Here is a 57671-nt window from a genome sequence, read left to right as displayed (position 1 = left end):
GGGTTCTTTCAACTGCTCAAAGCCCGCCAGCGATTTTTTAAAATACGCCTCAGCCTGAGGACGGTGCAGGTGAGCGAGCACAATGGCGAGGTCGTGGTACGCCTCGGGCTTCCCCCGGAAATCGGGAACTGCATCGAGGCGCGGCAGCAGCAGCTGATAGGTCTGCAGAGCCTGGCTATACTCTTTCTCCTTCAGGTACACGTTACCGATGTTGCCCAACGCATTCACCTCCGTTTGGGCGTCGTGGTGCTGGCGGGCCAGGCGCACGGCCTCAAACAGCACGGCCACCGCCCGCGGATAGTCGCCCCGGTTACTATAGATACTGCCCAAACCATTGAGGGTCTGCGAGGTACGAGGCCAGTCGCCCCGGGCTTCAAAAAACCGCCGCGCCGCCTGCACCGACTCTAGGGCGCAGGCATAGTCATCCTGCGAGTTACACAGGCGGGCCCGGTTGAGCAGCGCCGAGCCCAGCTTGCGCTGCTCGTGCAGCTGCTGCCCCAGCGCCACGGCCGAGTCGAGCAGCACCCGCGCCTGCGGGAAGTTCCCTTCGTTCTGGTAGCTCACGCCCAGCCCGCTTAGCGCCCGCACCTGCCCAGTAGCAAACCCTAGCTGCCGGCTCAGGCGCTGGGCCTGACGCAGCACGGAGCGGGCCTCGGCATACTGCCCAAGCTGCGCCAAGTCGAACCCCAACTCATTAAGGGTTTGGGTATGGCTGGTATCAGCAGCTTCAGTGGCAGCGCGGTGGCGCAGGCTATCCACTATAGCCCGCGGGTTGGGCCGACCGGCAGCCCGTACTTCTTCCCCTCGAAAGAGCCCCCAAAAAGCCAGCGCCAGCGCCAGCCGCTGCCAGGTAACAACTTGAATCATAGCAGGTAGAGTTAGGCGCGCAAGGTAACGGAAATTTTCAATTGTAGCTACCTTTTTTCTGGCTTACCAGACAGCCTTGGCGCCCCTCCGCCAGCCGCCGTAACTTGCGCCCGCATTCGGGCCGCCCCTCCCACCCCGCCGCCCGCACTGCTCATTGCTAACCGTTAACTGCTCACTAATACATGGGACGCGCATTTGAATTCCGGAAAGGCCGCAAAATGAAGCGCTGGGACCGGATGTCGAAAGACTTTACCCGCATCGGCAAGGAAATCGTGATGGCCGTGAAAGAAGGCGGCCCTAGCCCCGACTCGAACGCCCGCCTGCGCACGGCCATGCAAAACGCCAAGGGCGTAAACATGCCCAAGGACCGCGTGGAAGCCGCCATCAAGCGCGCTACCGGCAAGGATGAGAAAGATTATCAAGAGGTTGTGTACGAAGGCTACGGCCCCCACGGCGTGGCCATTGTGGTCGAAACCGCTACTGACAACCCCACCCGCACCGTAAGCAACGTGCGCCTGTACTTCAACCGCAACAGCGGCGCCCTGGGCACGGCCGGCTCCAGCGACTACACCTTCACCCGCAAGGGCGTGTTTAAGCTGGCCGCCGAAGGCCTCGACCGCGACGAGCTGGAGCTGGAGCTCATCGACGCCGGCGCCGAAGACGTGTACGAAACCACCGAGGAAGACGAGCACGGCGCCGAGCACAAGTACATGGTGATTGAAACCGCCTTCACCGACTTTGGCCAGATGCAGAAAGCGCTGGATGCCAAGAGCGTAAACATCGTGAGTGCCACCTTGCAGCGCGTGCCCAACACTACCGTTTCGCTTACCGACGAGCAGGCCGAAGAAGTCGAAAAGCTCATCGACAAGCTCGAAGAGGATGAAGACGTGCAGGCCGTGTATCACACCATGGGCTAGGCCCCTAAGTTTTCGCTTTGCAAACAACGCCGTCTCTCTAGCCGAGGGGCGGCGTTGTTTTAGCTTTCAGCAAGCCATAAGCCCCCTGGAATGAGCCTCTTGCGTTTGCTTGCTCACCAAAGGCTAACTGTCAATTTCGCGCTACATTCGCCGGGTAGCTCTGCACCCGTAATTCCGCTCGCGATGGCAGCCAACTTCTTAGACCCCAGCGATAACAAAGCCCTTATCAGCCGGCTGTTTCGCCTGATGCCCGACGCCCGGCCGCGCTGGGGCACCATGACGGCTGGCCAGGTGCTGGTGCACTGCGCCGACCAGCTGCGCGTGAGCACCGGCGCCAAGCGCCTCACTTCGTTTTGGGTGCCCAGCTTCCTCAAGCCACTGCTGAAGAAGCGGTTTGTTACCCATTTTCAAGGGTTTAAGCCCAGTATGAAAACCCTGCGCGAGCTGGATTCGCGCCGCGGCATGACGCCACCCGTGAGCTTTGCGGCAGACCACGCTACATTAATCGGCCTGCTCTCGCCGGCCCGGTACAATCCCAGGGGCATTGAACACCCGTTGTTCGGCCTCCTGTCGGCCCAGGAGTTTGGGGAGATTACCTGGCAGCACCTCGACCACCACCTGCGGCAGTTTGGGGTGTAGCCAGGCAGCGTATAGCCTCAGTGTTCAGCAGTATTTTATTAGCATATGCCTGGCAAGATTTCTACCGCCACTGCCCCTGGCTACCCTTGGGGCCAGGGCTGCGTCGGCTGGCACCTAGTGCAAAACGCGCAGCTAGGGGTCATCCAGGAAACCATGCCGCCGGGCACCGCCGAGGTGCGCCACTACCACGCGCGGGCGCAGCAGTTTTTCTACGTGCTGCGCGGCGAAGGCACGTTTGAGCTGGCCGGTGAAACGTGGCGGCTAGGCCCCGGCGAGGGCATCGAAGTGCTGGCCGGACTGCCGCATCAGCTGCGCAATGAAAGCGCTGAGCCGCTGGAGTTTCTGGTAATTTCGACGCCGCACGCGCACGGCGACCGGGTGCTGGCGGCCGCGGCCACGCAACTTTCCTAACTCCGCCCGCGCCTATGCAAATGCTGCTGGCCTTGCCCGGCTGGCGGCGTTTGTCGTTTATTGCGATTCCTTATGAAAATTCTACCACTACTCCCCTGCCTGCTGCCGTTCGCCGCACTCGCCCAGACTTCCGCCCCACTACCACCCGTTGACCCCAACATCCAGCGCTGGGTGAATGAAATTTCGGCTAAAAACCTGGAAACCGACGTGCGCAAGCTCGTCAGCTACGGCACCCGCCACACGCTGAGCGACACCAAGAACAAGAAGCGCGGCATTGGCGCGGCCCGCCAGTATGTATTCGACGAGTTTAAGAAATACAGCAAGGCGGGCGGCGGGCGCATGGTGGTTGAGATGGACACCTTCACGTATAACCCCGACGGCAAGCGCGTCGATAAAAAAACCCTGATGGCCAACGTACTGGCCACCATCCCCGGTACCGACCCTACCGATACACGTATCTACCTGATGAGCGGCCACATCGACTCGCGCGTGACTGATGTGATGAACCGCACCGCCGATGCGCCTGGTGCCAACGACGATGCCAGCGGCGTAGCCGCCGTAATGGAAGTGGCCCGCGTGCTGGCCGGCCAGAAGTTTCCGTGCACCATCAAGCTCGTGGCCGTGCAGGGCGAAGAGCAGGGCCTACTAGGAGCCGACCACTTGGCCAAGCGCGCCAAGAAAGAGGGTTGGAACTTGGTAGCGATGCTGAATAATGACATTGTAGGCAATTCGAAGGGCTACGACCCCGAAATCACTGACTCCTTGCACCTGCGTGTGTTTAGCGAGGGCGTGCCGGCCACCGAAACGCCCGAGCAGGCGCGCATCCGCCGCCAGCTCAGCTCGGAAAACGATGCCCCTAGCCGCCAGCTGGCCCGCTATGCCCAAACCGCCGCCCGCCAATATGTGAACGCCGGCGGCTACAGCGTACTGCTGGAGTACCGCCCCGACCGCTTTTTGCGCGGCGGCGACCACACGCCCTTCAACCAGCAGGGCTACGCGGCGGTGCGCTTCACCGAAACCAACGAGAATTTCAACCACCAGCACCAGGACCTGCGCACCGAGGGCGGCATCGAGTACGGCGACAAGCCCGAGTTTATGGATTTTCGCTACCTGCGCCGCACCGCCCAGGTAAACCTGGCTACCCTGGCTAGCTTGGCGCTAGCCCCCGCCGCTCCGCAAAAAGTAGAAGTGCTCACCGCCAAACTCACCAACCGCACCGAGCTGCGCTGGCTAGCCCCGCAGGGCGGCCCCGCCCCCGCCGGCTACATCGTGCTGGCCCGCGAAACCAGCGCCCCGCAGTGGCAGCAGCGCTTCCCGGTGAGCGGCACCACCGCCGACCTAGCCGTGAGCAAGGATAACTACATCTTCGGTGTGGTGAGCGTGGATGCGCAAGGGCACGAGAGCACGGCCGTGCTGCCGGTAGTGGGGCGGTAAGCAAACCCTCATCTATCGCCCCTCTCAGTATTCCTAATACCGAGAGGGCATTTAGCGTATTTTAAGTTAGCTTAACCATGCCACCAGAAAACACCCCGGACCAATGGTTGCTTGCCTATACAATGGGTAACATTTCAGAGCTAGCTTATGCTGCTAGCTGGATGGATAATCTTGAATATGTCCTGTGGCATGCATTAACAGAAGGCCCCAGGCGTTATGGACGCCACGTAATAAATTCAGATGATATAAAGGCGCTTAAAATGCTATCCGAAAGGTGTGGGGCATGGATGTTCTTCGACGATACGGATGCAGAAACTCCCATTCCCTTGGATTTATGGCAAGAGAAATATGCTCAGCACATTAAGGATAACCCTCATGCTTTGCGCTAGCTATAGCGGCCTCCGCTTCTGGCGCGAGTTTAGGTGCAGCCGTAACTCGCGCCAGATTTTCGGGGGAGGTTGTGCCTCCCGTAGAACGACCTACCAGCCGGACCCTAGCGGCGCAGTTTCGCCTTGCCGCTGGCGCGGCAGTGGAGGTGCAACCTCCACCTCATGGTCAGGCACGAGTTACGGCTGCGCCTAAACTCGCGCCAGTGGTTAAGGGTATAGTTAGCTATGGCTACTCAACCCAACCTGCAACGCTTCCTCGACGCCCAGGCCCGCGACTACGCGCCGGCCCTGTCCGAAATAAAAGCCGGCCGCAAGCGCAGCCACTGGATGTGGTACATCTTCCCCCAGATTCAGGGGCTGGGATTCAGCTCTATTTCGCAGCAGTACGCCATTCAAAACGCAGCCGAGGCGGCGGCTTACTTGCAGCATCCGGTGCTGGGGGCGCGGCTGGTGGAAATTTCGCAGGCGCTACTGGGGCTAGCCAGTAGCAATGCTACCGCTATCATGGGCACGCCCGACGACCTGAAGCTGCGTTCCTCTATGACGCTCTTTGCGCAGGTGCTGGGGGCTAGCCCGGTGTTTCAGCAGGTGCTGGATAAGTTTTTTGGCGGCGCGCCCGATGCCAAAACCTTGCAACTGCTGCGCTAGCCATCATACTACAGCTGAGCATGACGTTCTGTACGAGGGCTAGCCCTACTTCTTGGCTACCTCGCCGATGAGCTGCATGTTGAGTCGGGTATATTCCTCTTTAGAAATCTCATTTTTGTCGGCAGCCAGCGCATCGAGCGACTTGCGGGCGGCGGCGCCGGCTTCGGCCTTCTTGCCTTGCTTTTGCAGCAGCTTGGCCTTCCAGTAGTAGCCGTAGAAGGCCGAGGCGGGCGTGGTTTTGATGTACTCGTCGAGCCAGCCGATGGCGGGCGTCAGGTCGGGTTGGTTGGAGTTGTAGTAGTACTGCGCGGCCGTCACGTAAGGCTTTTTCTCGCCCTGCATGGCCTCCTTGATTTGGGCCAGCACTATCGGGTCGGGGTTGGCGGTGAGGGGCAGGCTCACCTGGGTGCGCTCCCAGGCCAGGGTAAGGTCAGCGGCGGCGGGCTGCAGGTTTTCAAGGCTGAGGCGCAGGCTTTCCTGGGGGCTGGCCAGCTTGGTGGCTTTGGCCTGCACGCGCAGCACGTCGAGGCTAGCCTTATACTCGTAGGCGCCCCACTGGGCGGTGTCGCGGTTGAGGATGATGGTCCAGTCGGCTTTGCCGGGGATGGTGAGCAGCGCGTAGGTGCCGGCCTTCACGGTTTGGCCCGCCAGCTTCACCTCTTCGCCAAAGCGGATTTTGGTGACGGTGTTGGCCCCGGTGCGCCACACCTGGTCGTAGGGCACAAGCCCACCGAAGGCGGTGCGGCCTTTGAGCGAGGGTCGCGAATAATTCAGCTCCACAAACGAAGTGGAAAACGCCTCGCGGGTTTTAGTGGCGGGGCTGGGTTGCGGCACCGTGAGTTTTACCTGGGCGTGGGCGGCGGGGGCTAGCAGGGCGGCTAGGGCCGCGGCGGCGAAAAAGGAAGCAGTTTTCATGGCCCCAAAGGTAGCGGCGCGCCGGCCGCACTGCGGGCGAACAACTGTATCATTCTGACGTTCTTAGTCATGGCGCTTGGTTAGTGGTGCCGCCTTGCTCCTATTTTCTTGCCCGCCCATGAAAATCCTGCTCACCGGGGCCACCGGCTACATTGGCCAACGCCTGCTGCCGGTGCTGGCTGCGGCCGGGCACGAGGTTATTTGCCTGGTGCGCGATGCCCGCCGCTTTGCCCTGCCCGATACGCTGCCCCCTAGCCAGCACGCCCAGGTGCAGGTGGTGCAGGGCGACTTGCTGCGGCCCGAGTCGCTGGCTAGCCTGCCCACCGAGTTCGACGCGGCTTATTACCTGGTGCACTCGATGAGCGGCGACGGCAGCGAGAATTTCTTTCAGCTGGAGCAGGCATCGGCCCAGCATTTTACGGAGTACCTCGACCGCACCACGGCGCGGCAGGTTATCTACCTCTCGGGCATTGCCAACGACCACGACCTGAGCGTGCACCTGCGCTCGCGCGAGGCCGTGGAGGCGGTGCTGGGCCAAAGCCGGGTGGCGCAGCTCACGGTGCTGCGGGCCAGCATTATTATCGGCTCGGGCTCGGCGTCGTTCGAGATTATCCGCGACCTGGTAGAGAAGCTGCCCGTGATGGTGACGCCGCGCTGGCTCAACTCGCGCTGCCAGCCGCTAGGGGTGCGCGACGTCATGTTTTACCTCACAGCCGTGCTCGATAACCCCGCCTGCCTGGGCCAGAGCTTCGACGTGGGCGGGCCCGATGTGCTGACGTACCGCGAGATGCTGCTGGGCCTGGCCGCCGCCCGCGGCTATCGCCGCTGGATACTCACGGTGCCGGTGCTCACGCCGCGGCTGTCGTCGTGGTGGCTGTATCTGGTCACGAGTACCTCGTTTTCGCTCGCCCAGAGCCTGGTCGAAAGCCTGAAGAATGACACCGTGGTGGACCCTAGCCGCAGCATTGTGCGGGTGGTGCCGCACACCTGCATGCCCTACCGCGAGGCGCTAGCCCTCGCTTTTCGGCGCATCGAGCAAAACGAGGTGGTGAGCAGCTGGAGCGACGCCATGAGCAGCGGCACCCTGCGCCCCGACTACATGAACGCCATTCAGATTCCGCGCCACGGCATGTTCTTCGACCGGCAGCTGCGGCCCTTCACGCGGCCCGTAGCCGAGGTGCTGGACAATATCTGGCGCATCGGCGGCGACAGGGGCTGGTACAAAACCGACTGGCTCTGGCGCATTCGGGGGCTCATGGATAAGCTGGTGGGCGGCGTGGGCTTGCGCCGGGGCCGGCGCTCGCCCAATCACCTGCGCGCCGGCGACCCGCTCGATTTCTGGCGCGTGCTGGTGGCCGACCGCGCTGCCCGGCGCCTGCTGCTCTATGCCGAGATGAAGCTGCCCGGCGAGGCGTGGCTGCAGTTCCGCATCATCGATAACCCCGACGGCAGCCAGGCCTTGGAGCAGCTAGCTGCCTACCGGCCGCAGGGCCTGCTGGGCCGCTTGTATTGGTATGCAGTGCTGCCCTTTCACGGCATCATCTTCAAGGGCATGGTCAAAAATTTAATCAGCTACGGGCAGTAAGCAGTCGTTCGGCGCCTTTATAGCCCCCTAGCGCCGCAGATGAGCAAGCTGCGGCGCTAGGTTTTTTGTGTTGATACTATGCGTAGTCTCCTTGCTGATTCGTGTCCCGCACCGGGCAGCCAGGCAACCTCCAATAGGCTGGGCGCATCTGGGTGATTAAGCGGCCGGCACAAACTTTTTTTCTAGCGCCGCCTGTAACGATTGCTGTCAAGGGCGGTACTCCAGGTAGAAAATAGCCAGTAAAGACCAAGCGTGCTGGCTAACTCAAAAAAAGTTTCCGATTAAAAACCTTATTTCAGCACTGCCAGGGCAATTTTAGAAAATAATTTGCAACAGTACTATGCGAAACAAAGTACCTGTTGTAAGTTTGTTCTATCAAAAGCCAAGTACCACCTTACTGCCTACTTCCTGGCCGCACCTAGCTGCGGCCGCTGGGAGGTAGCCACTAGCCGCCGACCGGGCGGCTGGTTTGCGCCGGACGCCCTGCCGGCCCACTCTCCCCGACTAGCCCGCTAGTCAGCCCACACTCTTTCGCCTTCGTGCACCTGCACCGGGCAGCAGCTTTTCTCTCCTCCACCGGAACCGCGGCCGGCTGGAAACGGAATCGTCATGCCCACGCCGAACCCCTCTTTTCTTCTTCGCGCCATGAATGCTTCGCTGAAAGTCAACTCGTTACTCTTCCTCGCTACGCTAGGCCTGCCGCTGAGCCTGGCTGCCCAAACGGCGCCGGCTACTACCCGCGCCACGGTGAGCGGTACCGCTATTGATGGCGGCGCCAAGGCCGAGCCCCTACCCTTCGCCACGGTGCTGCTGCGCCACGCCGAGGCAGCCGATACCAGCCTGGTAGCCAGCGGCCAAACGGCGCTCGATGGCAAGTTTGAGCTGCCTCAGGTGCCGGCTGGTGCCTACCGCCTGCGGGTGTTGGCCATGGGCTACCAAAGCCTGGCGCAGGCTGTGCGAGTGGCCCCCGGCCAGCCCAGCGTGGCGCTCGGCCTGCTGAAGCTGCACCCGGCCACCCAGCAGCTCGGCGAGGTGAAAGTGACCGGCCAGAAAGCGGTGGTGCAGCAGGAGCTGGGCAAGACGGTGATTAACGTAGAAAAAGACCTGAGCAGCGTGGGCGGCACCGCCGTGAACGTGCTCGAAAACGTGCCCGCCGTGGCCGTAGATGCCACCGGCACGGTGAGCCTGCGCGGCTCCTCCAACCTGACCATCCTCATCGATGGCAAGCCAGCCGGCACCAGCAACGGCGGCCCCGGCCCCCGCCTCGACCAGATTCCGGCCTCGCAGATTTCGCAGGTGGAGGTAATGACCAACCCTTCGGCCAAATACGACGCCAGCGGGGCGGGCGTCATCAACATCATCACGAAGAAGAACAAGAAGGAAGGCTGGAATGGCCAGGCCGCCCTGGTAGTCGGCAACGGCGACAAGTACTCGCCTAGCCTCAGCCTGAGCCGCCACGCCGGCAAAGCCACCTGGAACCTGGGCTACGACGGCCGCGACCAGATTTACCGCACCCGCTCGAACAGCCAGCAAACGGCCCTGCTCACCGATGGCACTACCACCAGCAGCCTCTACACTACCCAGGAAGGCACCGGCACCCAGCACAACCGCAACCACAGCCTGAACCTGGGTCTGAACTACGACCTGACCAAGGAGCAAACCCTGAGCCTGAGCGTGCAGCCCCATTGGGAGCACCAGAGCGAGCTCGACAACCAGGCCCTGACCCAGCAAACCGTAGGCTCGCCCACCGTGACGACGCAGTACGGCCAGCAGATTGCCGATGTGAAGGTGACCGTGCTCGAATCGTCGGCCGACTACCGCCACGCCTGGGAGGCCCACAAGGGCCGCGAGCTAACCGCCAATGCTGGCATGGTGAAAATCGACGCCAACATCCCAGTGAGCCAGCTCATTATCGGCAGCACCCAGCCCGCCGGCTTCAAGCAGGCGCAGCAGGTGAATGCTCAGATTTACTTCGGCCAGGTAGACTACACCCTGCCCAGCGCCGATGGCAAGGGTAAGCTCGAAGTGGGCCTGAAAAACCAAGTATTGCACAACACTGGCAGCACGGCCATGCTCAAGCCGACTTCGGTTGCCCCTAGCGCCGAGTTCCAGCTCGACCCCGCCAACTCGTTTGCCTACAACTTCACGCAGGTGATGCCGGCGGCCTATGCTACCTACTCGCAGCAGCTAGCCCACGGCTGGAGTGCCCAGGGCGGCCTGCGCACTGAGGGCACCTTCCTGAACGGCGGCGTAGAGAACAGCACGGCCTCCGTCAACCGCCAGTACGTGAGCCTCTTTCCCTCGGCCACGGTGGCCCGCGAGCTGGGCAAGGAGCCCGGCCAGAGCCGCCTGCAATTCAGCTACGCCCGGCGCCTCAACCGGCCCGACTTTATGCAGCAGCTGCCCATCCAGCTCTACCAAGACCCGCGCAACTACCGCCAGGGCAACGCCGGCCTGCTCCCCGAGTTCAGCCACAACTTTGAAGTGGGCCACCAGCTGAACCTGGCCAACGGCGCCAGCATCACGAACACGGTCTTCGCCCGCTTCACCCAAAATGCCATCCAGCGCATCCGTACCATCGATAGCCTCGCCACCCGCACCAACAACGTGGGCGTGGTAACCCGCGAAACCTACGGCAACGTGGGCACCACCAACAGCTTCGGCCTCGAAACCACCTGGTCCCAGCCCCTCACCAAGTGGTGGCGCGTGTCGGCTACCGGCTCGATTTACTACTCGCAGATAGCCGCCAACGCCCTGAACACTGCCAACCGCGCTGCCCTGGCCGGCACGGCCCGCCTGGCCAACAACTTCACGCCCGCCAAGGGCCTCGATGTGCAGCTGACTGGTAGCATTCGCTCCACAACCCTCACGGCCCAGGGCCGGCAGCTAGCCACCGGCGGCCTCGACCTGGCCCTGCGCCAGCGCCTGTTTCAGGAGCGCGCCGCCCTCACGCTGCGGGTTTCGGACCTGCTCAACACCCAGGTGCGCCGCACCGAAATCGCCACCCCCGAGCTGCAAACCTCGCTCTACAACAAGTTTGAGACCCGCGTGGCTTGGCTAGGCTTCACCTGGTACATCGGCGCCACCAAAGCTAAGCCGGGCCGCATTGAGGCGGCCCCCAGCGGGGGCGGCGGGTTCGGCGGCTAGGCCCTCCCACTCCCCTCTCACACAGGAATTGACTGCTAATGAGCCTCTCTGGCGGGGCTCACCGGCTCGCTGTTGCCTTCTCTTTTCTTTCCAACATCACCCTTTTTACTTTCTGACTTATGAAAACCACCGCTCTGTTGCTCGCCTCCGCGCTCCTGCTGCCCGCTGCCAGCGCCTTTGCTCAATCCTTCGCCTTCACGGCTCCGCAGGCCGATTTGCAGGAGCTGGTGGGCTGCTACCCCGCCGCTGGCCCTAGCGCCAAGGCGACTACCCCGGCTGCCGGCAGCGTCACCTTCTTCGGCGTCGAAACCTCGTACAACACCCAGCACGAGCAGTTTGCCCGGCTGCGGCAGGTATTCGAGGCTAGCAAGCCCACGGTGGTGCTGTTTGAAAAGCCCGATGTAGGCATCGATACCTGCGAATCGCTCACCATCACCCGGCTGGGCGAGTCGGGCTACGTGCGCTACCTGGCCCAGCAGCACGGCGTGCGCGCCGAGCGCCTCGACGACCCGGAGGCCGAGTACGCCTACCTGCGCACCCGCGCCGAGGCTACCCAGCTCAAGCTCTACTACCTGCTGCGGGCCTGTCAGCAGTATCGCCAAAATACTGGTGCCACGAAAGCCTTGACGATGAAGGCCATGCAGCAGCTCATCGCCAACAGCGCCACCTTCCTGCCCGGCACCGAGGGCGTAGTGCAAAACCTGGACGCCTTCACGGCCGCCTACCGTCAGCACTGCCCCACCAGCTGCCAGTGGTGGCAGCGCCCGCTAGGGGCCCCGGCCACCGAGGCCTTTATGCAACACCTTGATGATGAGCTGCGCGCCTTCCGCGCCCAGCGCCTGTCGCAGCAAGTAGCCACCCACATCCAGGCCGGCGAGCGGGTGCTGGTGGTGCTCGACCGCAGCCACCTGCCCGCCCCGGCTACCTACGCGGCCACCATGCGCGCGCCCCGCTAACACGTGTGCGAGCAGCGAGCAGCCTCGCGCCAGGGTCGTCCGGTCCTGTCTTCTCACTGCGCTCGTGCCCGAAGTAGAAGCGGCGCGCTGCTTACCTCCTTAAAACGCAGCATCTGGCTGCTGCTCGCTGCCTGGCGCGAAGATTTTATAGGGCAGCGGCAGCGGCTGGGTGTTGCGTTTTTGCGTGCCTGGGCCCTGGGATGGCTGCTTCAGCTTATTTTTTGTAATAATGCGGGGCTAGTGGCGATTACTTTGCTCACACTTTCACCTCTCTTCCTCGCGCTATGATGCACCGCCCTACTCTAGCCCTCGCCACGCTGCTCAGCCTCGGCACCCTGGCCAGCCCCGCCCAAAGCCTGAACACCGCCAAGCTCGACAGCGTGCTCAACGCACTGGCAGCCAATAACAAGCTCATGGGCAGCCTGGCCATGTCGCACGCCGGGCAGGTGGTGTATAGCCACGCTTTCGGGCAGGCGCAGCTAGCCCCTGCCGGGGCGGCCACCCCGGCCACGCGCTACCGGGTGGGCTCCGTCAGCAAGGTATTTACGGGGGTGCTCATCTTGCAGCTTATCGAGGAGAAGAAGCTGACGCTGAACACCCGGCTGGCTACGTTCTTTCCGCAGATTCCCAATGCGGCAGTTATCACCATCGACCAGCTGCTGAACCACCACAGCGGCCTGCACAACTTCACCGCCGACACCGCTTTTGCGAGCTACATGGGCCAGCCCAAAACCCAGGCGCAGATGCTGGCCATGCTGGCCACCAGTCCGCCCGACTTTGCGCCCGGCACCAAGGCCGCCTACAGCAACACCAACTTTGTGCTGCTGGGCTACATCGTGGAGAAGCTCACCAAGCTGCCTTACGCCCAGGTGCTGCAAAAGCGCATCGCAGCCAAAGCTGGCTTGAAAGACACGTACTACGGCGGCAAAATCAGTCCCGCCCGCCAGGAAGCTTATTCGTATAAGCGGACGGCCGCCGGCTGGCAGCCCGAGCCCGAATCGGACATGAGCATTCCGGGCGGCGCGGGCGCCATCGTCTCCACGCCCGCCGACCTTGACCGCTTTCTGGAGGCGCTTTTCAGTGGCAAGCTGCTGACGCCCACTAGCCTGGCGGCCATGCAGGAAGTGCGCGATGGCTACGGCCGCGCCCTGTTTGCGGCGCCCTATGATGGCCAGAAATTTTACTGGCACAACGGTGGTATCGACGGCTTTCGCTCGAACATGGGCTACCTGCCCGCCAGCCAGGTAGCCGTGGCACTGTGCACCAACGGCGGCTCGTACTCGACCGACGATGTGATTATCACTGCGTTCAATACCTATTTCAACAAGCCCTATAAAGTACCCACCTTCGCAGCCACCAACTACGTGCCCGCCGCGGCCGACCTCGACCGCTACGCCGGTACCTACGCTAGCCCCCAGTTTCCGCTCAAAATAGTGGTGAGCAAGGACGGGGCCGTGCTGCACGCGCAGGCCACCGGCCAGGGCCCGCTTGCGCTGGAGCCGGTGAGTCCGGGTGTGTTCACGTTTGAACAGGCCGGTATTCGGATGGAGTTTGACCAAGCCAAGCCCACCTTCGTGCTGCAGCAGGGCGGCCGCAGTTTCGAGTTTACCAAGCAGTAGCCCGCCCGGCAGGCCCCGGCGGGACGCATTCGCCGTTTCTTTACGCCTTCGTACTTCTTCCCTTTTCTTTCACATATGCTGAAAACACTGCGCCTCACGGCGGCCCTGGTCCTAGCGGCCGGGGTAGTAGCCGCCCAAACGCCCGAGCCCACGGGCAAGGTGAAAATAAAAACCAAGCGTGGCCGCCGCGACGAAGCCGGGGCCACCGCGACGGCCCCGGCCGCGGCTAGCCCTACCACTGATTACTCGCTGCCTTATGCCGCTACCATCACGCCCGAGGGCCTGAAGCAAGACCTCTCGGTGCTGGCCTCGGATGAGTATGAGGGTCGCGAAACCGGCCAGAAGGGCCAGCGCATGGCCGCCGACTACATCGCCAAGGCCTTCGCGGCCGATGGGCTGGCGGGGCCGGTGCAGGGTTCGGATAACCCGTATTTGCAGCACTTCACTATGAACCGCGTGAGCATCGACCCGGCCTCAGCCATTCAGGTGGGTGGCAAAACATATACGCAGGGCAAGGACTTTTACGTGGTGCGGCCGGGCAGCTTTGCGGGGGCGACCGCTAGCATCAAGCCCACCTTTGCCGGCTACGGCATCAAGGAAGAAAAGTACACCGACACCCCGCCCGCGCCGGGCAGCGACCTCGTGCTGCTGCTAGGCCAGCCGCTCGATAAGGCGGGGCAGCCGCTGCTGGGCACCGCCAGCCCCTACGGTGCCAGCGGCTTGCGGGCGCTAGGCGCCCGGGGTGCGGCCCTGCGCGCCGCCCGGCCGCACTCGGTCTTTTTGGTAGCACCCACGGCGGCGGCGTTTGCGCAAGTGCCCAAGGACTATGCCCAGGCGCTCGACAGCGAGCAGCTGGAGTTTACTGACCAGCCGGCCCCAGGTGGGCCGGGCATCGTGCTGGTATCGCCGGCGCTAGGGGCCGCCCTGCTGGGCACTACTTCGGCGGGCCTCACCAAGTATGAAAAGGGCGTGGCCGCCGCCGGCAAGCCCATTGCCAGCGGCTTTAAGCCCACGGCTACCAGCGTGCAGCTCAAGCAGAAGAAGGAGCCCTTCACCACCGAAAACGTGCTGGGCTACCTCGAAGGCAGCGACAAAAAAGACGAAGTGGTGGTGCTGTCGGCCCACTACGACCACCTGGGCATCAAGAACGGCGTGGTCTTCAACGGGGCCGACGACGACGGCTCGGGCACGGTGAGCGTGCTGGCCATGGCCCGCGCCTTCACCCAGGCTAAGAAGGAGGGCCACGGCCCGCGCCGCAGCATCCTGTTTCTGGCCAATGTGGGCGAGGAAGAGGGTTTGCTAGGGTCGCAGTACTACACCGACCATCCCATCTTCCCGCTGGCTAATACCGTAACTGACCTCAACATCGACATGGTGGGCCGCGTGGACAGCGTGCACCAGGGCAAGGGCGACTACGTGTACCTGGTGGGCGCCGACCGCCTGTCGAAGGAGCTGAACACGTTGAGTGAGGCTACCAACCAGCAGTACAACCCGGTGGCGCTCGACTACAAGTACAACGACCCCAACGACCCCGAGCACATCTACGAGCGCTCGGACCACTACAACTTTGCCAAGCACAATGTACCGATTATCTTCTACACCAGTGGCTTGCACCCGCAGTATCACAAGGCCACCGACGATGTGGCGCTGATTGACTTTCCGGCCATGGCCCGGCGCGACCAGCTCATTTTCCACACTGCCTGGGCCGTAGCCAACCGCGACCAGCGCATCATGGTAGATGAGCAGTTCCGGGCTACCGGCTACGTACCCACCGCGGCCGACCTCGACCGCTACGCCGGCACCTACGGCAGCGCCCAGGTGCCGCTCAAAATCGTGCTTACGAAGGAGGGCAACGCGCTGAAGGCCCAGGCCACCGGCCAGCCCGCCCTAACGCTGGAGCCGGTGAGCCCGGGCATCTTTAAGTTCGACCCCGCCCAGCTGCGCATCGAGTTTGCGGCCGATAAGCCCGCCTTTGTGCTCAAGCAGGGCGGCGCCAGCCTGGAATTTACCAAGCAGTAGGTTTTTTCGACCCTGGCCAAAAGCGGTCCGGCCGAGCGTACGCTCAGCCGGACCGCTTTTTTTACCCCCTAGGGCCGGCCTAATGCCGGAAGCTGATGCCCAGAAAATATTCCCTATCCACGGAGTGCGTAATGGGCAGGTGGGTGCCAAAATCGAGCTGCACGTTATCCGAAATATCAAGCTGCGGGCCCAGGTTGATGGAGCTGCGCCAGGCGCCCTGCCGGGTATCCCAGTAGCCCACCAGCTCTACGAAGGCCTGCACCACTTTCGTGAACTGATAATCGGTGGTGACGGTGGGGGTGAGCTGGTAGAAATGCTGGCTAGCCTCGGGGTCGTAGTAAAAGTTACTAGCCACCTGGCCGCCCACGCTCCATTTCTGGGTGCACTGAAACACGCCGGTGAAGGTGAGGCCGGGCTCGAAGCCGCCATCGCCCACGATGCCGCCGGTAGGGAGCTGCACGTAGCCGATGACCCCTAGCGCGCCGCGGCTGTCGTCGTCGCCCAGCAGCGTGTGCTTGAGGCGCAAGGTCACGTCGCCCACGCCCCGGATAAGCTGGTTCTGGTTGAACGGCACCTGCCCCACCTGGCTGTCGTCAAAGTTGTGCGAGTAGGTAAACATATCCAGCGCCACCTGAAAATCGGTGCGGTCGGTGAGGCCGATTTTCGCCAGAAAATGATTCACGTACCAGTCGTGGCCGTGGGTATCGCCCTCGCGGCGCGTGAGCAGACGCAGGATATCGGTTTCATATTGAAAATGCCCCGCATCCACCGAATACGGGCTTTCAGTGATGCCGGGGCGGTCGGGCACCATGGGCCGCATGAGGCGGCGCGGCGTAGGATTGAAAAGATTGTACTGCTGCTTGTTGCGTAGTGTATCGTTGAGCAGGGTGGTGTTTTGGGCGGCGGCAGGGCTAGCCAGGGCCAGCAGAACTAAGAGAAAAAGAAGACGCATCGGCAAGAATAGTAAAGCAGGCCAGCCCTGCATACGTGGCCGGGGCCCAATCAGCCACTCGGTATGCATTCGAGCTGCGCATACTGCGGCCGGCATGAGGCTGCCGGCAAGCGTGGCAAAAGCCCTTACCGGCAGCCCCATACGTAGCTATTGTTGCGCAGCTAGCCCCTACCTGCACTCTTAGTGCTGATACACAGCTTTGAGCGGCTCTTTGTGGGCCAGGGGCAGGTAATCGCGGTTGATGAAGACAAACACGCGCTGGCCGGTTTTGGCCTGCTCGACGAGCTTGCCGTAGAGGGTTTGCTCGCGAAAATCGCGCACTGCCCCTTTAAATTCCTCAATGTAGAGGTTGCTCATATTATCGGCTGCCAGCCGGGGGCTGAACCACGCGGCCGGGGCCTGCCACCACTTGCTGCCCAGGGGGCAATACTTACGGTAGGCCGTTTCAAACTCGGCCATGTTGCGGATGACGCCCTCGGTGCCCGGCAGGAAGTAAGAACTGTGGTCGATGAGCGCGGCCATTGCTTTTTTGGTTATGGTCTTGGTGGCACCGGTTTGCGCCCGAAAGCGTACGCTCTCGCGCAGCAGGCAAAACAGCTTGAGCTGCTCGGGCTCGATTCTGGTTTGCAGGTAGGCGTACTCGGCTAGCGGGTCGTCGAGGCGCTGGGTGGGCACCTGGTGCTGCTGCGCCAGGTAGCGCACGTAGCCAGCCTCACCAAAGTTGTTGATGGTGGCCGTTTCGGTGCTATCGACGCCGCAGTCGGGCTTCTCGAAAAAGACAACTGTGGGCCGGTTGGTTTCAAAAGCCTGCCGCAGCCGCGCAAACTGTGCATCCTGGCAGTTTTGGGTGCACACTGCCCCGAAATACGTGATGCTGCCGCCCCCGGCCACCTGCTCGGTGTAGTACGATGCGCGGGCCGCCGCGGGCGGCGTAGCGCTGATGCTAGGGCTGGCACTGCTCAGCGGCTGGCTGCTGGCCGCCGATACAAATGATTGAGCCAAGGCCCCGCCAGCGGGGAGCAGGAGCGCGGCTCCTAACCAAACAAATGAAGCTTTCATAACGAAGAGAAAAGAAGGGTGTAAGCAGTGGCAAGGTGGCCGGCGGGGTCTGGGCACGGGCATGGCCCGGCTAGGGCACTCCTCACTGGGCAGGAGCGTCTTACGTGCCCAAAAGCACCATCCGGAAAGATAAGTAGGAGGGCTGCCGAAGCAGCCGATGGCGGGCAGCATGCCCGGGGCCTAGCGGACCGCGGCCAGGGTGCGCTGCGGGTCGGGGGTGCGGTACACGCGCTGCAGGCGCCGGCTGGTGCTGAGCTGCTGGGCCAGCATGGTGGGGGGCGGTGTGGCGGGGCCGGGGTGGGCTAGCACCTGCTGCAGGGCCAGGTCGAGCTGCTGCTTGAGGCGGCGGCAAATAGGCCGGGAGTTACTCAGGTCGAGGCACAGGTTATCGAGACGCTCTTCGTACACGAGCTGGTCTTGGGCGTTGTAGAAGCGCACCAGGGTGTAGTTGCGGGTGGTCAGGTTGGTTTCGAGGTTCCAGTAGCCGCCGCTGGCCGCGGCGGGCAGGGGCTGCTGGGCGGCGGCTTTGGCCGCGCAGCTGATGGCGCCGGCTAAGACTAGCCGGGCAAGCAAGTTTGTTTTCATAGCTTTAAGAAGAAAGAGTGGGTGGAAGGGACTACTCCCGACTAGCGGACTGCCCAGGTAGCGCGCCGCGCCGGAAACGGAATGAGGCCAAGATATTGGCCGCAGTAGCCGAGCGATAGGATAAATGCGACGCCCCGGCTCAACGGGCCCAAAAGAAGTGCGAAAAGTCGCTATCTACTAGCGAATACTGGCTAGGCGACTTACCCGTGAAAAACCGAAAGTCCCGGATGAAATGGGCCTGGTCGTAGTAGCCGCAGCGGTAGGCAATATCCTGCCAGTTGGGCGCCGGGTTTTCTACCAGCAGCTGCAGCACGTGGTTGAAGCGGGCGATGCGGGCGTAGTGCTTGGGCGGCGCACCTACCTCGGCCAAAAACCGGCGTTCGAGCTGTCGCCGGCTCAGGCCGGCATCGTGGGCCAAGTCTTCGATATTAACCTGGCCGTGCTGGTCCAGGATGCGCTCGGCTGCTACGTCGATGGCATTGGGCACGGGCTGCTGGCAGTGCAGCTGGCGCAACAGCAGCTCGTCGGCCGCGGCCAGCTTCTGGCTGTTGGTTTCGGCCTGGCTGAGGCGCTGGCTCAGCTCGCGGGCAAACTGGCCGGCTAGCCCCTCGGCTTCGAGTATGATACCAGCCGTGTCCGACATTGGCGCGCCGAATAAGTGAAAGCACCCGGCAGGCCGAAAATACACGCCTAGCATACCCGCTCGGCTTGTTTGGCGCATATACAGCTGCTGCCAGCTCACCATGCACACTACCTCGGCCGCGGCCGTTACCTGCACGCTGCCGGCCTGGGCTAGGCTCACCGTTTTATAGGGGTCGGCATACCGCACCTGAATACCGTTTACCACCCCCGGCAGCACGGAGGCGCCTAGCTGCGCATCATCCTCCTCGTCTTCCCACAGCCCATAATACGCGACATAGTCCGCTAGGGCTGGGGAAGGTGATACCACCTCGAAATGCATAATCCAGCGCGACAAGGACCGCCGCAGTTAGCCAGTGAAACTATAGCACCAAGGTACGCCCGCTAAAAAGGCCCTGCTTGTAAAATTGCGACATGGCCCGATTTTCCGTCTTTCTACTGATGGAGCGTAGCCGGTACCTTTGCCCTTGTAATGGAAAAACCCAGCATTCCGCAAGGCACCCGCGATTTTGGCCCGGCCCAGGTGGCCCGTCGCCAGCATATTTTCAACGTCATCCGGCGCACGTTCGAAACGTTTGGCTACGCCCCGCTCGAAACCCCGACGCTCGAAAACCTATCGGTACTCACCGGCAAGTACGGCGACGAAGGCGACCAGCTGCTATTTAAAGTCTTGAACTCCGGCAACTTCCTGGTGAAGGAGCGCCGGGGTGAAATCACGCCCCTGGTCACTGCCGACGACCTCGACGCCGGCCATAAAGCCGTGCTGCCCAAAATAGCCGAAAAGGGCCTGCGCTACGACCTCACCGTGCCCTTCGCCCGCTACGTGGCCATGAACCGCGGCACGCTCACCTTCCCCTTCAAGCGCTACCAGATGCAGCCCGTGTGGCGCGCCGATAAGCCCCAGCGCGGCCGCTACCGCGAGTTTTATCAGTGCGATGCCGACGTAGTAGGCACCAACTCGCTGCTCTGCGAAGCCGAAATTGTGCTGATGATGGCGCAGGTGCTCAACGGCCTGGGCCTTGATGATTTTACCATCAAAATCAACCACCGCGGGGTGCTGCGCAACATTTACCAGGCGCTAGGGGGCGAAGGCAAGGAAGCCGACCTGTTTGTGGCTATCGACAAGCTCGACAAAATCGGGCGCGACGGCGTGACGCGGGAACTGCTCGAAAAAGGCTTTTCGGCGCCGACCATCGACACCCTTTTCGCACTGCTAGGGGTGGAAGGCGACTATGCTGAGAAGCTGGAGCGCCTGCTGGCTGGCTTCGTAACGGCCGGCGTGGAGCCCGACGGGCTACGCCCTACTGCCACCACCGACGACGAAGAATCGGCTTACTACCGCGGCCTCAATGAGCTGGCCGAGGTACGCGACTTACTAGTGGCTAGCGGCTTTAAGCAGTTCGACCGCCTGGAGTTTGACCCCACCCTGGCCCGCGGCCTGAGCTACTACACGGGCTGCATCTTCGAGGTAAAAATCAACAACGTGGCCATGGGCAGCGTGAGCGGCGGCGGCCGCTACGATAACCTCACCGGCAGCTTCGGCCTGCCGGGCGTGAGCGGCGTGGGCTTCTCGTTTGGCGTCGACCGCCTCTACGACTGCCTCGAAACCCTGAACCTCTTCACCGAAACCGGCGAAACGCCCACTAGGGTACTGCTCACGCACTTTTCGGCCGAAGCGGGCCGCGCGGCCCTGCCGCTGCTGGCCGAGCTGCGCGCCGCTGGCATCCCGGCCGAACTCTATCCGGATGCGGGCAAGCTGCAAAAGCAGTTTAAGTACGCCGATGCCAAAGGCATTCCGCTGGTGCTGGTGCTGGGCCCCGAGGAGCTGGCAGCCGGCGTGGCCAAGATTAAAATCATGAAAACCGGCGAGGAAAAGACGCTGGCGCTGAGCGAGGTAGTGGCTGGCCTGACGGCGTGAGGTAACCCAGGGTGCCCCGGGCCACAACCGGCCGGGGCACCCTGGCCGGCGTGACTTCGGGCTGACCTTTGCGGCCCTGCGTTGTTATTTCGCGGCCATGCCCTACCTCTATCCCACGCAGCCGCTCACGCTGGCTAGCCTGGCCGACCTTCTCCACACCAAAGACACCGTGCGCCTCAGCCCCGAGGCCGAGCAGCGCATCAGCACCGGCCACACCTTTTTGCGCCAGCGCCTCGAACCGGCCTCCAGCCCCGACGCGGTTAGCAACCATGACTTTTTTGCCCGCCTGCCCGATGCCGGCCTGCCGCCCGCCGAGCAGGCCCAGTGGCAGGCCAATTTGCTGATGTCGCACGCGGCGGGCACCTGCCCCGAAGTGCCCACCACGCTGGTGCGCCGCATGCTGCTGCTTAAAGCTCACAGCCTCAGCCAGGGCCGCAACGGCGTGGCCCTGCCCACGGTACGCCGCCTGCTCGACTTCTTTAATCGCGACGTATGGCCGGTGGTGTACGAGCAGGGCTCGCTCGGAGCTTACGGCGACCAAGCCCCACTGGCCCACCTGTGCCTGCCGCTGCTGGGCCTGGGCGAAGTCAACTACCAGGGCTACCGCTTGGCCGCGGCCGATGTGCTAGGCCTCTTTAGCTGGGAGCCGCTGCCGCTGCAAGCCCAGGAAGGCCTCGCGCTACTAGGAGGCAACCAGTTTATGCTGGCTTACACCACCGAGGCGCTAGAGCGGGCCACCCGCCTGCTGCGGGCCGCCGATGTTATCGCGGCGCTCTCTAGCGACGTGTTTGGTGCGTCGGCCGAGCCCCTGCACGAAGCCTTGCACCGGGTGCGCATGCACGCCGGCCCCGTCACAGTGGCGCGCCGGCTGCGCGAGGTGCTGGAGGGCTCGCAGCTACCGGCCCAGGCCTGGGCGCAGGCGGTGCCGGCCGAGCTTGACCCGCAGGCTTTTCGGTGCGTGCCGCAGGTGCACGGGGCTAGCCGCGATGCGCTGGCCTACGTGAGCCAGGTAGTAGAAAACGAATGCAATGCCGTGACGGGCCAGGCGCTCATCTTTCCCGAAGAAAACCTACTGCTGCACGGGGCCAGCCTGCCCGGCCAGCCCCTGCCCCTGGTGCTCGACCACCTGGCCATGGCAATCAGCGGGCTGGGCAGCCTCTCGGAGCGGCGCACGGCGCACCTGGTGGCCGGGCAGCGCCAGCTACCGCGGTACCTGGCCGCCGACCAAGCGCTCAATTTTGGCCTTCTTTCGCTTCCGCACTCGGCGGCTAGCCTGGTGAGCCAGAACAAGCAGCTCTGCTCACCGTCGTCGATAACAGAAAGCGGCACCGGCGACTTTGGCCCGCTCAGCACCGGCGCCACCGCGGCCGCCGAGGCCCGCCGCGTGGTCGAAAACGTGGAGCAGATTCTGGGCATCGAATTGCTGGCCGCGGCGCAGGCCCTCGATTTTCGGCGGCCCGCCCGCAGCAGCCCCGCCCTGGAGGCCGTGGTGGCCGCCTTCCGCGAGGTAGTTACCTTCGTGCCGCACGACCGTGTGCTGGCCCCCGACCTGCACCGGGCCGCCCGCTTCGTGCGCGAGTACGATTGGGCCTAATCTGAGCGTTGCCGTGGGTATGAAACCGTTTTTTCTTGCGGCACTGCTGGCCTGGCTGCTGGCGCTGGGGCTAGCCGGGCGCGCGGCGGCGCAGTGCACCCTCAATACCCCGCCCTGCGCTACGCCCTTCGTAGCTATCGATGTGGCCACCGGCCAGGAGGTGCAGGCTTTTTGCGTGGGCCGGGCGGTGCGCTTCGAGCTGGGCTGCGGCCGCTCGGTGGCACTTAGCCTGTTGTATTACAACGCCCTGGCTGGTACCAATACCACCCCTAGCAACTGCGATTTTACGCCGGGCAAGCTGGCCAACAATACGTTTACGCCTAGTGCGGCCGGCCCAGTCACCATCTCTGAGCTGGCCAACCCGAGCGTGGCGGGCGGTACGGGCACAGTGTACGTGCGCAATTTTCAGGTGTATGACACGCCAGCGCCCAAAATCACGGTGCAAGCCTGCGCCCGCAATTCAGCTAGCCTAACCATTACGACCAGCGGCTATGATAGCTACTTCGCCCAGGTCGATAATGGTTCGCCGATTGGACCCCTCAAGCCGGGCACGGTCAGCCTGCCGGCGGCGGCCGGCAGCACCATTACGGTCACTGGCCGCTACACTACGAATCCCTTATGCAGCGGCCAAACCTCGGCCGTAGTGCCCACGCTGGTGGTGCAACAGCCTCGTATTCCTACGCTCACCGTACAAGGACAACTTACTGGCCCCATCGATTTTACGTTCAGCGGCCTGCGCTTCAGCAACACAAACATTGAACTGATTAATAACCTGCAAGTAGCCGACCCAGCCACACCAACGCGGTTTCGGTCGGTTGTCGCTTTTAGTGCTCCTACCACTAACTCGCTAAGCGGGCCCCAAGGCTTGTATCGGCTGGCTAATTATGACCCTTGCGGCCTCGACTCCACGTTTTCGGAGCCCGTGCCGGCCATCAACCTCACCGGCGTTTCGGCCAATAACGTGAATACCGTGAGCTGGCTGGCCTTTGGCCCGGTAGCGAGCTACGTATTGCTGCGCAACGGCATCCCCCTAGCCACGCTGCCAGCCGGCACCAGCCGCTACGTCGATGCGGCCGTGACCTGCGGCGCCCCCTACACCTACCGCCTGCAAGCCACCACCGTAGGCGGCAGCACGGCGCTTTCCAGCGAGGCGGTGGTGCAAACGGTATCGGCCCTGCCCCCGCCCCCGCCGCTGCTCAACGCCAGCTTCGACCTGCAAAATCGCCTCACCCTCACGGCCAGTCAGGGCAGCGGGGCCGCCCTGCCGGCGGGTGGGCAGCTGCTGTATAGCCGCCAGGGCGGGCCGGGCGCCCTCGACTTTGCGGCGGTGCCCACAGCCACCGATACCCTGCGCGACCCGGCCACCCTAGCCGCGCTGCTGGCCGCACCGCCCTGCTACACCGTGCGTCTGCAAGACGTGTGCGGCAATACCTCGGCCGCCAGCCCGGCCACCTGCCCGGTGCTGCTCACGGTGACTGCCGCCGACCCCGAGGGGCTCACGGCCCGCCTAAGCTGGTCGGCTTTTCAGGGGCCTAGCGGCGCGGCGGGCGTGAGCTACCGCGTGCTCACGCTGGCACCCAATGGCACGGTGCTGGCCACCTCGGCCGCCATTTCGGGCCTGAGCTACCTCGACGCCAACCCGCCCGCCGACCGCCAGGTGCTGCGCTACCGCATCGAGGCGAGTGGCGCCGGGCTGCCCGGCGCCACGGTCAGCTACTCTAATGTGGCTAGCCTGGCGCGGCAGCCGCGCCTGATAGTGCCCAATGCCTTCACGCCCAACGGCGATGGCCTCAACGACGTGCTGGAGCTGAAAGGCCGCTACCTGAGCGGCTTTACCTTCGTAGTAGTGGACCGCAATGGCCAGGAAGTTTTTCGGGCCACCGACCGCAGCCAAACCTGGGACGGCACCATCCGGGGGCACGCCCCCGTAAATGCCGCCTACGTGTGGCGCTTCACCCTGCGCGACGAGGCTGGCCAGGATTTCAGCCAGACCGGCACAGTCACGATTTTGAAATAAATGATTACTGGTTGATTGTCAGTTGTTAATTATTAGCCCCTAGCCCTCAAGGCTGATGAGCACCACTGAAAATCAACCAGTAATAAGTAAGCATTAATCACTCACAATTACCAAACACCCCATGTCAGACGCTTCGTTTGCCGCTACCTACCACCTGGGCCAGTACCAGCCCGCCGTCGAGGCCGAAATCAACTCCCTGAACAGTCAGGATTTTACCAATCGCTTCTGGCACAAAGATGCCACTCTCTGGACCCAGAACGCCGAGGCCCAGCAAAGCATCCGCAGCTTTATGGGCTGGCTCGATAGCCCCGAGGTGCTAAGCAAGGCCGTGGCCGACATCAAGCACTTTGTACAGGAAGTAAAAGCCGCTGGCTTTCAGCACGTAGTAGTAATGGGCATGGGCGGCAGCACCATGGCCCCGATTGTGTTTCAGCGCTCGTTTCGCCAAGGGCAGGGCGACTTGCCGCTCTCCATTCTTGACACCACCGACCCCGGCACCGTGGCCGAGCTGGAAGCCGAGCTCCCACTTCGCCATACGTTGTTTATCGTGGCCAGCAAGTCGGGCACCACAGCCGAGCCGCTAGCCTTCGGCGATTATTTCTACGATAAAATGAAGGCCATCAAGAGCGACAAGGCCGGCGAAAACTTCGTGGCCATCACCGACCCCGGCTCTAAATTTGTCACTCAGGCCACCCAGGAGGGCTACCGCAAAATCTTCCTCAATTTTGCCGAGGTGGGCGGGCGCTTTTCGGCCCTCACCTACTTCGGGCTGGTGCCGGCCGCCCTCTACGGCATCAACATCGGCGCCCTGCTGCACGGCGCCGTAGAGATGATGCATGCCTGCGGCTCGCAGGGGCCCGTGGCCGACAACCCTGGCCTGAAGCTGGGCGCCGCCATGGGTGTATTGGCCAAGCAGGGCCGCGATAAGCTCACGCTCATCACCCCCGAAAACCTTGGCAGCCTGGGCCTATGGCTGGAGCAGCTGCTGGCCGAAAGCACGGGCAAGGAAGGCAAGGGCATTTTGCCGGTGGCCGGCGAGCCGCTGGGCCGCCCCGACGAGTACGGCGCCGACCGCGTGTTTGTGTACGTGGGCTACGACGAGTTCAAGGACCAGGCTAGCCTCGACAAGCTGACGGCGCTGGAGCAGGCCGGCCACCCGGTCATCATTATTCGTCTGAGCGAGCCGATGGACCTGGGCCGCGAGTTTTACCGCTGGGAAATCGGCACGGCCGTGGCCGGCATTGTGCTCGGCATCAACCCCTTCGACCAGCCCAACGTGCAGGCCGCCAAAACGGCCACCGACAAGCTGATGAAAGAAGTAACCGAGAAGGGCCAGCTGCCCAGCCCCGGCCAGCCCGCCGCCAGCCAGGACGGCATCAGCTACTACGGCGACGTGACTGGCCAAGATGCGGCCGGTGTATTGCAGGCTTTCTTCCAGCAGGCGCAGCCCGGCAATTTTATGACCCTGCAAGCCTACTTGCACGAAACCGACGCGCTGAACAAAGACCTGGCCGAGTTCCGCCAGTTGGTGCAGGATAAGCTGCGCATTGCCACCACCTCGGGCTACGGCCCGCGCTTCCTGCACTCGACCGGCCAGTACCACAAGGGCGGCCCCAACAATGGCCTCTTCGTACAGTTCACTGCCGACCACCCGCAGGACCTGCCCCTGCCCGGCCGCACCTACACCTTTGGCACCTTTGAGAATGCCCAGGCCCAGGGCGACCTGCAAGCCCTGCGCGACAACGGCCGCCGTGCCCTGCACATTCACCTCGGGCCCCAGCCCGAGCAGGCTCTGCAAACGGTGCTTACGGCCCTGAAAGCCGCGCTGGCCCACCTGGGCTAGGCCCCGAGCAACGACACGCTCAGCACCAGCGTACAAAGCCAGCCCGGCGGAGGGTGGGATAACCCCACCCTCCGCCGGGCTGGCTTCTTTGTTTTTCTCTCTCCTTTTACCCGCCAAGCTTATGTCTACCAGTACCCTTGTTCGTTCGCTAGCCATGGCCGCTGGGCTGCTACTTGGGGCTAGCGCGGCTCAGCCGCTACTCGCCCAAACACCCAGCACGGGCGGCCCGTCGCCCCAAGCTCCCACCAGCGTCCCCCTCGATGGCGGCGCCTCTCTGCTGCTCGCTGGCAGCGTAGCTTACGGGCTGCGCCAGCTGCGGCAGCGCCGTCGCTAGTACTCGCGGGTCGCGTTGCGGCTTAGCTCGTCTATTTTTCGGGGGGTGGCAGCATCGGGGTGGCACCTGCCAGCCCGGCCAGGCCGGCGTGTTTGAACTAAATTTGCCGCGCTGGGTTGCCCTAGCGGCAGCTGGCCACTAGCTGGCGGCTGCTTTCCAGCTACAACCCTAACCCGTTCCGGCGAGCCGGCACCACATATTTTAGACTTATGGCATTCGACATGATGGGCATGATGGGCAAGGTGAAAGAGCTGCAAGACAAGATGCAGCAGGCCCAGGCACAGCTTCAGCACCTCACGGCTACTGGCGAGGCAGGCGGGGGCCTGGTAAAGGCCACTGCCAACGGCCACCGGACCCTCACCAAGCTCGAAATCGACCCCTCGCTGCTTACGCCCGAAGACCGCGAAATGCTGCCCGACCTCGTGGTAGCGGCCGCCAACAAGGCCCTGGAGGCCGCTGCCGAGCTGGCTAAAAATGAGCTTCAGCGCCAAACCAGCGGCCTGATGCCCAACATCCCCGGCTTCGACCTGAGCAGCTTTGGAGGCTAGTAGCGCTGGTAGTTGTTCTGATGTCGCCATTGTAATTCTCAATTACAATGGCGCGCATTTTTTACGGCAATTTTTGCCCGGCGTGCTGGCTCATGCAGCCGGTGCGCGCGTGGTAGTAGCCGATAATGCCTCGACCGACGACTCGGTGCCGCTGCTGCGCCGCGAGTTTCCGCAGGTCGAGCTGCTGCTTTTTGCGGAGAACCTGGGTTTTTGTCTTGGCTACAACCGTGCTTTAGAAGAAGTGCACGCCACTCCTGACCCGCCGCGCTATTACGTGCTGCTCAACTCCGACGTGGCCGTGCAGCCGGGCTGGCTGCCGCCGCTGCGGCAGCTGCTCGACGTCAATCTGCGCATCGCTGCGGCCCAGCCCAAGCTGCTTGCCCACGCCGACCCCGCGTTTTTTGAATACGCCGGGGCGGCTGGCGGCTACCTCGACTGGTTAGGGTATCCGTTTTGCCGCGGGCGAATTTTTGACACCCTGGAGCACGACCGAGGCCAGTACAACGACCCGCGGGCCGTGGCCTGGGCTAGCGGCGCCTGCCTGCTGGTGCGGGCCGAGGTATGGCACAAGCTCCAGGGTCTGGAACCCACCTTTTTCGCCCACATGGAAGAAATTGACTTCTGCTGGCGCGCCCAGAATGCGGGCTACGAAGTGTGGTACGCGGGCGGTGCCAGCGTGGTGCACCACGTGGGCGGCGGCACCCTACCCAAGTCGAGCCCCCGCAAAACCTACCTCAACTTTCGCAATGGCTTGGCGCTGCTCTACAAAAACGCGGCCCCTAGCGAGCTAGCCCCGGCTTTTGCGTTGCGGCTGCTGCTCGATTGGGTGGCTGGCCTGCGCTTCTTGCTGGCCCGCAACTGGCCCGAGGCCCAGGCCGTTGGCCGGGCACATTGGCATTTTTTCCGGGGCTTCGGCTACTGGCGGCAGAGGCGCCGGCTAGCCCGGCCGCACTTGCAGGTGCGCCAGCGGGCGGGCACCTACGCGGGCAGCGTGGTGTGGGCCTATTTTGTAAAAGGGCAAAAGCGCTTTTCCCAGCTAAGAATGACGCGTGACAAGTGCTGAAGCAGGCCTGGCCCTAGTCAAAGCCCATCATTCAAAATTCTAAATTTGGCTTAGAGGTCCCACACTGTGCTGCGCTGCTGGCGCCAGGCACGGCGGATATTCATCCAGAACACCCCAGCGAAATAGAGCACGATGGGCGAGCCAAAGGTGAAAAACGAAGCGTAGACAAACGACAGGCGGATGCTGCGCGTGCTAAAGCCCCAGCGCTGCCCCAGCGCCGAGCACAGCCCAAAGGACTGCGATTCGATAAAGTCGGTAAGGCGGTGCATAGAAGAAGTTTTAAGCGGCGCGGTGCAACTTTGCCGGGCTAAGATACAACCTGGCCCGCGGCAAACGTTAAGGGTATTCTTACGTTTAGGCGCGGGCCGGGTTACGGTCCGGCTACCGTTGGCCGCCGTCAATTCTCTTCAATTTGCGTTTATTTTCAATAAGTAAGCTTCGCCTGCCGAGCCTGCTGCTGGCCGGGCTGCTCTCGGGCTGCGCCTCGCTGCCCAAGATGCTGCAAGATGCCGAAGCCGGCCGCCACGTGCGCGTAGAGCCCGCCCCGCTCACGGCCGTGGGCGAGGTAGTCCCCTTCGAGGCCACCGCCAAAGTAGCGGCCAAGCACCTGCACAAAGGCGCCGTGTACGAGGTGCTGCTCACCTACAAATATGACCACGACCTGCGCCTCGACACCGTGGGCCGCATTTCGTTTGCTCAGGGCGAATTCACCTACGACGACTCGGTGAAGGGCCGCCTCGTGAGCCGCCGCCGTTTCACCATCCCCAATACAGCGCGGCGCTCGCCCGGCCAGCTCATGGCCCGCGGCCAGGTGCGCGAGCTCAAGCCGCATGGTAAGAGCCTGACGGCCAAAACGGAAACCCTAGTGGCGCGCGGCATTGCCGACCCGGCCCGCCGCGTGGTGCTCGAAGACACGCTGCTAGCCCTGCTGCCCGAGCAAATCAGCAACGTGACGAGCGGCACGCGCATTCTGCCCCTATATTTCGACCAGGGCCAGTGGTTTATCCGCTCCAGCCTGGGCACCAACATCGCGGCGCTGGAAGACCTCATTGACCAGAACCAGCACACCCAGCGGGTGCTTATCGCGGCCGGCCACTCGCCCGATTCGCTCGATGCGCACAAGCCCCAGCTAGCCAGCAAGCGCGTGAAGATGCTGCTCTACTACTACAAGCAGCGGGTCAAAGGCTTCTCGTATCTTAATAAGGTAGAGAATATTACCTTCGATACGCTGGCCTACCGCAATAGCTGGGAGCTGCTGCTCAACCAGGTGCAGCACTCGGTGCTGAAGCCCGCGCAGCAAGACTCGGTAGTGAGTATCATCAACGATACGCGGGGCACCTTCCAGCAGAAGGAAAAGGCGCTGCACAAGCTCACGTATTTCGATTACCTCGAAGACTACATCTACCCGGTGCTGCGCTGGGGCACGGTGGCCGTGACCTACACTGCCCCGCCGCGCTACGACTCGGAAGTGTACCTGCTGAGTAAGAAAATCCTGGAAAAGGAAGCTGACATCGACGCCCTCACACCAGAGGAGCTGCGCTATTCGGCCCAGCTTACGCCGCTGCTGGCCGAAAAGCAGCGTATTTATGAGCTGGCGGCTGCCAGCACGGCCCGCTGGGAGGCTTTTTACAATCTGGGGACGGTGCTGGCCCTGCGCGCCGCCAAGGAAGTATCGCCCAAGGTGCAGCAGAACTTCTACCACCGCGCAGCCGTCAACTTTACTCTGGCGGCCCACCGCCACCCCACGGCCGAGCTGTTTTACCGCGCCGCCTCGGCCCACCACCACGCCCAGGAGCGCCTGGAGGCGCTGCAAGACTACGACTACGCCATCAAGCTGGGCGGCGAGCGCGGCATTTTGCGCAAGGTATTTTCTGATAAGGCAGTACTCGAAATGCAGGTGGGCCAGTCCGACCAGGCGCTCACCAGCCTGCGCCTAGCCGGCCCCAGCTACCAGAACTATATGAACCAGGGCCTGCTGCTGGTGCAGCGCGGTGCCTACGATGCGGCGGCCGCTCAGTACCGGCTAGCCCTCGACCTGCGCCCGCTGGCCGCCGACCCCCACTACGGCCTGGCTGTGGCCGCCGCCCGCCGCCACGACGAAGCCGGGATGGCCAACGAACTGCACCAGGCCGTGCGGCTCAACCATGACCTGGCCACCCAGGCCACCGAAGACCTGGAGTTTGAGGACTACGTGCAGGCCAAGGCCTTCCGGGAGGCGCTGAAGTAGAAGACTTTTGCCAATCCAAAGAGCGCCTGGCCTCGTGAGGCTGCCGAGCAATCTTGCCTTGTCGTTGGGGTAGTACCCCTAGCGGGAAGGCAGGATTGCTCGGCAGCCTCGCTAGGCCAGGTGACACAAAGGACAAAGAAGCCGTTTTCAAATTCCTCCTTTTCCCTTCCCTATCGTAGCTTTGCATACCGGCCGTGTGCCGGCTTTTGCTAGTCTATTGATGCGTACCATTCAATTCCGCGAGGCCCTGCGTGAGGCCATGAGCGAAGAAATGCGCCGCGACCCGTCGGTATTCCTGATGGGCGAGGAAGTGGCCGAGTACAACGGCGCCTACAAAGTGAGCCAGGGCATGCTCGACGAGTTTGGGCCGGAGCGCGTGATTGATACCCCGATTGCCGAGCTGGGCTTTGCCGGTATCGGCGTGGGCGCGGCCGCCAACGGCCTCAAGCCGATTATCGAGTTCATGACCTTCAACTTCTCGTTGGTGGCTATCGACCAGGTAATTAACTCGGCCGCCAAGCTCTACTCGATGTCGGGTGGACAGTACTCCTGCCCCATCGTATTCCGGGGGCCTACCGGCAACGCCGGCATGCTCAGCAGCCAGCACTCGCAAAACTTCGAGAACTGGTACGCCAACACGCCCGGCCTGAAGGTAGTAGTTCCCTCGAACCCCTACGACGCCAAAGGCCTGATGAAAGCCGCCATCCGCGACCCCGACCCCGTGATTTTCATGGAGTCGGAGCTGATGTACGGCGATAAGGGCGAGGTGCCCGAAGAAGAGTATATCCTCGAAATCGGCAAGGCCAACGTGGTGCGCGAAGGCGCTGACGTGACCCTGGTGAGCTTCGGCAAAATGATGAAGCTGCTGTACACCGCTGCCGACGAGCTGGCCAAGGACGGCATCAAGGCTGAGGTAATTGACCTGCGCACCGTGCGTCCCATCGACTACGACACGCTCATCAACTCGGTGAAGAAAACCAACCGCCTGGTGGTTATCGAAGAGGCCTGGCCCCTGGCCAGCATCTCGGGCGAGCTGGCTTACATGGTGCAGCGCCGCGCCTTCGACTACCTCGACGCGCCGGTGGTGCGCATCACCTGCGCCGACGTGCCCCTGCCCTACGCGCCCACCCTCATCGAAGCGTCGCTGCCCAACGTGGCGCGCATCCTGAAGGCGGTAAAGGAAGTAACCTACGCCAAGGCCTAGCGCCTGGCTAGCCCCTGCTTTACAACAAAAGGCCCCGCGACAGTACGTTGCGGGGCCTTTTGTTGTAATATGTTATTCAATAAGGAGTAGAGACGCATCCTTGCGTCTTGGCGTCCGCACCGCTAAGGCGATTAACGTTCAACGCCGAGACGCAAAGATGCGTCTCTACACCCGGCTTCTAATCTACTTCGTATCGAGCGCTTCGCCGCTGTCGTCGGCCGACTGCACGGTGGCTTTCTTAGGCGCACCGGCCTTCGCGGAGGCTGAGCGCTGGGCCTTGGTAGCGGCAGCGCTTACCTTATCGGCTGCTTTTTTGGTGGCGCCAGTAGCCTGGGCGGTGGCACTGGTGGCAGCTTTTTTGGCGGCGGGCTTGGCTTTGCTGGCAGCGGCGGGCGCGGCCGGCTTGCCCTCGCTCTTGAGGCCCACACGGCTTTTGAGGTCTTCGGTAAGGTTCTTGAACTGCTTTTCGAGGTCGGTGCGCTTGGTTTCGCCGCTTTTCAGCAGGTCATCCATTATCTTCTTGCCCTCCTGTTCGGAGAGTTTACTTTCCTTCACCAACTTCTCAATGGCAGTTTGCACGGCTTTGTTGCCCTGCGACAAGAAGCCCACGCCGGTATTGATGAATTTCTTAAACAGGTCGTCCATGAGTAAAAAAAGTAAGTGGGTGAAAAGGTTGATAACTACTCGCTTGCAGGCCGAAAGTAGTAGGCTTGCCGACTACTTGTCACAAACCTACGCAGGCCGCCTCACATAGGAAGCTACTGTGCCGGCTAAGGTATTCACCCCGGCGCAACCTACTCGCTAGCCCTGCTGCCAGCGGCAGGCTGTTTGCGTAGCCGCGCCAGCTTATTATCGCGATAGCCTTTGATAGCCAGCGGAATCCAGCCTAGCACCGGAATGAAATAAGCCAGCACCAGCGGGTTGCGCCACAGCATTTTCCAGAAAGCGCCGGGCTGGTCGAGCTGCAGGTCAAAATCGCGCTCGCCATTTTTCACAAAGCGGCGCTCAAACTCGGTGAACACGGCCGGCCAGGCAAAGGGCATGAAGAACGGGAAATAGCGACGGTTTTCCTTCATGCGCTGCCACAGCTCGCGCCAGCGGTAGGGATGCTGGCCGTGGGCGGCCACGGCGGCGTCCATCTCGCCCTGCATACGCAGCCTTATTTGCTCGGAGAGGGCTAGCAGCTCGTCACGGCTCAGCTCGTCGTGCTTTTTGGTGGTGTAGTCGGTGGGCCTGATGCGGGTACCCATCACGTAGGTGAGCTGAGCGGGCAGGGCCAGGTAAAAGGCCCAGGGCTGCACAATGACGAGCAGCAGCAACAGCGTGATGGGCAAAAACGGGATACCGATTTTCTTGGTCAGCCGGTTTATCCAGTCAAAGCTGTAGGCGTAGGGATTGAGGTACTCGGCGTTGATAGTATAAAACGGCATGATGTCGGTGCCGTGCATCAGGCTCAGCCGCAGCATACTGGTGGCGAGGCGCTGCAGCTGGTACTTGCGGTTGAAGCCCTTGCCGATGCCGGGCACGCCCTCGGGGTAGAGCATGAGGTTGTGCTCCTGGTAGTACATCATGGTCTCGAAATTGAGCGTGGTGGCATCGACGCTGCCGCACTTCTTCCAGAAATCCGTGATGAGGTAGGGGTTCATCAGCCTAGTGGCCGAGAGCATGGGGGCCGAGAGCGGCCGGGGCAGGCCGTGCAGGGTGCCGCGGGTGCGCAGCAAGTAGCGCCACAGGTGCGAGAGCGAGATAATGGCATCCCAGGGGAAGGCCATGCCCGAGTGGTTGGAAGCGAAGATGAGCGGCCGGCTAGGGTTGTTGCGCTGCGGATAGGGCTCGAAGCCTACCAGCCGCGACCGAAACCAGACCTTATCGAGCAGCCACAGGATGTTGTCGTCGAGCGCCTGCGTAAACTCGGGGCGAAAATAATCGTGGTAAATGTGCTGATTGGCCCGAATGAGCGGCGGAGGAAGCGTATCAGGAGCGGCAGCAGCGGCAGACATAGGGCGGGAATGAGCGGCCGCGAAAGGTACTGCGTTTAATTAACAGTGCGCAGTTAAAACTCCCCTGCTCACTGCTCACTACTTCAAATCTGCCGCTTAAGCTTGACGCTGGCTGAATACAGCTCGCCACTGCGACGGCGCAGCAGTAGCAGCAGCACGCGGCCATCCTGCGAGTGCAGCATGTGGTTTAGGTCAGTAATAGAAAAGAACTGCGCAGGAATAAGGTTAATGGCTACCAGCTCCTCGCCCTCGGCGATGCCGACCGAGGCGGCCGGCGAATTGGGAGCCACGCGCAGCACCAGGTATTGCCGGTAGCTAGGGCCGGTAGCCAGCAGGTCGAGCCCACACATGTCGTGCTCGAAAGGGGTGCGCAGCGCGGGCGTAGGGCGTAGCAGCAGCCGGCCGTGTGGGTAGTCGATGACGGTGGTGAAGCGCTTGAGCACCTCGTAGCCCAGGCTGCCGTGGCGGGCGCGCTCGGTGCCCGAGAGGCGCTCGTGCACCTGCGTCGAATCGGGAAAAGAGGTGAGTACCTGCGGCAGGTGGTAGCGGCCCAGCTCCACGGCGGCCACCCGCCCCAGCGAGCCACTCACGATGCCCGTGAGCCCGCGGCCCAGGTCGGTGCGCAGGCGCTGGGTGGGCAGGCGCAGGCGGTGGTCGGCAGTAGTTTCGAGGCTGAGGGCGTGGCCGGCGCCCGTGTCGAGCAGCAGGCGCAGCGGTAGCGGCGCGGCCGTAGGGGCGGCGCCCAGCTGCTGCACGCCGGCCGTGACGTACGCTTTGTCGTGGTCGAGCGTCAGCGGCAGGCTAGCCCAGCGCCGGCCGTGCGGCGCCTTGTAGCGGTCGGGTGCCAGCAGCACCAGCTCGCGCTGCTCGGGGTGAATGGTAACGACGAACGAGTGAAATAAATCGGACCCAATAATGCCCTGCACGGGCAGGCCCACGTAGCCCGACAGGTCGAGCACGTCGTTATTCAGCACTAGCCAGGTGGTGCTGGCCGCCACTACGCCCGGCAGGCTCACCTGCACGTGCGGTGCTTCGTAGGCGCGCAGGCCACTATCGGCGCCGCCCACGCCCTGCAGGCGGTACTCGGCCCCGTGCGCCAAGCCTAGCGAGTCGGCCAGCTGCGGGTTGGTGAGCAGGCTGCTAGCCACCCCGGTGTCGAGCAAAAAATTGAAGGGCCCCTGCCCATTGAGGCGTGCCGAGATGATTATCAGGTTGCGCGGCGACTGAAACGGCACGCGCGCCTTGTGCCGACCCGGCCGGGTAAAGGTAAAAATGCCGTTGGCGGCCGGGCCGGGCTGCGCGTTGCTCTGGCTGCCCAGCAGCAGCCCTAGCACCGCCAGCAGCACCCGGCGCAGCCAGCACCACTTACCCGAGAGCCTACGTTGCATAACACCCGGCGCATTAACCTGAGAAAGGTTAAATATACAACGAGTTAGCGGCCTGCGCAAGGCCTGGCAGCGGGGCCGCTTGGCAGGTTCTGGAAGTGTCTTTTCAGGAGTTGGCCAATGGCTATGCGGGCTGCTCCCAGTGGCCCGCGGGGTCGTAGTACAGGGCCCCAGCCCGGATGCTGAGCGGCGCGGCGAGGTTGTTATCGTACAATTGGCCGGTGCCAAGGCCCTGGGCAAAACCGCCCACCTCGTACTCGCCCGTGAGCTGGGCCACGGCATTGAGGCCGATGTTCGATTCCAGGGCCGAGGTAATCCACCAGCCGATGCCCCGCGCCTCGGCCAGGGCTATCCAGCGGCGTGTGGCGGCGTGGCCGCCCAGCAAGGTAGGCTTGAGCACCAGAAAAGGTGGGCGCACGGTGTCGAGCAGCGCCTCCTGCTGGCTAGGGTCGGTGAGGCCAATAAGCTCCTCATCGAGCGCTACCGGCACCGGCGACTCGCGGCACAGCTGCGCCAGCGCCGCCCACTGCCCGGCCCGAATAGGCTGCTCGATGGAGTGAATACCAAACTCGGCCAGCTGCGCTAGCCGGGCCGCTGCCTCGGCGGGCGCAAAGGCCCCGTTGGCATCGACGCGCAGCACGAGATGGGCGGGGCTGGCCTCGGCCCGAATCTCGCCGAGCAGCGCCAGCTCGGTGGCCCAGTCGAGGCTCCCGATTTTTACTTTCAGGCAGGCGTAGCCGGCGGCTAGCTTCTGCCTGATTTGCGCGCGCATAAAGGCCGCATCGCCCATCCACACCAAGCCATTGATGGGCAAGCCTGCCCGCCCTTGACTAAAAGCATTGCAATAGAGCTGATAGCGGCCGCCACTGTGCAGGTCGAGCACGGCCGTTTCGAGGGCAAAGCGCAGCGAAGGCAGCTCGGCCGGCACCAGGGCAGCCGCCTCGGCCACCGTAAGCGTCGGGTAGCCCGCTTGATTGAAGCGCTGACAAAACGCCTGCACGGTCGCTTCAAAACCAGGCCCGTATTCGGGGCTCAGGCCAGCTAGCGGCGCGGCCTCGCCCCAGCCTACGCTAGCCGGAAAATGACTTTCATTGTGCAGGGCCAAGTAGTAGGCTACGTGCTCGGTAAGCGCGCCGCGCGAGGTGCGCGCCGGAAAGTTGAAGTGCAGCGCCCGCCGCTGGTAAGAAAGAGTCAGCATGGGGCAAAGGTGCGGCCAAAAACTGCCTATGCAGTGGCAGCGGGCGGTTTTTTAGGCCCCCGGCGGCTGATAGCGCCACCGATGCGGCCGGCCGCGCGGGCTTCGTCTGAAGAGAAGCGGTGACCTTTGCCGCTCTCGTGCGAGGCGCGACCGCCTTCGCTGGCTATGCGCCGCTGCTGCTCGGGCGACATGGCCGCGAAGCCGCGGCGGCTTTTTTCGCCGATGCGCCGGGCCGGGCGCTTCGCAACTTTGGTGCGGGCATCGGGGGCAGACTCGGTCAAATTTGTATTAGCACTAAGGGTACTCATAGAAAAACTAACTAGGCAAAAAAATGCGGTCAGATTAAAAGCCAAGGTTACTGGCCATTGCAAACCCTTTTAGTAAAAGGTAAATTCCACAAGCGTTAGAATTTTCATCTTCACCAGGCTCCTCCCCCAGTCTAAGCGGGCTGCCGGGCCATAGCCGCGCCTGCTGAGTAGCTTCGCTGCCGCGCAGGGTCGCAACCCTAGGTCTACCGACGTGGTTAAACAATCGGCTCCTTTGCTCAATCTTTCTGCTTGTTATGGCTCCTGCTTCTTCGCCCCTCCCTACCCTAGCTACGCCCGGCCCCGCGCCCGCTAGCCCCGCGCTGCCTGCCCACTACCAGGCCGTGCGGGCCCAGTCGGTGGCGCTGGTGCAGCCCTTGCTGCCCGAGGATACGGTGGTGCAGCCCACCCTCGATGTGAGCCCGCCCAAATGGCACCTGGCCCACACCACCTGGTTTTGGGAAACGTTTCTGCTCAAAAACTACCTGCCGGACTATGAAGTCTTTCACCCCGACTACGCCTTTTTATTTAATTCTTATTATAACTCGCTAGGTTCCAGGGTAAACCGTGCCGACCGGGGCACGCTCTCGCGCCCACCCCTAGCCGATGTGTACCGCTACCGTACCTACGTAGATGAGCACATGGCCACCCTGCTCGGGCAGCTAGCCGAGCTACCCGCTGCGGCTACCGAGCTAGTCGAGCTGGGCCTGCACCATGAGCAGCAGCACCAGGAGCTGCTGGCCACCGATATTAAATATATTCTCAGCACTAACCCATTAGCACCAGCCTACTTGGAGCAGTCGGCAATGCCGGCTGCCACTACCGCCCCGGCCGACTTCGCTAGCCCCGGCGGCGCTACGCGGCCGGCGGCCTGGCTGCCAGTGCCGGGTGGCATCTACGCCATTGGGCATCAGCAGGAAGGTTTTTCGTTTGATAATGAGCTGCCGGTGCACGAGGTGCTGGTAGCACCGTTTGAGCTGCAAAACCGGCTCGTGACCAACGGCGACTTTCTCCAGTTTATCGAAGCTGGCGGCTACGGGCAGTTTCAATTCTGGCTGGGCGAAGGCTGGGACCTGGTCAACCGCGAGGGTTGGCTAGCCCCGCTCTACTGGTCGCAAGACCCTGACGGCCAGTGGTTGCGCTACGGCCCTAGTGGCCTGGCGCCGCTCAATCTGGCGGCTCCCGTATCGCACATCAGCTTTTACGAGGCCGATGCCTACGCCCACTGGGCCGGTACCCGCCTGCCCACCGAGGCCGAGTGGGAAACGGCCGCCCGCCACTTCGGGGCCACGCCGCAGGGCGGCAACTGGCTCGAAACCGGCCACTTCGACCCGCAGCCCCTAGCCGCCGATGCCGACCCTAGCCAGTGCCACCAGTTGCTGGGCGACTGCTGGGAATGGACCTATTCGCCCTACCACGCCTATCCCGGCTACCAGCGCGCCGCCGGCGCGCTGGGCGAGTACAACGGTAAGTTTATGATAAATCAGCTCGTGCTGCGCGGCGGCTCGTGCGCCACGCCCGAGAGCCACATTCGCCTCACGTACCGCAACTTCTTCCACGCCGACAAGCGCTGGCAGTTCACTGGCCTGCGGCTGGCGCGGTAATAACCTGGCTATTTTAGCCAACAGAAAACCCGTCTAGTATGCTTCGCAAGCTCAGCATACTAGACGGGTTTTCTGTTGGTGTTTCCACCTAGCTTTTTTCCGGCGTTAGCCATTTTTCGAGGCGCACGGGCTGGTAGGCTTGCATGGCGTCGAGTAGCGCAGCGGCATTGGCGTTATGCAATAGCTGGCCGCGATTTTCCTGACGCAGAAAAGCTTCGGCGCTCATATGGTCGAGCAGGGTTAGCAGCGAGTCGTAGAAGCCCTGCGTGTTGAGCAATCCTACGGGCTTGCCGTGCAGGCCGAGCTGACCCCAGGTCAGCACCTCAAACAGCTCTTCTAGAGTACCAAAGCCGCCGGGCATTGCCACGAAGCCTTCGGCCAGGTCGGCCATGAGCAGCTTGCGCTGGTGCATGGTGTCGACAATGTGCAGCTCGGTGCAGCCTTGGTGGGCTAGCTCTTTATCGGCCAAGAAGCCGGGGATTACGCCGATAACCTTGCCGCCTTCGGCCAGCACGGCGTCGGCGATGGTGCCCATGAGGCCCACGCACCCACCACCGTACACGAGCGTGAGGCCGCGCCGGGCCAACTCGCGGCCCATTTCCTGGGCCTGCTGGGTATAGATTTCCTGATTGCCGCTGCTGGAGCCGCAGTATACTGCTACGCTTTTCATAAAGTAGGGAAGAGTAGCGTGGACTTAGTAGTCCGTGCACGAGCACAGCGAGTAGTTGCGTTAGCGTCCATTCGAACGGCTATACCCGCTATGCTCGTGCGCGGACTACAAAGTCCGCGCTACTGAATATTACATGCGCTCGGGTACGTCGATGCCGAGTAGGCCAAGCGTCGTTTTAATAGTTTCGGCCGTTTTGGCGGAAAGAGCCACGCGGAATGCCTTCTTTAGCGCGTCAGTCTCAGCGAAAATGGGCACTTCGGTGTAGAAGCGGTTGTAGCTCTTGGCCACCTCATAGGCATACTGAGCCACCACGGCGGGCGAGAGCGTGCGAGCGGCTTCGGCTACCACGCCTGCGTAGCCGGCTAGCTGCTGAATAAGCTCCTGCTCGGTGGCTTGCAACTCGCTTAGCTGGCTGAAATCGGTGCTTTCTTCCACGCCTTGCGCCACGGCCTTGCGGCGGATGGACGAGATGCGGGCGTAGCTGTACTGAATGAATGGCCCCGTATCGCCTTCCAGCCGTACCGACTCTTCGGGGTTGAAGAGCATGCGCTTTTTGGGGTCTACTTTCAGCAGGTAGTATTTGAGCGCGCCTAGGCCTAGCGTGTGGTAGAGCTGCTGCAATTCTTCCTCGGCTAGACCTTCGGTTTTGCCTTTTTCGAGGGTCGCGGCTTTGGCGGCTTCCTCTACTTCCAGCACCAGCTCGTCGGCATCGACTACGGTGCCTTCGCGGCTTTTCATCTTGCCGCTGGGCAGGTCGACCATGCCGTAGCTGAGGTGGTGAATGGCCTCGGCGTAGGGCTTGCCTAGCTTTTTGAGCGTGGCTTGCAGCACCTGCATGTGGTAGTTCTGCTCGTCGGCGATAACGTAGATGCTGCTGTCGTAGCCAAAATCCTGATACTTGAGCTCGGCCGTGCCCAGGTCCTGAGTGATATACACGCTCGTGCCATCGGCACGCAACAGCAGCTTTTCGTCGAGGCCTTCGGCCTGCAAGTCAACCCAGACCGAGCCGTTTTCTTTTTTAAAGAATACGCCTTTCGCTAGGCCCTCTTCCACGCGCTCCTTGCCCAGCAGGTAGGTGCCCGACTCGTAGTAGAACTTGTCGAAGTCGACGCCAATATTCTCATAAGTAGCGTTGAAGCCGTCGTAGACCCAGCCGTTCATGCGGTGCCAGAGGGCCATCACTTCTGCATCGCCGGCTTCCCACTGCTGCAGCATCTGCTGGGCTTCGAGCATCAGCGGAGCTTGCTTTTTGGCCAAGTCGTTGGCCACTCCTTCGGCTTCGAGCTGCTTGATTTCTTCGCGGTAGTGCTTCTCGAAAAGCACGTAATACTTGCCGGCCAGGTGGTCGCCTTTGATGCCCGCGCTCTCGGGCGTTTCGCCCTGCCCAAAGCGCTGGTAGGCAATCATCGACTTGCAGATGTGGATGCCGCGGTCGTTCACCAGGTTGGCCTTGGCTACGGTGGCGCCAGTGGCTTTCAATATCTCGGCCACGCTGTAGCCCAAGAAGTTATTGCGCAAGTGACCCAGGTGCAGGGGCTTGTTGGTGTTGGGCGATGAGTACTCGACCACTACCTTTTGCGGGCCGCCGGTGGGCACGGGTGCGCCGGCCGGCCTAGCCAGTAGCTCGCCAAAGAGCTTGAGCCATTCGGCATCGGCGATTTCGAGGTTGAGGAAGCCTTTTACCACGTTGTAGCCGCGCACGGCGGGCGTATTGGCTTTCAGCCACTCGCCCAGGGCCTGGCCGATTTGCTCGGGGCCTTTGCCAAATGCCTTGGTGAGCGGAAACGTGACGAGGGTGAAGCTGCCCGCAAAGTCTTTGCGCGTAGGCTGAAGCACGAGGCTGGCGGCGGGAATCTCTTGCCCGAAAGTGGCCTGCGCGGCCGCTTGCAGGGCGGTTTTTAGGGTTTGTTCAAGCTGTTGCACGAGGGCAAAGGTACGGCGGGGCACGGGCACCCCTTCGTCCTGTTGCAACGCAACTGCCGCTGGCCGGCTCCTTTTAGCCTAGCGAGTGGGTTAGCCCTACTGTGGGGGCTAGCCCACTGCCAGCCCGGCATTTACTATTCTGGCTCAACTGCTTATCTTTCAACAAATATTTCGACTTATGCTTCTTTCTTTACCTGCTGCTACTCCCAAACGCTGGCGCGGCTGGCTACTAAGCCTGTTGCTGAGCGCACTAGGTTGGCTGAGTCCGCAAATAGCCCAGGCCACGCACATTCGGGCGGGCGATATTCAATCGCGGGTAGACAGCGTGAGCGGCGACCCCAACCACCTGCGGTTTCGGATGACTATCTACCGCGACAAGGGCAGCTCGGTGGCGCAGGATTTGAACGACACCTATATTTTCTTCGGCGACAACACCGTTTTGCACGGCACCGATACCGATGCCAGCGGCAAGCCGCTGATGACGCGCACCGTAGATGCTAGCCGCTCGACGGCCGAAACCGAAGTGCTCTACTTCGATTTTGAGCACGTGTATCCGGGGCCTAATACGTACCTGGTCAGCTTTATTGGCAATAATCGCAATAAAGACATCCTGAACATGGATAACTCGGTCGGCACGTCCTTTTACATCTCGTCGTCGGTTACCATTAACCCCGCTTATGGGCGCAATCACTCGCCGGTGCTGCGGGCGCCGGCCGTAGACAAGGCGGCCGTTGGGCAGGTTTTCTTGCACAATCCGGCGGCTTACGACGCCGATGGCGACTCGCTAGCCTTTCACCTGCGCACCTGCCAGCAAGTACCCGGTGACATTCAGGCGATTGTGGCAAGCAAAAAGCCCAACCCCGTGGACTGCACGCGCTACGTGTATCCGAGCGACCAGAGCTTGGCGCCGGGCGCCAAGCAGGTGTCTTACAGTGGCGTGCCGCCCGGTGACCCTAAAAGTGATGCCATTATTGTAATGGATGTGCAGACCGGGCAGGTGACCTGGAATGCGCCGGCCAGGGCGGGCATCTACAATATCGCGTTTACGGTGGAGGAGTACCGACGCACGGCCAACGGCATTCGCCGGATTGGGACGGTTATCCGCGACATGCAGATTATCGTGACGGCCACCAACAACCTACCGCCCACCCTCACCGTGCCGCCCGATGTGTGCGTGGTGGCCGGCACGACGGTCACGCTCAACGTGGCGGCTACCGATGGCGTGGCGGCCGGGGCGCTAGCCCCTAGCCCGGTCACGCTGTTTGCCTACAGCGGCATTTTGCCCCCAGCCACCTTTACCCAAACGGCCACGGGCACCACTACTACCGGCACCTTCCGGTGGGCCACCGAGTGCAGCAATGTGGCCAGCCAGCCCTATTTGGTAGTATTCAAGGCCCAGGACAATCCGCCACCCGGCTCGAATGCGCCGGTGCTGATTGATGAGAAAACGGTGCGCATCACGGTGGTGGGGCCGCCTCCGCAGCATGTGCGCGCTTCCCCAAGCGGCGGCAATAAGCTCATCAGCCTGCTGACCTGGGACCGATACACGTGCCAGAATGCCAGCCAATTGCTCATTTTCCGCAAGGAAGGCCCGTATCCCTTCACGCCCGGCCCCTGCCAAACGGGCCTGCCCGCAGGCTCGGGCTACGTGCAGATAGGCGCGGTGGCGCCTGGCACCACCGCTTTTTCGGACGATAATAATGGCAACGGCCTGGCTAGGGGCAAAACGTATTGCTACCGCATTTACGCCGTGTTTCCGCTGCCCGCAGGTGGGGCTAGCATCGTGTCGGAAGAAACGTGCGTGACGTTTAGCGGTCGCTCGGCGCAGCTTACCAACGTAGACGTGACCGCCACCGACGCCACCCTGGGCGAGATATTGGTGAAGTGGACCAAGCCCCGCCCCAATACCGGCACGTTTGGGACGCCCGCTGGCTACCGCCTCGGCCGGGCCGTGGCGGGCTCGTCGGCCTTTACGCCCATTGCTACTATCACCAACCTAAGCGACACCACCTTTGTGGACCAGCGCCTGAACACCACGGCCAACCAGTATACTTACCAGCTCACGTTTTTTAGCACCGATGCCTCGTCGGGCGCGCCGGTCGAAACTACCGAAACGGCCGTGCCAGCTACCAGCGTGCGCACCAGCCTCGTGCCCGATGGGCTGAGCAAGCGCATTACTGTGAACTGGGCCTACAACGTGCCTTGGGATAACAGCAAGCAGCCTACGATGATATACCGCCAGGACCCGGGCAGTTCGACTTTTGCCCAAGTAGGCACGGCTACATCGGGGGCTAGCGGCGGCACCTTCGTTGATGCCGACCCCAAGCTGCAGCCCGGCCAGCAATACTGCTACTACGTGCAAACCAATGGCCAGTATGCTGGCTCCAGCTTCTTACTTAACCTCTTGAATAAGAGCCAGCGCACGTGCACCGTGCTGCAAGCAGTGCCCTGCACGCCGGTGCTCAGCCTCTACCCCACCAACTGCGACAGCCTCGCGGCGCTGCCTTCTTACCCAGCCCCTAGCCAGCGCTACCAGAACAACCTGCGCTGGACCGTGAGCAGCACGCCCACTGGGTGCAGCACGGCCGCCGCTTACTACCGCATCCTACGCAGCAGCTCCCAAACCGGCGGCTATGTGGTGCTCGACTCGACTACGCGCCTCGACTACGCCGACCGCTTTTTGTTGAAATCGGCTTATTGCTACCAGGTGCAGGCCGTGAGCGCCCAGGGCGTGCGCAGCGCACTCAGCAACTCGGCCTGCCAGGATGAGTGTGCGTTCTTCCTCTTGCCCAACATCTTCACGCCCAACGGCGACGGCAAAAACGACCTGTTCCGCCCCAAAACTTCCAGCACGGTGCTGCACACCCGCATCCAGATTTTCAACCGCTGGGGCCGCAAGGTATACGAAGGCGATAAAGACCCTTACATCAACTGGACGGGCAGCACCACTGGCCTCGATGCCACCGGCGGCCTGGTGCCCGGCGGCATCTACTACTACCTGGCCGAAGTGCAGTTTGCCGATGCCAACAGCACCCGGCGCACGTTCAAGGGCTGGGTCGAGATAATTCGCTAGCCTCCATTACCGTTTGCTGCAAGCTTCAGCCGCCGCCTACCAGCGGCGGTTGTTTTTTGTACGGCACCCAACTGGCCGGGTAGTGGGAGTGGCTCTGGCACTGCCTGGCATTAGACCCAGGATTCTTGTACTGGCTAGGGCCTGCTCTTGCGTGCCTTTCCTTCGTTTTTCTGCCTTCCCTCGGGTGTACCTCTTTTGTCGAGCTGCTGGCTGCTCTAGCCTGGAAAAGGAGCGCACCCGCCCCTAGCGCCACCGCGAGCCCTCTTCCATGCCACCGACGGCTACGTACCCTTCTTCAACTCGCAGGATGCCTACGATGCCATGCAAGTCGAAGTGCATCCCATTCAGGGCGGCAACCACTTCTCCTCGGCCGCTGCTTACACGCTTGGGGCGTATAGGCTTATCAGCCAGTTTACTAAGTAGCCAAGCCAGCGCGCTGACCTAGCCCCATTTGTCATTGCGAGCAAAGAGAAGCAATGACAACGATGTAATAACATCTGAGGGCCGCTAGCTGCGGCCCGTCACCTCCTCCAGCCGCAGGCGGCGCTCGATGGCGGCGGTGGCTTTTTGCAGGATGTTGAAGGCATTCTTTGCCATCGTGTTTTCGTTGTCGAGCGTGGGGTTGATTTCGCCCATCTCGAAGCATACCACGCGCTCGTTTTCGAGCAGGTCCTGGCACAGGTTTTCGCCTTCAGAGAGAAAGAGGCCTTCTTCCACCGGCGTGCCGGTACCCTTGCTGAAACTCGAATCGAGGCTATCGACATCAAACGAAATGTAGACCAGGTCGCAGTAGCGCAGGTGCTCATAAATTTCGCGGGCTAGCTGGCGCGTGCCTTTAGCCTGGATTTCGGGCAGCTTTATCCACTTGATGCCCAGCCGTTCAATGAGGGTTTCTTCCTCTTCCTCCGTGTCGCGCACGGCCACATATACCAAGTGCTCAGGAAGCAGCTTGGGGCCGGGCTCGGCCAGGTTTTGCATGCGGCGCCAGAAAAACTCGGTTTCGGCGTCGAGGGCCTGGCGCTGGCAGGGCAGGTTGTCTTCGCCCAGCGCGGCGGCTAGGGGCATGCCGTGCACATTGCCGCTAGGGGTGGTATAAGGCGAATGGATATCAGCGTGCGCGTCTATCCAGATAACACCCAGCGTCTTCTGCGGGTACGCGGCCTTTATGCCGGCAATGGTAGCGTTGGCGCTGCTGTGGTCGCCGCTCAACACCAGCGGGAACTCGCCAAAGCGCAGCGTCTGCTCTACGGCGCTGGCCACGCCCTTTTGCACCGTATAAATGGCGTCGATGTGCTTGGCAAACGGGAAGTGGTTTTTCTCAAACAACACGTGGTTGAGGTCGGGCACGGCTACCGAGTTGTAGCGCCGGAAGTAATCGGAGCCCTTGTTGAGGCAGGCAATGCGCAGGGCGTCAATGCCCAGGCTAGCCCCGCGCGTGCCAGCACCCAGTTCGGAGCGGACTTCTACTAGCTTGATACGTTTCATCGGGTGGGAAAAGAAAGTAAGAACATGGGGGCGCTGCATCGTACCGCTAGCGCCCCTGTTGGGGCCCTAGCGAGCGCTGCCTTGCGGCGCCCGCGCGCCGTAGCCATGTCGCTTCCTTTCATCGGGGGCCGATGCAAGCGTGGCCGGAAGGTTTCCGGCCCCCGGCGGTACTTTTGGTACGCCGGCCCGTAAAGGTCGGAAACTATCGCCGTTTTTCCGCTTTCGATGGATACTTACCAGGACCTCATTACCCAAACTTTCGATTTTCCGAATGCCGATTTTCAGGTGCGTGAAAACGAGCTGTTTTTTCACGACATCGACCTGATGGCCCTGGTCGAGAAGCACGGCACCCCGCTGCGCCTCACTTATTTACCTAAAATCAGCTCCCAGATTCAGCGGGCTAAAAAGTGGTTTGCCGACGGCATTGCCCAGACCGGCTACACCGGCAAGTATTCTTACGCCTACTGCACCAAATCGTCGCACTTCCGCTTCGTGCTCGACGAGGCCCTGAAAAACGATGTGCACCTCGAAACTTCGTCGTGGTTTGACATCAGCATCATCCGCTCGCTTTACGAGCAGGGCAAGCTTGGCAAGGATAAGTACATCATTTGCAATGGGTTTAAGACAACCGAGTATAAGCAGGAAATCTCCGACCTCATCAACGACGGTTTTGTGAATTGCCTACCCATTCTCGACTCGCCCAATGAAATCGACTATTACCATGCGCACGTCAAAACCAAAACCAACCTGGGCCTGCGGCTAGCCTCCGATGAGGAGCCGCGCTTCCAGTTTTACACCTCGCGCCTGGGCATTCGCTACGCCGACGCGGTGCCGCTCTACGAGCAAAAAATCAAGGACGACCCGCGCTTTGAGCTCACCATGCTGCATTATTTCATCAGCACGGGCATCAAGGATACGTCATATTATTGGTCGGAGCTGTCGCGCTTCATTCACAAGTACTGCGAGCTGCGCAAAGTTTGCCCCACGCTGCAAACTATCGACATCGGCGGCGGCCTGCCCATCCAGACTTCGATTCAGCTCGAGTACGACTACCCGTACATGATTGCCGAAATCCTGCGCACCATTCAGCGCATCTGCGCTGAGGAAGGCGTGCCCGAGCCCAACATCTTCACTGAGTTTGGCATCTTCACGGTGGGCGAAAGTGGCGCCACCATCTACTCCATTCTGGACGAAAAGCTCCAGAATGACAAAGAGTTGTGGTACATGATTGACGGCTCGTTCATCACCAACCTGCCCGATACCTGGGCCCTCAACCAGCGCTTCATTATGCTGGCGCTCAATGGCTGGAACCGCCCCTACCGCAAAATCCAGCTAGGGGGCCTCACCTGCGACTCGCAGGATTACTACAACTCCGAAAAGCACATCTACCAGACCTTCCTGCCCCAGCTGCAGGCCCCGCGCAACCAGCCGGCCAGCACGCAGCCCATCTACGTGGGCTTCTTCCACACTGGTGCTTATCAGGAGAGCCTGAGCGGCTACGGCGGCATCAAGCACTGCCTCATCCCGGCGCCCAAGCACGTCATCCTCGACCGCGATAAGGATGGTACGCTTACCGATTATGTCTTCGCTCCTAAGCAAGAGGCTAGCAGCATGCTCAAAATTCTGGGCTACGCTGAATAATAAATGAGCGCTTTTGGAGGTTAAGCAGGAAGAAAAGCACTATTCTCAGAAACTCTTCCCTGGCGTAAACGTTTATGCCTCATAGCCTTTATCTTTGAAATCTAACCGCGTCTCGCTCAATCAATACCTTTTATGAAAAAGCTGTTTATCCTCGCCATTGGGGCCGCTACCCTCGGCCTCGGCGCCTGCAACCGCCAGACCTGCCCCGCCTACACCTCGGCCAAATCGGCTGCCGCGCCGGTTACGGCTAGCACCGCTACCTCGGTAGAGCGCCAGTAGACTTTAGCTGGTTTTATAATAAAGCGCCCGGTCTGCACTTGCGTGCAGGCCGGGCGTTTATGTTTTGCTACTTTCCGTGGTAGTGAGCTTGCCGTCGGACGAAGCAGCTACGGCTAACGTAAGACTCATCAACTAATTTTAACGAGATAGCCAGAGTGCTTCTTTTCAGCGCACGCTATCCCGACGCCCGTTATTCAACTGGTCCAGTAGATTATCCGCCGCTAGGGTGTCGATGGCCTCGCCGCGGTGTCGGCGCGGGGCTTCCTCGGTGTAGCACACGTACTTGCGGTTGATTTTGGTGGGCGGCTTGGGGAAGGGACCGTAGTCGTACCCTAGCGCCTTATCCTTGTAAATACTCTCCATGTAGCGGCCGAATACGGGCAGGGCCATGCGGCCGCCCTCGCCCTGCTGCGAGCGGAAGAAGTGGATGCTGCGGTCTTCGCCACCCACCCACACGCCGCTCACGAGGTCCTTGGTGAGGCCCATGTACCAGCCGTCTGAGTAGTTAGAGGTAGTGCCGGTTTTGCCGCCAATCTGGTTGTCTTTGCGCCACAGGTCCTGAAAGTCCCAGAGGCCCTGCGAGGTGCCGCCGGGCTCTTCTATGCCGCCGCGCAGCATGTAGGTCATCAGCCAGGCCGTTTCGGGCGAGATGGCGCGCCGCTGCACGGGGTCAAACTGCTGGATGACGTTGCCGTTGCGGTCTTCGATGCGCGTGATGATGCGCGGCTCGGAGCGGAACCCGTTGTTCATAAACGTGGAGTAGGCATCTACCATCTCGTACACGCTCACGTCGCCACCTGACCCTAGCCCGATACTGGGCACCCCTAGCAAGGGGCTGGTAATGCCTACTTTATGGGCATAATCGGCCACTTTATTCCAGCCTACTTTTTCGGTGAGCTGGGCCGTGACGGAGTTTACCGAGCGGGCCATGGCGTAGCGCAGGGTCATGTTCATGCCCGTGTATTCGCGGGTCACGTTGTCGGGCTGCCACTGCATGGGCTTGCCGTTTTCGACGTAGTTGATGGTCACGCGCTCGTCACGAATACGGTCGCAGGGCGAGTAGCCATTGTCCAGGGCCGTGAGGTACACGAAGGGCTTGAACGTAGAGCCCGCCTGGCGCTTGCCCTGCTTCACGTGGTCGTACTGGAAGAAGCGGTAATCGAGCCCGCCCACCCAGGCCTTGATGGAGCCCGTAAAAGGGTCCATGGTCATCATACCGGCCTGCAGAAAGTGCTTGTAGTAGGCCAGCGAATCGAGCGGCGACATCACCAGGGTGGTATCGCCGTCCTGCTTTTTCCAGGTAAACACTTTCATCGGGCGCTTGGCATGCAGCGCCGAATCGAGGCTGGCGGGGCGGCCCTGGTAGCGGGCAGCCAGGCTGTGGTAGCTCTGGGTGCGCTTCATCTGGGTTTCGATGAAGTCCGGGATTTCGTGGCCTTCCTCATCCACCCAGGGGTTCTGGCCCTTGTTGCGCCAGAAGTTGTCGAACTGCTGCTGCAGCTGCTTCATGCGCTGGTGCACGGCCTGCTCGGCATGGTCCTGCATGCGCGAGTCGATGCTGGTGTAGATGCGCAGGCCATCGCGGTACATATCGTAGCCGTGGGCTTCGCACCAGCGGTTCACCGTCTGGCTGATAGCCCCCCGGAAGTACGTATCGGGCCCGTCGATGTGCTTTTCAATCTGATAGTTAAGCACAATGGGCTCAGCTTGCAGCGCAGCTACTTCGGCGGGCTTCAGGGCGCCGGACTGGCCTAGCCGCTGCAGTACCACGTTGCGGCGGCGGCGCGAGGCCGCCGGGTGAAACTTCGGGTTGAATGCCGTGGGGTTGTTCAAAACCCCGATGAGCGTGGCGGCCTGAATAGGCGTGAGGCTATCGGGCGTGGTGTTGAAAAACGTCTTGGCGGCCACCTTGATACCGAAGGCGTTAGAGCCGTACTCAACGGTATTGAGGTACATCCGCAGAATTTCGTCTTTGGTGTACCGGCGCTCCAGCTCCACCGCCGTTATCCACTCTTTGGTTTTGGCCACTACCGTGCTGATGCCCGGAATATGGCCTAGCGCACCCCGGCTTTCACCCCGACGGGTTTTGTACAAATTCTTGGCGAGCTGCTGGCTGATGGTAGAGCCGCCGCGCTTATCGCCCCGCAGGCCATAATACACCGAGCCAACCAACGAAGGCGCATCAATCCCCGAGTGCTCCTTAAAGCGCACATCTTCGGTAGCAATGAGCGCCTTAACCAGCCAGGGCGACATCTGACTAAGCGGCACCGGCGAGCGGTTTTCACGGAAGTAGCGGCCGATGAGCACACCATCAGAGGTAAACACCTGCGAGGCTTGCTCAACCTTCGGATTTTCCAACTCCTCCAGGCTCGGCGATTTGCCAAAGAGGAACAAGAAATTGCTGCGTACCAGCAGCGGATAAGCTAAAAAGAAGCCTACGCCGATGAAGAAGAGTGTCCAGGCCACGCGTACCAGGCGGCGGGTGCCCCGACCGGGCCGCTTGGTGCGGCCTTTGGTGGGGCGGGTGGGCGATGCATCGGAGGCAGCAGGCAGATTAGTTTCGTCGGCCATGAACGGCAAGTCAGGAGCGGGGAGCGGCAAAGATACCAGCCAGCCCTAACGCAGCGACGCCCCTAGCAGTGCCCGGCGCAGCCCACGCCGCTCGCGGTAGCGCCGGTAGGCTACTTCGGCCAGCGCTGTTAGGGTAAAGACTAGCCCCAGCCCTACGCTCCACTTGAGGTAGCGCAGCTGCCGGGCGGTGGGCGCATCATAGGCGTGCAGGTAGAGCGCAAGGCCCCACAGTTCGTCTAGCAGCGTAAAAAACCAGATACGAGCAACTGACCGGCGCGGAATACGGCCTGCCATTATTACCCAGTGGCACAGGTAGAGCACCAGCCCCGGCAGCACAGCCGGCACCAGCAGCGGCTGGGCCAGCAGCAGCGGCACCCCCAGCAGCACAATGGTGAGGGTTTCTTTGAGCAGCTGCGCGGCGGCTAGCCCCCGGCCCAGGGCCGAAAGCCGCTTGGGCCTGGGCAGCGCACGGGGCGTAGTGGGTCGGGGCATAGCAGCAGCGGGAATAACTACCAGCAAGTTACGCGTTAGCGCCGCACTACCAAACGCCGGGCCTGACATTGCCAGGTAAGCCCTATGAGTAGCAAGCCTTTCAGCGAATCGAGTAATAGATTTTCGGGTCGCCCGAACTGTATATAAATACCTACGCCAATGCCTATCCACCACCAGCCCAGCAGGTAGCACAGGCCCGCGTAGCCCGGCCGCCCCTGCCACACTCGCCCAAAGGCCAGCAGCGCCATCAGGCTCACAAACAGTAGAAACCAGCCAGTGAGGTAAGCTAAAAACCGGGTAGCTGGCCCATACTGCACCCCAAATTTGGCCAGCGTAAAAGCGGGGGCATAAAAAGCGCCAGCCGCTAGGGCCAGCTCTAGCCCAATGGCAACAAACAGGACAGCCAACAGCAGGGTCCGGGGCATAAGAGAGCAGGTTTCGGGGTGGAAAGGACCGGAAATCTACAACTTGCGTCGCAAAGTAATCCTGTCACTCTTGGCACGTTACCCTGGCCCAAGCTCCAGCTTTGGCGAGCCGTTGGGGCACCCTGGTGCCCTAGCGCGCCACGCGCAGGTGCGGCGCCGGCCACTGCCAGGCGCCGGCCGGGCCCGGCTGAGCCGGGGCAGCTGCCGACGGCAGCCCACCGCGCAGCATAATGAGGCTGTTGGGCCGCTGCATTTGCTCTACGCGGGCGTACTCGTCGGCAATGGCCGTGCAAAAACTTAGCAGCCCGTAACCCCCGGCCCGGAAGGTGCGCCGGCACGTGCCATACACCACCAGGGCCGTGCCGGCCATCAGGCCGCGGTAAGCCTGGCGCCACAGCCAGCGGCTCAACCAGTTGCGCCGGGGCGAGAGCTGCCTTACGGCCACGCAGTGGAATGCCAGGTGCATTTCCTCATCGAGCAAAATGCGCCGGCAAATCTGCTGCAACAGCCCCGAATACGTGGCCCGAAACAGGGCGCGGTAGTAGATGGTGGCCACTACCTCGGCCGTGAGAATGACGCGCACCATGTGCACCAGCCCCAGCGGCCGCCCCAGCTTCCGAAAAATAGCGTGCAGCCAGTGCGTTTGCAGGCGCTCAATGCCCTGGCGGTCCATAAACTGCCCTAGCATGGCGGCGTGGCCCTCTTCTTCCTGAATGAAAAGCCGCATGGCCGCCGCGTAGTCGGCATCGCCGAGCTGCTCGGCCAGGGCCGTCAGGTGGTCGCCGCCGGTGCCTTCGCCCCGTTGAAAGGTTTGGATGGAGGTGCGCACGGCGCGCAGCTCGGCGGGGCCTAGCTGGTGCGGGTCGTCCCAGGCGAGGTCGGCAAAGCGGGCGTGGTTGGTTTGAAAATAGGTTTTGATGTCGTGGAAAGTCATGAGAATCGCATTAAAAAGGTTTTACCAAATAATTTTCTCTTTCCAATAAGCACTTGCTACTATTTCAGTAAATACAATAAATATTACACAGATAAACAATTGAAAAATAATTAATAAGAACAACCAAGTAGCACCTGCTAATTTAAAAATTACTGAGCTTGCAGTATTGCTTTTTAACCAGCTCGGACTAGCATATACTGCTCGCCTCCAAATCAATAAGTGCATTGACCAAAAAGAAATGCAGCCCAATAACATATAAGTAATGTCACTCGCATTGCCGCTTTTCCCAAATATTCCGACCAATAGGAAATAGATTAGTAAGGAGGGAAATAAACATAGTAAAGTCCAGCACACGCTACCCAGCAACCATTGCCCCGGTGAACGCGGCTTTCTAAAAGGATTACGCATAAAAGTTTGTTAGCTCAGAAAGGCAGATTGAGTAGGCTAGCGAACAATGCCCGAGCGGCGCGGGCGAGACGCTTCGCAGGCTCAGCATGACCGGTGGGGAAAAGCGGCTATTGTAATACCGGTAGTTTCAGTAGCAACTCGGGCGCGGCGGTACCGGGGGCTAGCGGCGAGGGGCCGGGGCTAGCGAGCGGGTCGGTGCCGCGCACCTTGCTCAGGATGCCTTCGAGCAGCGGGCGCATGGCATCGAGGTGGCGGAATTTTATCATGAAATTCCAGAGGGGCTCAAATTTTTTCCAGCCGCCGGCGTAGGCGAAGTGCTTAAGCTGGTGGCGCAGGGTGTCGTGCACGCGACTGGCCTTCGTGATGTTGGTCCAGGAGTAGAAGTCGCGGTATGCCTGGTCGTAGCCATTTTTGAGCTGGCGGGCGGTGAGGTGCGGACCGGGCTGGCACACCACGGTGCGGGTATCGTACTCATTCCAGCGGCGGTGCAGCAGGCGGCCCTGGGCCTCCATCTGCTTGAACAGCGCCGTGCCGGGATAGGGCGTGGCAATGTGGAAGGTGGCCGTGGTAATGCCTTGCTCCACCGCCCAGTCTACGGTGCGCCGAAACACGTCGGGCCGGTCGTCGTCGAGCCCAAACACGAAGCTGCCGTTTATCATAATGCCCAGGTCGTGCAGCCGCCGAATGGCCGCGGCGTAGTCGCGGCCCAGATTCTGGGGCTTGTTGCTCGACTTTAGGTTGACTGGGCTCAGCGTTTCGAAGCCCACGAATAAGCTGCGCAAACCGGCCCTAGCGGCCTTTTCCAGCAGGCCATTATCGCGCAAAATGCTATCTACCGTAGCCGCACCCTGAAACAGTCGGCCCATGCCGCGCATCCCTTCAAAGAGCCCAGCGGCAAAGCGCACATTACCCAGCAAATGGTCATCGAGAAAGTAGAGGTGGCGGCCCGGCAGCCGGTTTATCTCCGCTAGGGCATCGTCCACGGTTTGGGTATAAAACGACTTGCCGCCTTCAAAGAAGGCATCTTTGTAGCAGAAATCGCAGTGATGCGGGCAGCCGCGCGTCACCACTATCGAGTTGGGCACCAGGTAGCGCTCGCGCTTGATGAGGTCGCGCCGGATGGGCGGCACGCCCACCAGCGTGCGTCCGGCCCCCGACACGTAGCGCGGCCGGGGCCGCCCGAACTGGAAATCGTGCAGAAACTGCGGAAACGTCTCTTCGCCTGGCCCCAGGAAAATGCTGTCGGCGTGCGGGGCGGCCTCGTCGGGCAGGCTGGTTACGTGCAGGCCACCCAGGCACACGTAGGCGCCGCGGGCGCGGTAGTGGTCGGCCAGGGCGTAGGCGCGGTAGGCATTGGTGATGTAGACCTGGATAATAACCAGGTTGGGCGCATCGTGCAGGTGCAGCTTTTCGACGTGCTCGTCCTGCATGTCTACTTCCCAATCGGGCGGCAGGTAGGCGGCCAGCGTGGCTAGCCCCAACGGCGGAAACAGCGAGTACTTGATGGGCCGCCAGTAGGGGTTGGTGGCCTCGGTGAGGGCGGGCAAAATGAGTTTGACGCGCATGGCTATTCAGTTACTAATCAACCAAAAAATGGCTCACCCGAGGGAGGAGACGATGGCGCACCCCACATGCTGAATCCTAATAACCCTAGCAGAATAATCGGCGTCAACAGGCAGGCCAACTGAAAGAGCATGAGGACAATCAGCCACAGATGGGCCGCCACCCGAGTGAGCGAAAGGTCGTAGTGCGCTTCGTCGTGCCGGATTATTGCCCGGCCACCCATTACGGCGTGCCGCCAAATCAGCACGTGCGCCACTAAAACACCCGGAGGCATATTGGAAATTATGAGGTTGCCGAGGGCTACTGGCAGCACAGCAGGGAGCACGAACCAACCCAGCAGCAAGCTGCCCAGGCAGGTACCCGTCCAGCAGAGGCTACTGCGCAGCCACTCGCCCACGGAATGGGGTTTGAGGAATGGATTAGTCATGGCTGGTGAGCTGCTGATAAGCCTGTTCGCTTGCGCCGGTGCGGCTCTGCCAATGGCGCTCGGGGTATTCGGCCCGAAACTCGGCTAGCCGGGCGTGCAGCTTCTTGTGGGCCGCCTGGCGGGTAGTGGCGTGGAAATAGCCGTCGTCGCCTTCCTCCACCAGCTCTTTGGCTTGGTCGATGAGCCCCTCGCGGGCGGCCAGCACCGGCAGCACGCGCGGCGGCATGGTGAGCAAAAAGCCGATGTTGAGGCGCGTGAAGCGAGGCTGCAGGTTGTAGCGCGCAATCCAGATTTCCCAGTTGCCAGCCGCTAGCCCCAGCAGCAGCGCGTAGGCCGCCCACGAGTTGAGCCGCACCAAGCTGAAGGCCGAGCGCCGCTGCCAGATTTTGAGCAGCACCGTGGCCAGCCCAAACAGCGTGAGCAGCAGGAAGCCATACACCCCAATGCGCTTGTACGCCAGCTCGGTAGCCTCGATGTAGTAGTAATTGCGCAGGCCTACCGACACGGCCAGCACTGCATTTTGCAGCACCCACAGCGTGGCGCCCCAGCGCAGCAGCGGCAGGCCCGGCTTGTAGAAATTGAGATTGCGCCGGAAAAACCACAGCATAATGCCCGCTGCCAGCAGGATACTGAGAATCAGCACGTAGGTGCCCTCATGCACAAACTGCGTGAGGTCGAAGCCCGGCGCCGCCCGAAAGCCAAACCACAGCCAGCGCACGTCCACAACGTTCACTACTAGCAGCATGGCATTGAGCAGACCAATGCTCGCCACGGCCGCCAGCCACTCCTTGCGCAGGGCTAGCGCACCGCGGTCGGAATATGAAAAATTGGGCCGCCGCACCGCAAACGAGGCCACGCCATCGCGCTGCCGCCGCACAAACTCGCCGAAGCGCGACTCGTGGTCGAGGAAAAAATGCACGGGCACCGCCACCAGCGTGCCCACCGCCCCTACCCCACATAACAGTAGAAACAGCAGGTGCGGTATCGAAACGGCTTCTAGCAGCCGGGCTAGCCCCTCGCCCAGCGCATCCCATAGCTGCATACTCAGCGCCGCATAGCGCGGGTTGGCATAGGTAAATAGTACCTGAAATACCACCAGCGCCAGCAGCGGCAACCCCAGCAGGCGGCCGTAGTACCAGCCGCGCCGCAGCCGCCCGCCCAGCCCCTCGGGCACGCGCAGGCTGCCCAGCACCAGCGCCACCGCGGGCAGTATGCCCGCCACGGCCGTGCCCACCGCCGAGCTCACCAGCCGCAGCTGCGGCTGATTGACGACCCCCACCAACATCAGGCCCGAGGCCAGCGCCGCCAGCTCGGCTGCATCGGAGCCGTACCAGGCCACTAGCCCCCCACTAGCCAGGCAGCCACCCACGGCCACCCAAAAGGCCGCCGTGCGCCGCACCGGCGCGTAGCGCGGTAGCACTAACAGCTGCGCCACTACCAGAAACACCATGTAGACCAGCCCGTTAAACCCCACCAGCTCGTGCCAGAACAGGTAGTCGCTAAGGCCCGTAGCCACGAGCAGCAGGCTAGCCAGCCGGGCCGAAATACGGTAGGCGGGTGAGGCATCAGCGACAGCGCGCGCGGGCCAGAAAGCAGTTAGGTTCATTTTAAAAGAACTTTGTTGTTCAAAGTATAAGTGGCAAAAAGAAGCCGATTGACTCGGCTGTTTAGTGGAGATGAGGCTGGGCTAGCCGCGCAGCAGCTTCTCGAGGGCCGCCAGGTGCTCTTGGAAAGCGGCTTTGCCTTCGGCAGTGGCTTGGTAGGTGGTGTTCGGCTTTTTGCCGATAAACTGCTTGTTTACTAATACGTAGCCAGCTTTTTCGAGGGCCGCCACGTGGCTGGCCAGGTTGCCGTCGGTGAGGTCGAGGCTTTCCTTCAAGTCGTTGAAGCTCACCTGCTCGTTGGCCAGCAGCACGGCCATCACGCCGAGGCGCACGCGGTGGTCGAAGGCTTTGTTGAGAGTGTGGATGGCGTACTTCACGAGGCGGTAAAGTTCGCCCCGGTTGGGCGTTCGTAACGATTATACATCAGCAGGCCGTAGCCGATGTGACCCAGGCCAAAGCCCGCCCCGAAGAGCAGTAAGCCATAGCCGGGCAGTACCAGGCCCACAAGCCCCAGTACTACCAGCGTGATACCCAAGTACTTCACCTCATCCAGGGTATACTTGCTGCCGTTGAGCAAGGCTAGCCCATAAAATACCAGCAGGCTGGGCACCACCAGCTCGGGCGCACCACTCACGAAGAGTTTGAGGCTGAACAACCCGCCCGCCACCAACGGAATGAGCAAAGCCAGGGCCAGGCGCCGGGCCGGGGCAGTCCACATCGAGCGCAGGCCGTCGCGCCGGGTGCGCCGCAGCGTGAAAAACGCCGCTACCAGCAGCGCCGCCACTATCATGGCGATGGCTAGCCCCAACAAGAAAGGCAAGGCCGCCAGCCGCTCGCCCTCCGAGGTCTGAAACAGCCGGCGGAAGCCTTGTTCGCCGTACTCTTGTTGCAAGTAGTAGTGCCCAATGGCAGTGCCGGCCAGCGCCACCACACCCGCCCCCACCCCGCTCAGCCCGCTGAGCGAAAGGAAGCGCGAGCTGCGCTCCATAATGGCGCGGATTTCGGTAAGCTGGGCGAGCGGGTCTTGGGCAGCGGGCTTCATGCGGGGCGGTGAAGTACTTTGTGATGCAAAGCTAATGAATGGCTACCAATTATTCGTCTGTATGAAGAAAAAATGGCTATGTCCGAAAAATTAACTTCGTCGCGGCCCCTAGCTACGTTGTTGTGGCGTCATTTTAACTGGCACCTGTGGGTAGGGCTGGCTATTTGGAGTTGCTTCGCGGGCCCTTCTATGCTTTATCAGTACTGGCAGCAGAGGGCGCAGGTGTTGCAAGAGCCATTTTACGCTAACCACCTTGGTAAAGCCCTTGCTACTGTAGCAGCCGACAACGCCGAAACTGCTGGCATGCTCTTTCTAGGTGCATTTAGTATTGCCCTCATGGGCAGTGCCCTGCGCTACCCTTTCCTAGCGGCGGCCATCCGCAAAACCCGCACACGCAGGTCTTTGACAGCTAGGTTTTTACTTGTATTCCTATTGCAAGTAGCCGCACTAGCCATTCCGCCCTGGCCTATTGCCTACAATCAGTTCGGCCTGGAAAGTATAAGTCGTCAGTTAGTAGTGCTCTTCCTACTTAATCTGCCGTGGTTGGTAGCTACGGGGCTAGCTACACGCCGGCTAGCGGCAGCCCTACAGTTGCTGCCTACGGTGCCCAGCGCTGCCAGCGCTACGAGCGGCTAGGCTTACGTAATCTACCAACCGGCCCGAAAAGCACAGCAATACCCTTTTCAACCCGATAAGCGGGTCAATTTTGCCGACGCGCTTTTTGAACAAAGCCTGAAAGCGGCACTTTTTCTGGCACAGGCTTTGGCTTAGGTGCGGCAAATGAGCCGGAACTTTCCGGCGGCGCCTGCTCCTTCCAGTTCTTTATTGTCTTTGCTTGCCATGAAAAATTACTCCCTTGCCGCGTTGCTAGTCGCTGCATTTGCGCTGCCTGCCCACGCCCAGTTTAAGCTACCCAGCAGCATCGGCGGCTTCAAGCTGCCTAGCAAAACCACTACTACGACCACCACGACGACTACCACTGCCGTAAGCGGCCTCACCAATACGGAGGCGGCCAACGGCCTGAAGGAGGCACTTATTCAGGGCATTTCGAAGGGCTCGGACCAGGCTTCGCAAACCGATGGATTTTACTTAAATAAGCTCATCCGCATTCCC

At 61.7% G+C, this 57671-nt stretch carries 50 protein-coding genes (2 of these 50 running past the window's edge); 25 read left to right on the top strand and 25 right to left on the bottom strand.

All coding sequences use genetic code 11. The features are described from left to right. On the bottom strand, positions 1–867 hold the start of the coding sequence (locus J4D99_RS15135) for an ATP-binding protein (RefSeq protein WP_208132569.1). It extends 1359 nt beyond the left edge of the window; 867 of the gene's 2226 nt are visible here — the first part of the coding sequence; it begins with the start codon at positions 865–867; its stop codon lies beyond the left edge, outside the window. Positions 868–1049: 182 nt separating this feature from the next. On the opposite strand from J4D99_RS15135, the gene J4D99_RS15130 reads away from it, so the two are divergent. The 6 genes from J4D99_RS15130 (at position 1050) to J4D99_RS15105 (ending at position 5305) form a co-directional block, all read left to right on the top strand. After that, positions 1050–1784 (top strand): YebC/PmpR family DNA-binding transcriptional regulator, encoded by a 735-nt coding sequence (locus tag J4D99_RS15130; RefSeq protein WP_208132568.1) that lies wholly within the window; start codon positions 1050–1052, stop codon positions 1782–1784. A 183-nt stretch (positions 1785–1967) separates the two neighbouring features. Beyond that, positions 1968–2423, top strand: a complete 456-nt coding sequence (locus J4D99_RS15125; RefSeq protein ID WP_208132567.1) for a DUF1569 domain-containing protein — start codon at positions 1968–1970, stop codon at positions 2421–2423. A gap of 45 nt (positions 2424–2468) precedes the next feature. Next, positions 2469–2834 carry a cupin domain-containing protein gene (locus J4D99_RS15120; protein WP_208132566.1) on the top strand — a complete coding sequence of 122 codons (366 nt, stop codon included), beginning with the start codon at positions 2469–2471 and terminating at the stop codon, positions 2832–2834. 72 nt (positions 2835–2906) lie between these two features. Then, positions 2907–4268, top strand: a complete 1362-nt coding sequence (locus J4D99_RS15115) for a M20/M25/M40 family metallo-hydrolase (protein WP_208132565.1) — start codon at positions 2907–2909, stop codon at positions 4266–4268. A gap of 77 nt (positions 4269–4345) precedes the next feature. Continuing rightward, positions 4346–4657 (top strand): hypothetical protein, encoded by a 312-nt coding sequence (locus J4D99_RS15110; RefSeq protein ID WP_208132564.1) that lies wholly within the window; start codon positions 4346–4348, stop codon positions 4655–4657. A 225-nt stretch (positions 4658–4882) separates the two neighbouring features. Next, entirely contained in the window at positions 4883–5305 is a 423-nt protein-coding gene (locus J4D99_RS15105; RefSeq protein WP_208132563.1) for a DUF1810 domain-containing protein, read from the top strand. A gap of 45 nt (positions 5306–5350) precedes the next feature. Here J4D99_RS15105 and J4D99_RS15100 read toward each other — a convergent pair whose 3' ends face one another. Continuing rightward, positions 5351–6220, bottom strand: a complete 870-nt coding sequence (locus tag J4D99_RS15100; RefSeq protein ID WP_208132562.1) for a DUF2911 domain-containing protein — start codon at positions 6218–6220, stop codon at positions 5351–5353. 118 nt (positions 6221–6338) lie between these two features. Here J4D99_RS15100 and J4D99_RS15095 point away from each other — a divergent pair, with 118 nt between their 5' ends. The 5 genes from J4D99_RS15095 to J4D99_RS15075 all read left to right on the top strand — a co-directional run bounded on the left by J4D99_RS15095 (position 6339) and on the right by J4D99_RS15075 (position 15546). Next, positions 6339–7805: an SDR family oxidoreductase gene (locus J4D99_RS15095; protein ID WP_208132561.1), complete on the top strand. Its 1467-nt coding sequence runs from the start codon at positions 6339–6341 to the stop codon at positions 7803–7805. Positions 7806–8450: 645 nt separating this feature from the next. Continuing rightward, on the top strand, positions 8451–10952 hold the full coding sequence (locus J4D99_RS15090; protein WP_208132560.1) for a TonB-dependent receptor: 2502 nt from the start codon (positions 8451–8453) through the stop codon (positions 10950–10952). 119 nt (positions 10953–11071) lie between these two features. Continuing rightward, complete coding sequence (locus J4D99_RS15085; protein ID WP_208132559.1) at positions 11072–11908, top strand: hypothetical protein; 837 nt, start codon at positions 11072–11074, stop codon at positions 11906–11908. 284 nt (positions 11909–12192) lie between these two features. Continuing rightward, positions 12193–13527 carry a serine hydrolase domain-containing protein gene (locus J4D99_RS15080; protein WP_208132558.1) on the top strand — a complete coding sequence of 445 codons (1335 nt, stop codon included), beginning with the start codon at positions 12193–12195 and terminating at the stop codon, positions 13525–13527. 75 nt (positions 13528–13602) lie between these two features. Next, on the top strand, positions 13603–15546 hold the full coding sequence (locus J4D99_RS15075) for a M28 family peptidase (RefSeq protein ID WP_208132557.1): 1944 nt from the start codon (positions 13603–13605) through the stop codon (positions 15544–15546). 79 nt (positions 15547–15625) lie between these two features. On the opposite strand, the gene J4D99_RS15070 is transcribed toward J4D99_RS15075, so the two are convergent. From J4D99_RS15070 to J4D99_RS15055, 4 genes are all read right to left on the bottom strand, one after another. Continuing rightward, entirely contained in the window at positions 15626–16498 is an 873-nt protein-coding gene (locus tag J4D99_RS15070; protein ID WP_208132556.1) for a transporter, read from the bottom strand. A gap of 180 nt (positions 16499–16678) precedes the next feature. Further along, positions 16679–17557, bottom strand: a complete 879-nt coding sequence (locus tag J4D99_RS15065) for a hypothetical protein (RefSeq protein WP_208132555.1) — start codon at positions 17555–17557, stop codon at positions 16679–16681. 180 nt (positions 17558–17737) lie between these two features. Further along, positions 17738–18142 (bottom strand): hypothetical protein, encoded by a 405-nt coding sequence (locus tag J4D99_RS15060; protein WP_208132554.1) that lies wholly within the window; start codon positions 18140–18142, stop codon positions 17738–17740. Between the two features lie 139 nt (positions 18143–18281). After that, entirely contained in the window at positions 18282–19118 is an 837-nt protein-coding gene (locus J4D99_RS15055; RefSeq protein ID WP_208132553.1) for an AraC family transcriptional regulator, read from the bottom strand. Between the two features lie 135 nt (positions 19119–19253). Between J4D99_RS15055 and hisS the strand changes: the two genes are divergently transcribed. The 7 genes from hisS to J4D99_RS15020 all read left to right on the top strand — a co-directional run bounded on the left by hisS (position 19254) and on the right by J4D99_RS15020 (position 28098). After that, positions 19254–20699, top strand: coding sequence for a histidine--tRNA ligase (hisS, locus tag J4D99_RS15050; RefSeq protein ID WP_208132552.1), 1446 nt, complete (start codon positions 19254–19256; stop codon positions 20697–20699). Between the two features lie 97 nt (positions 20700–20796). After that, positions 20797–22293 (top strand): HAL/PAL/TAL family ammonia-lyase, encoded by a 1497-nt coding sequence (locus J4D99_RS15045; RefSeq protein ID WP_208132551.1) that lies wholly within the window; start codon positions 20797–20799, stop codon positions 22291–22293. A 19-nt stretch (positions 22294–22312) separates the two neighbouring features. Next, positions 22313–24310: a T9SS type B sorting domain-containing protein gene (locus J4D99_RS15040; protein WP_208132550.1), complete on the top strand. Its 1998-nt coding sequence runs from the start codon at positions 22313–22315 to the stop codon at positions 24308–24310. Between the two features lie 121 nt (positions 24311–24431). Continuing rightward, the gene (locus tag J4D99_RS15035; protein ID WP_208132549.1) at positions 24432–26153 is read left to right on the top strand and encodes a phosphoglucose isomerase-related protein; all 1722 of its coding nucleotides are present in this window, start codon (positions 24432–24434) and stop codon (positions 26151–26153) included. Between the two features lie 121 nt (positions 26154–26274). Further along, entirely contained in the window at positions 26275–26487 is a 213-nt protein-coding gene (locus J4D99_RS15030; protein ID WP_236018679.1) for a PID-CTERM protein-sorting domain-containing protein, read from the top strand. Positions 26488–26696: 209 nt separating this feature from the next. Further along, positions 26697–27035: a YbaB/EbfC family nucleoid-associated protein gene (locus tag J4D99_RS15025; RefSeq protein WP_208132548.1), complete on the top strand. Its 339-nt coding sequence runs from the start codon at positions 26697–26699 to the stop codon at positions 27033–27035. Beyond that, on the top strand, positions 27025–28098 hold the full coding sequence (locus tag J4D99_RS15020) for a glycosyltransferase family 2 protein (protein ID WP_213019570.1): 1074 nt from the start codon (positions 27025–27027) through the stop codon (positions 28096–28098). Before J4D99_RS15025 ends, J4D99_RS15020 begins: the two co-directional genes overlap by 11 nt. Before the next feature lie 50 nt (positions 28099–28148). Here J4D99_RS15020 and J4D99_RS15015 read toward each other — a convergent pair whose 3' ends face one another. Continuing rightward, positions 28149–28367 (bottom strand): PspC domain-containing protein, encoded by a 219-nt coding sequence (locus J4D99_RS15015; protein WP_151087800.1) that lies wholly within the window; start codon positions 28365–28367, stop codon positions 28149–28151. A 143-nt stretch (positions 28368–28510) separates the two neighbouring features. Between J4D99_RS15015 and J4D99_RS15010 the strand changes: the two genes are divergently transcribed. Then, positions 28511–30325 (top strand): tetratricopeptide repeat protein, encoded by a 1815-nt coding sequence (locus J4D99_RS15010; protein WP_208132547.1) that lies wholly within the window; start codon positions 28511–28513, stop codon positions 30323–30325. 220 nt (positions 30326–30545) lie between these two features. Next, positions 30546–31529 carry a pyruvate dehydrogenase complex E1 component subunit beta gene (locus J4D99_RS15005; protein ID WP_208132546.1) on the top strand — a complete coding sequence of 328 codons (984 nt, stop codon included), beginning with the start codon at positions 30546–30548 and terminating at the stop codon, positions 31527–31529. Positions 31530–31712: 183 nt separating this feature from the next. Here the strand turns inward: J4D99_RS15005 and J4D99_RS15000 are convergent, their stop codons facing one another. The 5 genes from J4D99_RS15000 to J4D99_RS14980 form a co-directional block, all read right to left on the bottom strand. Beyond that, entirely contained in the window at positions 31713–32174 is a 462-nt protein-coding gene (locus tag J4D99_RS15000; RefSeq protein WP_208132545.1) for a phasin family protein, read from the bottom strand. Positions 32175–32323: 149 nt separating this feature from the next. Next, a complete protein-coding gene (locus J4D99_RS14995; RefSeq protein WP_208132544.1) occupies positions 32324–33529 on the bottom strand; it encodes a lysophospholipid acyltransferase family protein in 1206 nt (401 codons plus the stop codon). Between the two features lie 83 nt (positions 33530–33612). After that, positions 33613–34917, bottom strand: coding sequence for an aspartyl protease family protein (locus J4D99_RS14990; protein WP_208132543.1), 1305 nt, complete (start codon positions 34915–34917; stop codon positions 33613–33615). 121 nt (positions 34918–35038) lie between these two features. After that, complete coding sequence (locus J4D99_RS14985; protein WP_208132542.1) at positions 35039–36112, bottom strand: o-succinylbenzoate synthase; 1074 nt, start codon at positions 36110–36112, stop codon at positions 35039–35041. 26 nt (positions 36113–36138) lie between these two features. Then, a complete protein-coding gene (locus tag J4D99_RS14980; protein ID WP_208132541.1) occupies positions 36139–36420 on the bottom strand; it encodes a KGG domain-containing protein in 282 nt (93 codons plus the stop codon). A gap of 254 nt (positions 36421–36674) precedes the next feature. On the opposite strand from J4D99_RS14980, the gene egtB reads away from it, so the two are divergent. Beyond that, positions 36675–38021 (top strand): ergothioneine biosynthesis protein EgtB, encoded by a 1347-nt coding sequence (egtB, locus tag J4D99_RS14975; protein ID WP_208132540.1) that lies wholly within the window; start codon positions 36675–36677, stop codon positions 38019–38021. Positions 38022–38109: 88 nt separating this feature from the next. Here the strand turns inward: egtB and J4D99_RS14970 are convergent, their stop codons facing one another. Continuing rightward, on the bottom strand, positions 38110–38691 hold the full coding sequence (locus J4D99_RS14970; protein WP_208132539.1) for an LOG family protein: 582 nt from the start codon (positions 38689–38691) through the stop codon (positions 38110–38112). 129 nt (positions 38692–38820) lie between these two features. Continuing rightward, a complete protein-coding gene (gene argS / locus J4D99_RS14965) occupies positions 38821–40614 on the bottom strand; it encodes an arginine--tRNA ligase (RefSeq protein ID WP_208132538.1) in 1794 nt (597 codons plus the stop codon). A 178-nt stretch (positions 40615–40792) separates the two neighbouring features. Between argS and J4D99_RS14960 the strand changes: the two genes are divergently transcribed. Beyond that, positions 40793–43687, top strand: coding sequence for a T9SS type B sorting domain-containing protein (locus J4D99_RS14960; protein WP_208132537.1), 2895 nt, complete (start codon positions 40793–40795; stop codon positions 43685–43687). A 507-nt stretch (positions 43688–44194) separates the two neighbouring features. Here J4D99_RS14960 and J4D99_RS14955 read toward each other — a convergent pair. Continuing rightward, positions 44195–45172: an arginase gene (locus tag J4D99_RS14955; protein ID WP_208132536.1), complete on the bottom strand. Its 978-nt coding sequence runs from the start codon at positions 45170–45172 to the stop codon at positions 44195–44197. Positions 45173–45397: 225 nt separating this feature from the next. Here J4D99_RS14955 and J4D99_RS14950 point away from each other — a divergent pair, with 225 nt between their 5' ends. Both J4D99_RS14950 and J4D99_RS14945 read left to right on the top strand, forming a co-directional pair. Further along, complete coding sequence (locus J4D99_RS14950) at positions 45398–46813, top strand: type III PLP-dependent enzyme domain-containing protein (protein WP_208132535.1); 1416 nt, start codon at positions 45398–45400, stop codon at positions 46811–46813. 132 nt (positions 46814–46945) lie between these two features. Further along, positions 46946–47092 carry a hypothetical protein gene (locus J4D99_RS14945; protein WP_208132534.1) on the top strand — a complete coding sequence of 49 codons (147 nt, stop codon included), beginning with the start codon at positions 46946–46948 and terminating at the stop codon, positions 47090–47092. A gap of 165 nt (positions 47093–47257) precedes the next feature. Here J4D99_RS14945 and J4D99_RS14940 read toward each other — a convergent pair whose 3' ends face one another. The 10 genes from J4D99_RS14940 to J4D99_RS14895 all read right to left on the bottom strand — a co-directional run bounded on the left by J4D99_RS14940 (position 47258) and on the right by J4D99_RS14895 (position 56558). Beyond that, the gene (locus tag J4D99_RS14940) at positions 47258–49663 is read right to left on the bottom strand and encodes a transglycosylase domain-containing protein (protein ID WP_208132533.1); all 2406 of its coding nucleotides are present in this window, start codon (positions 49661–49663) and stop codon (positions 47258–47260) included. 45 nt (positions 49664–49708) lie between these two features. After that, positions 49709–50155 carry a hypothetical protein gene (locus J4D99_RS14935; protein WP_208132532.1) on the bottom strand — a complete coding sequence of 149 codons (447 nt, stop codon included), beginning with the start codon at positions 50153–50155 and terminating at the stop codon, positions 49709–49711. Positions 50156–50190: 35 nt separating this feature from the next. Beyond that, entirely contained in the window at positions 50191–50580 is a 390-nt protein-coding gene (locus J4D99_RS14930) for a hypothetical protein (RefSeq protein ID WP_208132531.1), read from the bottom strand. Between the two features lie 130 nt (positions 50581–50710). Then, a complete protein-coding gene (locus tag J4D99_RS14925) occupies positions 50711–51514 on the bottom strand; it encodes a ferritin-like domain-containing protein (RefSeq protein WP_208132530.1) in 804 nt (267 codons plus the stop codon). A gap of 21 nt (positions 51515–51535) precedes the next feature. Beyond that, positions 51536–51922 (bottom strand): hypothetical protein, encoded by a 387-nt coding sequence (locus J4D99_RS14920; RefSeq protein ID WP_208132529.1) that lies wholly within the window; start codon positions 51920–51922, stop codon positions 51536–51538. Positions 51923–52029: 107 nt separating this feature from the next. Continuing rightward, positions 52030–53487 (bottom strand): B12-binding domain-containing radical SAM protein, encoded by a 1458-nt coding sequence (locus J4D99_RS14915; RefSeq protein ID WP_208132528.1) that lies wholly within the window; start codon positions 53485–53487, stop codon positions 52030–52032. 17 nt (positions 53488–53504) lie between these two features. After that, positions 53505–53912 (bottom strand): hypothetical protein, encoded by a 408-nt coding sequence (locus tag J4D99_RS14910; protein WP_208132527.1) that lies wholly within the window; start codon positions 53910–53912, stop codon positions 53505–53507. Then, a complete protein-coding gene (locus J4D99_RS14905) occupies positions 53905–55518 on the bottom strand; it encodes a DUF4153 domain-containing protein (RefSeq protein WP_208132526.1) in 1614 nt (537 codons plus the stop codon). The genes J4D99_RS14910 and J4D99_RS14905 overlap by 8 nt, the downstream gene beginning before the upstream one ends. An 81-nt stretch (positions 55519–55599) precedes the next feature. Beyond that, positions 55600–55893 carry a transcriptional regulator gene (locus J4D99_RS14900; protein ID WP_208132525.1) on the bottom strand — a complete coding sequence of 98 codons (294 nt, stop codon included), beginning with the start codon at positions 55891–55893 and terminating at the stop codon, positions 55600–55602. Beyond that, the gene (locus tag J4D99_RS14895; RefSeq protein ID WP_208132524.1) at positions 55890–56558 is read right to left on the bottom strand and encodes a hypothetical protein; all 669 of its coding nucleotides are present in this window, start codon (positions 56556–56558) and stop codon (positions 55890–55892) included. Before J4D99_RS14895 ends, J4D99_RS14900 begins: the two co-directional genes overlap by 4 nt. A gap of 840 nt (positions 56559–57398) precedes the next feature. On the opposite strand from J4D99_RS14895, the gene J4D99_RS14890 reads away from it, so the two are divergent. After that, positions 57399–57671 carry the beginning of a DUF4197 domain-containing protein gene (locus J4D99_RS14890; protein WP_208132523.1) on the top strand. It continues 492 nt past the right edge of the window, so 273 of the gene's 765 nt are visible here — the first part of the coding sequence; its start codon is at positions 57399–57401; the stop codon falls past the right edge of the window.

This window comes from Hymenobacter sp. BT559 (assembly GCF_017571525.1).
Lineage (GTDB): Bacteria > Bacteroidota > Bacteroidia > Cytophagales > Hymenobacteraceae > Hymenobacter > Hymenobacter ginsengisoli.
Note: the sequence above shows the minus strand (reverse complement) of the source record. Positions and strands in the feature narration are given on the sequence as shown.

Bases quoted from the DNA above. Each gene is read 5' to 3' on its own strand.
- J4D99_RS15125 (WP_208132567.1), top strand. From the start codon at position 1,968: ATGGCAGCCAACTTCTTAGACCCCAGCGATAACAAAGCCCTTATCAGC.
- J4D99_RS14995 (WP_208132544.1), bottom strand. From the start codon at position 33,529: ATGTCTGCCGCTGCTGCCGCTCCTGATACGCTTCCTCCGCCGCTCATT.
- J4D99_RS14935 (WP_208132532.1), bottom strand. From the start codon at position 50,155: ATGCCCCGACCCACTACGCCCCGTGCGCTGCCCAGGCCCAAGCGGCTT.
- J4D99_RS15100 (WP_208132562.1), bottom strand. From the start codon at position 6,220: ATGAAAACTGCTTCCTTTTTCGCCGCCGCGGCCCTAGCCGCCCTGCTA.
- egtB (WP_208132540.1), top strand. From the start codon at position 36,675: ATGGCTCCTGCTTCTTCGCCCCTCCCTACCCTAGCTACGCCCGGCCCC.
- J4D99_RS15045 (WP_208132551.1), top strand. From the start codon at position 20,797: ATGCCCTACCTCTATCCCACGCAGCCGCTCACGCTGGCTAGCCTGGCC.
- J4D99_RS14950 (WP_208132535.1), top strand. From the start codon at position 45,398: ATGGATACTTACCAGGACCTCATTACCCAAACTTTCGATTTTCCGAAT.
- J4D99_RS14960 (WP_208132537.1), top strand. From the start codon at position 40,793: ATGCTTCTTTCTTTACCTGCTGCTACTCCCAAACGCTGGCGCGGCTGG.
- J4D99_RS14970 (WP_208132539.1), bottom strand. From the start codon at position 38,691: ATGAAAAGCGTAGCAGTATACTGCGGCTCCAGCAGCGGCAATCAGGAA.
- J4D99_RS15065 (WP_208132555.1), bottom strand. From the start codon at position 17,557: ATGAAAGCTTCATTTGTTTGGTTAGGAGCCGCGCTCCTGCTCCCCGCT.
- J4D99_RS14955 (WP_208132536.1), bottom strand. From the start codon at position 45,172: ATGAAACGTATCAAGCTAGTAGAAGTCCGCTCCGAACTGGGTGCTGGC.
- J4D99_RS15040 (WP_208132550.1), top strand. From the start codon at position 22,313: ATGAAACCGTTTTTTCTTGCGGCACTGCTGGCCTGGCTGCTGGCGCTG.
- J4D99_RS14945 (WP_208132534.1), top strand. From the start codon at position 46,946: ATGAAAAAGCTGTTTATCCTCGCCATTGGGGCCGCTACCCTCGGCCTC.
- hisS (WP_208132552.1), top strand. From the start codon at position 19,254: ATGGAAAAACCCAGCATTCCGCAAGGCACCCGCGATTTTGGCCCGGCC.
- J4D99_RS14990 (WP_208132543.1), bottom strand. From the start codon at position 34,917: ATGCAACGTAGGCTCTCGGGTAAGTGGTGCTGGCTGCGCCGGGTGCTG.
- J4D99_RS15120 (WP_208132566.1), top strand. From the start codon at position 2,469: ATGCCTGGCAAGATTTCTACCGCCACTGCCCCTGGCTACCCTTGGGGC.
- J4D99_RS15105 (WP_208132563.1), top strand. From the start codon at position 4,883: ATGGCTACTCAACCCAACCTGCAACGCTTCCTCGACGCCCAGGCCCGC.
- J4D99_RS14905 (WP_208132526.1), bottom strand. From the start codon at position 55,518: ATGAACCTAACTGCTTTCTGGCCCGCGCGCGCTGTCGCTGATGCCTCA.
- J4D99_RS15110 (WP_208132564.1), top strand. From the start codon at position 4,346: ATGCCACCAGAAAACACCCCGGACCAATGGTTGCTTGCCTATACAATG.
- J4D99_RS15130 (WP_208132568.1), top strand. From the start codon at position 1,050: ATGGGACGCGCATTTGAATTCCGGAAAGGCCGCAAAATGAAGCGCTGG.
- J4D99_RS15030 (WP_236018679.1), top strand. From the start codon at position 26,275: ATGTCTACCAGTACCCTTGTTCGTTCGCTAGCCATGGCCGCTGGGCTG.
- J4D99_RS14920 (WP_208132529.1), bottom strand. From the start codon at position 51,922: ATGCGTAATCCTTTTAGAAAGCCGCGTTCACCGGGGCAATGGTTGCTG.
- J4D99_RS15095 (WP_208132561.1), top strand. From the start codon at position 6,339: ATGAAAATCCTGCTCACCGGGGCCACCGGCTACATTGGCCAACGCCTG.
- J4D99_RS15085 (WP_208132559.1), top strand. From the start codon at position 11,072: ATGAAAACCACCGCTCTGTTGCTCGCCTCCGCGCTCCTGCTGCCCGCT.
- J4D99_RS15090 (WP_208132560.1), top strand. From the start codon at position 8,451: ATGAATGCTTCGCTGAAAGTCAACTCGTTACTCTTCCTCGCTACGCTA.
- J4D99_RS15115 (WP_208132565.1), top strand. From the start codon at position 2,907: ATGAAAATTCTACCACTACTCCCCTGCCTGCTGCCGTTCGCCGCACTC.
- J4D99_RS15060 (WP_208132554.1), bottom strand. From the start codon at position 18,142: ATGAAAACAAACTTGCTTGCCCGGCTAGTCTTAGCCGGCGCCATCAGC.
- J4D99_RS15080 (WP_208132558.1), top strand. From the start codon at position 12,193: ATGATGCACCGCCCTACTCTAGCCCTCGCCACGCTGCTCAGCCTCGGC.
- J4D99_RS14980 (WP_208132541.1), bottom strand. From the start codon at position 36,420: ATGAGTACCCTTAGTGCTAATACAAATTTGACCGAGTCTGCCCCCGAT.
- J4D99_RS14895 (WP_208132524.1), bottom strand. From the start codon at position 56,558: ATGAAGCCCGCTGCCCAAGACCCGCTCGCCCAGCTTACCGAAATCCGC.
- J4D99_RS14940 (WP_208132533.1), bottom strand. From the start codon at position 49,663: ATGGCCGACGAAACTAATCTGCCTGCTGCCTCCGATGCATCGCCCACC.
- J4D99_RS15005 (WP_208132546.1), top strand. From the start codon at position 30,546: ATGCGTACCATTCAATTCCGCGAGGCCCTGCGTGAGGCCATGAGCGAA.
- J4D99_RS14930 (WP_208132531.1), bottom strand. From the start codon at position 50,580: ATGCCCCGGACCCTGCTGTTGGCTGTCCTGTTTGTTGCCATTGGGCTA.
- J4D99_RS15000 (WP_208132545.1), bottom strand. From the start codon at position 32,174: ATGGACGACCTGTTTAAGAAATTCATCAATACCGGCGTGGGCTTCTTG.
- J4D99_RS14985 (WP_208132542.1), bottom strand. From the start codon at position 36,112: ATGCTGACTCTTTCTTACCAGCGGCGGGCGCTGCACTTCAACTTTCCG.
- J4D99_RS15075 (WP_208132557.1), top strand. From the start codon at position 13,603: ATGCTGAAAACACTGCGCCTCACGGCGGCCCTGGTCCTAGCGGCCGGG.
- J4D99_RS14915 (WP_208132528.1), bottom strand. From the start codon at position 53,487: ATGCGCGTCAAACTCATTTTGCCCGCCCTCACCGAGGCCACCAACCCC.
- J4D99_RS14910 (WP_208132527.1), bottom strand. From the start codon at position 53,912: ATGACTAATCCATTCCTCAAACCCCATTCCGTGGGCGAGTGGCTGCGC.
- J4D99_RS14925 (WP_208132530.1), bottom strand. From the start codon at position 51,514: ATGACTTTCCACGACATCAAAACCTATTTTCAAACCAACCACGCCCGC.
- J4D99_RS15035 (WP_208132549.1), top strand. From the start codon at position 24,432: ATGTCAGACGCTTCGTTTGCCGCTACCTACCACCTGGGCCAGTACCAG.
- J4D99_RS15015 (WP_151087800.1), bottom strand. From the start codon at position 28,367: ATGCACCGCCTTACCGACTTTATCGAATCGCAGTCCTTTGGGCTGTGC.
- J4D99_RS15070 (WP_208132556.1), bottom strand. From the start codon at position 16,498: ATGCGTCTTCTTTTTCTCTTAGTTCTGCTGGCCCTGGCTAGCCCTGCC.
- J4D99_RS15025 (WP_208132548.1), top strand. From the start codon at position 26,697: ATGGCATTCGACATGATGGGCATGATGGGCAAGGTGAAAGAGCTGCAA.